At 35.7% G+C, this 57,671-nt stretch carries 48 protein-coding genes, 1 tRNA gene and 1 pseudogene (2 of these 50 cut by a window edge); 41 read left to right on the forward strand and 9 right to left on the reverse strand.

Annotated features, from left to right (window positions below; all coding sequences use genetic code 11):
* The 4 genes in view from dnaG to RR062_00315 are tightly spaced (each overlapping or abutting the next) and all read left to right on the forward strand, a layout consistent with a single transcriptional unit that may run on beyond the window.
* Positions 1 to 568 carry the end of a DNA primase gene (dnaG, locus tag RR062_00300; GenBank protein ID MEG2026168.1) on the forward strand. The gene continues 1,223 nt to the left of window position 1, outside the view, so only the last 568 of its 1,791 coding nucleotides appear in the window; the start codon falls outside the window, past its left edge; the stop codon is at positions 566 to 568.
* Positions 569 to 1,618 (forward strand): RNA polymerase sigma factor RpoD, encoded by a 1,050-nt coding sequence (gene rpoD, locus RR062_00305; GenBank protein ID MEG2026169.1) that lies wholly within the window; start codon positions 569 to 571, stop codon positions 1,616 to 1,618. It begins immediately after the preceding gene.
* Complete coding sequence (locus tag RR062_00310) at positions 1,619 to 2,248, forward strand: tRNA (adenine(22)-N(1))-methyltransferase TrmK (GenBank protein MEG2026170.1); 630 nt, start codon at positions 1,619 to 1,621, stop codon at positions 2,246 to 2,248.
* Entirely contained in the window at positions 2,245 to 2,940 is a 696-nt protein-coding gene (locus tag RR062_00315) for a hypothetical protein (GenBank protein MEG2026171.1), read from the forward strand. Before RR062_00310 ends, RR062_00315 begins: the two co-directional genes overlap by 4 nt.
* A 161-nt stretch (positions 2,941 to 3,101) precedes the next feature.
* Here the strand turns inward: RR062_00315 and RR062_00320 are convergent, their stop codons facing one another.
* Genes RR062_00320 through RR062_00330 form a run of 3 tightly spaced genes read right to left on the reverse strand, consistent with a single transcriptional unit; the run spans position 3,102 to position 5,555 of the window.
* A complete protein-coding gene (locus RR062_00320; protein ID MEG2026172.1) occupies positions 3,102 to 3,737 on the reverse strand; it encodes a dihydrodipicolinate reductase C-terminal domain-containing protein in 636 nt (211 codons plus the stop codon).
* A complete protein-coding gene (gene dapA / locus RR062_00325; protein MEG2026173.1) occupies positions 3,734 to 4,588 on the reverse strand; it encodes a 4-hydroxy-tetrahydrodipicolinate synthase in 855 nt (284 codons plus the stop codon). Before dapA ends, RR062_00320 begins: the two co-directional genes overlap by 4 nt.
* A gap of 4 nt (positions 4,589 to 4,592) precedes the next feature.
* On the reverse strand, positions 4,593 to 5,555 hold the full coding sequence (locus RR062_00330) for an aspartate-semialdehyde dehydrogenase (protein MEG2026174.1): 963 nt from the start codon (positions 5,553 to 5,555) through the stop codon (positions 4,593 to 4,595).
* A gap of 161 nt (positions 5,556 to 5,716) precedes the next feature.
* Between RR062_00330 and RR062_00335 the strand changes: the two genes are divergently transcribed.
* The 3 genes from RR062_00335 to RR062_00345 are packed head-to-tail and all read left to right on the forward strand — an operon-like array spanning position 5,717 to position 9,313.
* Positions 5,717 to 6,607 (forward strand): hypothetical protein, encoded by an 891-nt coding sequence (locus RR062_00335; GenBank protein ID MEG2026175.1) that lies wholly within the window; start codon positions 5,717 to 5,719, stop codon positions 6,605 to 6,607.
* A 59-nt stretch (positions 6,608 to 6,666) separates the two neighbouring features.
* Positions 6,667 to 8,208: a hypothetical protein gene (locus RR062_00340; GenBank protein ID MEG2026176.1), complete on the forward strand. Its 1,542-nt coding sequence runs from the start codon at positions 6,667 to 6,669 to the stop codon at positions 8,206 to 8,208.
* 58 nt (positions 8,209 to 8,266) lie between these two features.
* Positions 8,267 to 9,313 (forward strand): hypothetical protein, encoded by a 1,047-nt coding sequence (locus RR062_00345; protein ID MEG2026177.1) that lies wholly within the window; start codon positions 8,267 to 8,269, stop codon positions 9,311 to 9,313.
* A 52-nt stretch (positions 9,314 to 9,365) separates the two neighbouring features.
* On the opposite strand, the gene RR062_00350 is transcribed toward RR062_00345, so the two are convergent.
* The 3 genes from RR062_00350 to RR062_00360 form a co-directional block, all read right to left on the reverse strand.
* Positions 9,366 to 10,166 (reverse strand): ABC transporter permease, encoded by an 801-nt coding sequence (locus RR062_00350; GenBank protein MEG2026178.1) that lies wholly within the window; start codon positions 10,164 to 10,166, stop codon positions 9,366 to 9,368.
* A complete protein-coding gene (locus RR062_00355; GenBank protein ID MEG2026179.1) occupies positions 10,163 to 10,915 on the reverse strand; it encodes an ABC transporter ATP-binding protein in 753 nt (250 codons plus the stop codon). The genes RR062_00350 and RR062_00355 overlap by 4 nt, the downstream gene beginning before the upstream one ends.
* Positions 10,916 to 11,035: 120 nt before the next feature.
* A complete protein-coding gene (locus RR062_00360; GenBank protein ID MEG2026180.1) occupies positions 11,036 to 12,031 on the reverse strand; it encodes an ABC transporter substrate-binding protein in 996 nt (331 codons plus the stop codon).
* A 491-nt stretch (positions 12,032 to 12,522) separates the two neighbouring features.
* Between RR062_00360 and RR062_00365 the strand changes: the two genes are divergently transcribed.
* The gene (locus RR062_00365; protein ID MEG2026181.1) at positions 12,523 to 15,132 is read left to right on the forward strand and encodes a valine--tRNA ligase; all 2,610 of its coding nucleotides are present in this window, start codon (positions 12,523 to 12,525) and stop codon (positions 15,130 to 15,132) included.
* 130 nt (positions 15,133 to 15,262) lie between these two features.
* Here RR062_00365 and RR062_00370 read toward each other — a convergent pair whose 3' ends face one another.
* Complete coding sequence (locus RR062_00370; protein ID MEG2026182.1) at positions 15,263 to 16,498, reverse strand: DNA polymerase IV; 1,236 nt, start codon at positions 16,496 to 16,498, stop codon at positions 15,263 to 15,265.
* Between the two features lie 300 nt (positions 16,499 to 16,798).
* Between RR062_00370 and RR062_00375 the strand changes: the two genes are divergently transcribed.
* Positions 16,799 to 16,884 (forward strand) — tRNA-Leu (locus RR062_00375).
* Here RR062_00375 and RR062_00380 read toward each other — a convergent pair.
* On the reverse strand, positions 16,863 to 17,072 hold the full coding sequence (locus tag RR062_00380) for a hypothetical protein (protein ID MEG2026183.1): 210 nt from the start codon (positions 17,070 to 17,072) through the stop codon (positions 16,863 to 16,865). The genes RR062_00375 and RR062_00380 overlap by 22 nt on opposite strands.
* Before the next feature lie 760 nt (positions 17,073 to 17,832).
* Here RR062_00380 and RR062_00385 point away from each other — a divergent pair.
* The 19 genes and pseudogenes from RR062_00385 (at position 17,833) to coaE (ending at position 42,719) form a co-directional block, all read left to right on the forward strand.
* Positions 17,833 to 18,096: pseudogene (locus tag RR062_00385) on the forward strand (hypothetical protein).
* A gap of 57 nt (positions 18,097 to 18,153) precedes the next feature.
* Positions 18,154 to 18,327: a zinc-ribbon domain-containing protein gene (locus RR062_00390; protein ID MEG2026184.1), complete on the forward strand. Its 174-nt coding sequence runs from the start codon at positions 18,154 to 18,156 to the stop codon at positions 18,325 to 18,327.
* A 246-nt stretch (positions 18,328 to 18,573) separates the two neighbouring features.
* Positions 18,574 to 21,048 carry a heavy metal translocating P-type ATPase gene (locus RR062_00395; GenBank protein MEG2026185.1) on the forward strand — a complete coding sequence of 825 codons (2,475 nt, stop codon included), beginning with the start codon at positions 18,574 to 18,576 and terminating at the stop codon, positions 21,046 to 21,048.
* Positions 21,049 to 21,305: 257 nt separating this feature from the next.
* On the forward strand, positions 21,306 to 23,000 hold the full coding sequence (locus tag RR062_00400; protein MEG2026186.1) for a diguanylate cyclase: 1,695 nt from the start codon (positions 21,306 to 21,308) through the stop codon (positions 22,998 to 23,000).
* 126 nt (positions 23,001 to 23,126) lie between these two features.
* A complete protein-coding gene (locus tag RR062_00405) occupies positions 23,127 to 24,053 on the forward strand; it encodes a hypothetical protein (GenBank protein MEG2026187.1) in 927 nt (308 codons plus the stop codon).
* A gap of 50 nt (positions 24,054 to 24,103) precedes the next feature.
* Positions 24,104 to 25,189 (forward strand): mechanosensitive ion channel family protein, encoded by a 1,086-nt coding sequence (locus tag RR062_00410; protein MEG2026188.1) that lies wholly within the window; start codon positions 24,104 to 24,106, stop codon positions 25,187 to 25,189.
* Between the two features lie 45 nt (positions 25,190 to 25,234).
* Entirely contained in the window at positions 25,235 to 25,936 is a 702-nt protein-coding gene (locus tag RR062_00415; GenBank protein ID MEG2026189.1) for an MIP family channel protein, read from the forward strand.
* Positions 25,937 to 26,189: 253 nt separating this feature from the next.
* On the forward strand, positions 26,190 to 26,825 hold the full coding sequence (locus RR062_00420; GenBank protein ID MEG2026190.1) for a redox-sensing transcriptional repressor Rex: 636 nt from the start codon (positions 26,190 to 26,192) through the stop codon (positions 26,823 to 26,825).
* Positions 26,826 to 26,846: 21 nt separating this feature from the next.
* Positions 26,847 to 29,444 carry a bifunctional acetaldehyde-CoA/alcohol dehydrogenase gene (adhE, locus tag RR062_00425; GenBank protein ID MEG2026191.1) on the forward strand — a complete coding sequence of 866 codons (2,598 nt, stop codon included), beginning with the start codon at positions 26,847 to 26,849 and terminating at the stop codon, positions 29,442 to 29,444.
* Positions 29,445 to 29,453: 9 nt separating this feature from the next.
* On the forward strand, positions 29,454 to 30,200 hold the full coding sequence (locus RR062_00430; GenBank protein ID MEG2026192.1) for an aminoglycoside phosphotransferase family protein: 747 nt from the start codon (positions 29,454 to 29,456) through the stop codon (positions 30,198 to 30,200).
* A 16-nt stretch (positions 30,201 to 30,216) separates the two neighbouring features.
* Positions 30,217 to 30,462 (forward strand): (2Fe-2S) ferredoxin domain-containing protein, encoded by a 246-nt coding sequence (locus RR062_00435; protein ID MEG2026193.1) that lies wholly within the window; start codon positions 30,217 to 30,219, stop codon positions 30,460 to 30,462.
* On the forward strand, positions 30,462 to 30,728 hold the full coding sequence (locus tag RR062_00440; GenBank protein ID MEG2026194.1) for a (2Fe-2S) ferredoxin domain-containing protein: 267 nt from the start codon (positions 30,462 to 30,464) through the stop codon (positions 30,726 to 30,728). Before RR062_00435 ends, RR062_00440 begins: the two co-directional genes overlap by 1 nt.
* Complete coding sequence (locus RR062_00445) at positions 30,725 to 32,434, forward strand: [Fe-Fe] hydrogenase large subunit C-terminal domain-containing protein (protein ID MEG2026195.1); 1,710 nt, start codon at positions 30,725 to 30,727, stop codon at positions 32,432 to 32,434. Before RR062_00440 ends, RR062_00445 begins: the two co-directional genes overlap by 4 nt.
* Position 32,435: 1 nt before the next feature.
* Entirely contained in the window at positions 32,436 to 33,596 is a 1,161-nt protein-coding gene (locus RR062_00450; GenBank protein ID MEG2026196.1) for a SpoIIE family protein phosphatase, read from the forward strand.
* 39 nt (positions 33,597 to 33,635) lie between these two features.
* Complete coding sequence (locus RR062_00455) at positions 33,636 to 35,066, forward strand: 4Fe-4S dicluster domain-containing protein (protein MEG2026197.1); 1,431 nt, start codon at positions 33,636 to 33,638, stop codon at positions 35,064 to 35,066.
* 217 nt (positions 35,067 to 35,283) lie between these two features.
* Positions 35,284 to 38,229, forward strand: a complete 2,946-nt coding sequence (locus RR062_00460) for an EAL domain-containing protein (GenBank protein MEG2026198.1) — start codon at positions 35,284 to 35,286, stop codon at positions 38,227 to 38,229.
* A 148-nt stretch (positions 38,230 to 38,377) separates the two neighbouring features.
* Positions 38,378 to 39,628: a Gfo/Idh/MocA family oxidoreductase gene (locus tag RR062_00465; protein MEG2026199.1), complete on the forward strand. Its 1,251-nt coding sequence runs from the start codon at positions 38,378 to 38,380 to the stop codon at positions 39,626 to 39,628.
* A complete protein-coding gene (locus tag RR062_00470) occupies positions 39,629 to 42,160 on the forward strand; it encodes a DNA polymerase I (GenBank protein MEG2026200.1) in 2,532 nt (843 codons plus the stop codon).
* Complete coding sequence (coaE, locus tag RR062_00475; protein MEG2026201.1) at positions 42,147 to 42,719, forward strand: dephospho-CoA kinase; 573 nt, start codon at positions 42,147 to 42,149, stop codon at positions 42,717 to 42,719. Before RR062_00470 ends, coaE begins: the two co-directional genes overlap by 14 nt.
* A gap of 204 nt (positions 42,720 to 42,923) precedes the next feature.
* Here the strand turns inward: coaE and RR062_00480 are convergent, their stop codons facing one another.
* Positions 42,924 to 44,627: an NFACT RNA binding domain-containing protein gene (locus RR062_00480; protein MEG2026202.1), complete on the reverse strand. Its 1,704-nt coding sequence runs from the start codon at positions 44,625 to 44,627 to the stop codon at positions 42,924 to 42,926.
* A 125-nt stretch (positions 44,628 to 44,752) separates the two neighbouring features.
* On the opposite strand from RR062_00480, the gene tig reads away from it, so the two are divergent.
* The 13 genes from tig to RR062_00545 form a co-directional block, all read left to right on the forward strand.
* Positions 44,753 to 46,033 (forward strand): trigger factor, encoded by a 1,281-nt coding sequence (gene tig / locus RR062_00485; protein MEG2026203.1) that lies wholly within the window; start codon positions 44,753 to 44,755, stop codon positions 46,031 to 46,033.
* A gap of 76 nt (positions 46,034 to 46,109) precedes the next feature.
* Positions 46,110 to 46,700 (forward strand): ATP-dependent Clp endopeptidase proteolytic subunit ClpP, encoded by a 591-nt coding sequence (clpP, locus tag RR062_00490; protein ID MEG2026204.1) that lies wholly within the window; start codon positions 46,110 to 46,112, stop codon positions 46,698 to 46,700.
* On the forward strand, positions 46,700 to 47,923 hold the full coding sequence (gene clpX / locus RR062_00495; protein MEG2026205.1) for an ATP-dependent Clp protease ATP-binding subunit ClpX: 1,224 nt from the start codon (positions 46,700 to 46,702) through the stop codon (positions 47,921 to 47,923). The genes clpP and clpX overlap by 1 nt, the downstream gene beginning before the upstream one ends.
* A 141-nt stretch (positions 47,924 to 48,064) precedes the next feature.
* Entirely contained in the window at positions 48,065 to 50,356 is a 2,292-nt protein-coding gene (gene lon, locus RR062_00500) for an endopeptidase La (GenBank protein MEG2026206.1), read from the forward strand.
* Entirely contained in the window at positions 50,356 to 50,946 is a 591-nt protein-coding gene (yihA, locus tag RR062_00505; protein MEG2026207.1) for a ribosome biogenesis GTP-binding protein YihA/YsxC, read from the forward strand. Before lon ends, yihA begins: the two co-directional genes overlap by 1 nt.
* Before the next feature lie 173 nt (positions 50,947 to 51,119).
* The gene (locus RR062_00510; GenBank protein MEG2026208.1) at positions 51,120 to 51,740 is read left to right on the forward strand and encodes a hypothetical protein; all 621 of its coding nucleotides are present in this window, start codon (positions 51,120 to 51,122) and stop codon (positions 51,738 to 51,740) included.
* Between the two features lie 262 nt (positions 51,741 to 52,002).
* Positions 52,003 to 52,218, forward strand: a complete 216-nt coding sequence (locus RR062_00515) for a hypothetical protein (GenBank protein MEG2026209.1) — start codon at positions 52,003 to 52,005, stop codon at positions 52,216 to 52,218.
* 47 nt (positions 52,219 to 52,265) lie between these two features.
* Positions 52,266 to 52,958 carry a metallophosphoesterase gene (locus tag RR062_00520; GenBank protein ID MEG2026210.1) on the forward strand — a complete coding sequence of 231 codons (693 nt, stop codon included), beginning with the start codon at positions 52,266 to 52,268 and terminating at the stop codon, positions 52,956 to 52,958.
* 145 nt (positions 52,959 to 53,103) lie between these two features.
* Positions 53,104 to 53,544, forward strand: a complete 441-nt coding sequence (locus tag RR062_00525; GenBank protein ID MEG2026211.1) for a division/cell wall cluster transcriptional repressor MraZ — start codon at positions 53,104 to 53,106, stop codon at positions 53,542 to 53,544.
* Position 53,545: 1 nt separating this feature from the next.
* Positions 53,546 to 54,478, forward strand: coding sequence for a 16S rRNA (cytosine(1402)-N(4))-methyltransferase RsmH (gene rsmH / locus RR062_00530; protein MEG2026212.1), 933 nt, complete (start codon positions 53,546 to 53,548; stop codon positions 54,476 to 54,478).
* A gap of 11 nt (positions 54,479 to 54,489) precedes the next feature.
* A complete protein-coding gene (locus RR062_00535) occupies positions 54,490 to 55,185 on the forward strand; it encodes a hypothetical protein (GenBank protein MEG2026213.1) in 696 nt (231 codons plus the stop codon).
* Between the two features lie 123 nt (positions 55,186 to 55,308).
* Complete coding sequence (locus RR062_00540) at positions 55,309 to 56,922, forward strand: penicillin-binding transpeptidase domain-containing protein (GenBank protein ID MEG2026214.1); 1,614 nt, start codon at positions 55,309 to 55,311, stop codon at positions 56,920 to 56,922.
* Between the two features lie 64 nt (positions 56,923 to 56,986).
* Positions 56,987 to 57,671, forward strand: partial view of a UDP-N-acetylmuramoyl-L-alanyl-D-glutamate--2,6-diaminopimelate ligase gene (locus RR062_00545; GenBank protein MEG2026215.1) — the start only. 743 nt of this gene lie beyond the right edge of the window; only the first 685 of its 1,428 coding nucleotides appear in the window; it begins with the start codon at positions 56,987 to 56,989; its stop codon lies off the right edge, out of view.

Genomic DNA, 57,671 nt, shown 5'->3' on the forward strand with positions numbered 1-57,671 from the left:
GGGACTTGACGCAGTCGACAAAGAATCTTACTGTAAATTGCTTGCCGAAAAAACGCAAATTAATCTCGACTTTATCAAAAAAGAAGTGTATTCTCTCCAAGCTGTCGCTCAAACAACTAGCGACGAAACAACAAAAATTTCAAAAGAGAGTAGCGCTCTTTGCTTTATTGCAAAGTCACTGCTTGCAAATAAACCTTACGCAACGCTTGTGGAAAAATTATCTCTACCGCTTTTGCCCGAACTTGACACAATATTTAGTTATATTTATCAATGTAGACAATGTGGCAAACAAACTAAGATAGGCAACATCTTTGACTTAGGTATCAAAGACCGTCAAATTATTGATAATATCGTTAGCGAAGACGAATTGACCCAAGAAGAACAAGTTAAATACTATAATGATTGTTTAATCGAAGTTGAAGTGTATCAACTAGTCAACAAGCTTGAAAGCATTATGGTAATTTATCAAAATACCAATGACATAACTAAAAAACAAGATATAATGCGACAAATTCAGCAACTAACCAAACAAATTAGAATTGCTAAACAGAAGAAGGGAGAAATTTAAATGATTGACGAACTTATCAAAAACATAGTAGAAGACATTAAACGAATGAGTGAAATCAAAGGATACGTTACTTATTCCGAAATCGAAGAAAAACTTGAAAAAGTTGAGTTCTCGCCCGACCAAAATGCCGAAGTTTATAAATTGCTAGAAGATAGCAACATTACAATAGTCGACATTTTAGAAGTAAAAGACGACGACTTACTTAAAAACGTAGCAGACGTGCCGATTGACGACCCTGTTAAGATGTATCTTAAAGATATAGGCAAAGTACCTTTGCTTAGTGGCGACGAAGAAGTCGAGCTAGCGATACGTATGCAAAATGGCGACCAAGAAGCTAAACAACAACTTAGCGAAGCTAACCTAAGACTTGTTGTTTCTATTGCAAAACGGTACGTAGGCAGGGGAATGTTGCTACTTGACCTTATTCAAGAGGGCAACTTAGGTTTAATTAAAGCCGTTGAAAAGTTTGACTATACTAAGGGCTTTAAATTTTCGACTTATGCGACTTGGTGGATAAGACAAGCTATCACTAGGGCGATTGCCGACCAAGCTCGCACTATTCGTATTCCTGTGCATATGGTCGAAACAATCAACCGTCTAACTAGAATTTCACGCGCATTACTTCAAGAATATGGCAGAGAACCAACTCCGCAAGAGATTGCCAAAGCTATGGACATAACCGAAGATAAGGTTATCGAAATACAAAAAATTTCACAAGACCCCGTAAGTCTTGAAACTCCAATAGGCGAGGAAGAAGACAGTCACCTAGTTGACTTTATTGAAGACAACAAGACCATTCAACCAAGCGAAGTTGCCGCTAATACTATGCTTAAAGAACAACTTATTGCAGTATTGCATAAACTTACCCCACGTGAAGAAATGGTGCTTCGCCTAAGATACGGCATTGACGACAGCCGTCCCCGTACTCTTGAAGAAGTCGGCAAAGAATTTAACGTAACAAGAGAAAGAATTAGACAAATAGAGGCAAAAGCTCTGCGTAAATTGCGTAATCCTTCACGCAATAAAAGACTTAAAGATTACCTTGATTAGATGACTAAACGACAACTTGCAATAATTGAGTTATTGCCTACTTGTAATGTTTTGTGCGACGTTGGGTGCGACCACGGAATAATCGGCGCTCAGGCTCTTGCCACAAATAAGGCAAAAAAAGTTATTTTTACCGATATTTCTGCGCCTTCGCTAAATAAAGCTAGATTACTTTGTCAAAATGTCAATCTAACTAATTGCGAGTTTATTTGTCAAGACGGCTTAGGCAATATCGCTTGCGATTGCGCTGTAATCGGCGGAATGGGCGGACTTGAAATATTAGATATTCTAAGGCAGGCTACAACTTTACCCGAAATGCTGTTACTTCAACCTATGCGTTCGTTAGAAACATTAAGGCAAGAAATTATTAAAAACTATAAAATTCTTGTCGACAAAATTGTGTTTGATAAAAAATATTACAATTTATTGTTGCTTGTTAAAGGGAGCGATTCTTTAACGCATAGCGAACTTATATTTGGAAGAAGCAACATAAACACAAATAACCCGGACTTTAAAATATACTTAGAACACGAACTAAAAAAATGCGATACAATTTTACAAAAAACCTCACTAAATAATGTAATAAGCAGACGAGAACAAATTTTGTTACTGCTTAATAAGGAGCAAATATGAATAAAATCTTTGAATATCAAGCGCTAGACGGTCAACTTAAAAAAATAAGAAAAGAGCTTAACAACTCTGACGAAAACAAAGCTTTTAATAGTTGGGCAAGTTTCCTACAAAAGGCGCAAGACGAATTGATTAAACTTGAAAATAGGACAAGAGAGTTAAACTACTTGTTAGATAAGCAAACCGAAAATTTTGAAGAAAAGCAGAAAGTTATTGATGATTATAATTTGTCGATTGACAAATGTATCGATACGCAAGAGCTAGAATATCTCACCAAAAAGCTTAACGATTTATCTCGTATTTTAATCACCATTGATAAAGATATTAGAATTCTTACCGCAGAAGTCGACGAAATATCGGCAAAATACGACGCATATAAAGTAAAAGTACCTAATGCGCAAGAAAAAAAGAAATTTGCAAAGTCAAAGCTTGACGAACTTGTAAATTCTAGGCGTGCCGAGATGGATTCTATCAAAGCTCAACTTGCCGAGATGGAAAAAGAAATTGAGCCTTCTATGATTGAAGAATATAATAGTTTAAAAAAGCAAGCTATTTTTCCGCCTTTTGTTACCCTTAGAAGCACTAATCAATGCGGTGGTTGCAGTATGGAATTGCCCAATCAGCAAGTTTCTATGCTAAATAGCGAGGGTAGAGTTCGTTGCGAGCATTGTAGACGCACAATACTTAAAGAATAAATAGCAAAAACTAAAATGTAAATTTAGGAAGTAATAACATATTTTAATTGATTTAAAAAGAACGCTTTATTAAGCGTTCTTTTTATAATTTTAGTGTCTAGAATGTAATTTATAAATATCAAATTGCATTTTCTAATAATTTAGACCTAACTATTGTAATTTTAAATTAGTTCGCAAACATCATAAAGTTTTGGTTGCCTGTCTATAATATTTTTTGCTATTTTTATCGCTCCTTCGGCGTAAGCGTCTATATTATATGTTGTGTGCGTAATTTCTATGCTTTGATATTTGTCGCTAAAATAAATTTTATGTTCTCCCGAGTGGTTTGCAAGCCTGAGAAAAGTTATTTGAGGGTTAATTAAATAATTTGCAAGCATTTTTGCAGTACCGCTTGGAGCGTCCTTTTTATTTATTTGATGTATTTCACTAATTGCTGTGTCAAATTCATTAAGAAGTTTTGTCATTTCGGGTAATATTTTTCTAATACAAATTATTCCATAGGTAAAATTAGAGCAAATACAAATTGGAATAGTTTGACTAGCCAAATAAATCATTTGCATCTGTTCTGCGTTTTGCCCTGTCGTACCTATTACGAGCGGAGTTAAAGTTGTGGTGGCGTAGCTAAGTAATTTTTTAGTAGCATTAGCGTTAGAAAAGTCGATAATGCAGTCCGCTTTACTTAATTTTGTAGTATTTGTGTTTATACAAACTGTCGAATATTTAATTTTTTCTTGTATTAGAGATTTTTTTAAAGACTTAGCAATTCTTCCGTTACCCCAAACAATACAGTTTTTCATAAATATTTGTCGTACTTAGGTAATATTAAGTCAATGGCAATTTTTAAGTTGTCGTCAATTTCTACTAATGGCGACCTTAAAAAATACGTATCTAGCAGACCTAACTTATAGAGAACATATTTTATTGCCGTAGGGTTAGGGCTAGAAAACAATAAAGACGCTAGTTCGACTAAATTGTGGAAGTCATTTAGATTTGGACGATAACATAATTGTTTGAGTAGCCTAACATAAGCGTTAGATACTACCGAGATTATTCCTTGCGAGCCTATACTATAAAATGGCAATAAAAGGGCGTCGTCGCCACAATAGAGAGCAAAATTATCTAAATAAGGGATAAGTCTACTTGTCGAAGCTATATTTCCGTTTGCTTGTTTAAGACCGACTATGTTTGGGTGTTTACTAAGTTCTATTACCGTATCTATATCTAGGTCATAACCTGTGCGAGAAGGAACGTTATACAAGATTATAGGGGTATCAACTTTATCGGCGATTGAAAAGTAATGCTTTAAAATGCCTTTTGAATTTGTTTTATTATAGTAAGGCGTAACTACAAGCAAATAATCAACTTTGTAGCTTTGAGCTAGCAAACAATCTTTAATCACTTCTTGCGTTTCTGTTCCGCCACAACTAGCCATAATCTTACATCTTGTATTTACTACTTCTGTAACGACTTCAAGCTGGCGAGTTCTTTCGGCTTGACTAAGAATAGTCGGTTCGCCGGTTGAACCATTTACAAGTAGACAATCAACGTTGCCGTTAATTTGATATTCTATTAAGCTAGCAAGTTGGTCGGTAAGTAGTCCGTTTTGGTCATAGGGACTTACTAGGGCTGTGCAAACTCCCTTAAACATATTTTTAACCTCCAAAGAAATATTCGCCGATTTGATAAGCGTTATAAGCAGCGCCTTTGAGTAAATTGTCTGCTACTATCCACATATTTATGGTATTGTCAAGGCTATAATCTAAACGTAATCTTCCTACGTAGGTTTGAGTCTTGCCAATAGTTTCTAACGGAGTAGGGTAAGCAAATTCTTCAAAGAGAACTATTCCGCTTTGATTTGACAAACACTTTTTAATTTGTGGCAAAGTAAAGCTATGTTCTAATTGAACATTTAAACTTATGCTGTGGCAGTTTGCAACCGGTACTCTTACGGCGGTGCAAGTTATCGGTAAGTTTTTAAGATTTAATATTTTTCTACTTTCGTCGATAACCTTCATTTCTTCTTTTGTATAGCCGTTTGAAGTAAAGTCGCCTATTTGAGGTATACAGTTATCGTAAATTTGACAAGGCAAACAAGTTGGGTTTGTTTGGTGTTCTTTAAGGGCTAAGAGTCCTTCTTTTCCGGCTCCGCTTACGGCTTGATAAGTGCTTGCAACCACTCTTTTTAAGCCAAATTCTTTGTCAAGGGCTGATAAGGTTGGCATAATTTGTATGGTTGAACAGTTTGGATTTGCAATTATATAATTATGCTTATAGATTAACTCGCCGTTAACCTCAGGCACGATTAGCAAAACTGCGCTAGCTAGCCTATAATAAGAAGAATTATCAATGCAAACAGTATGTTTATTTGTAAGCAATGGGGCGTAGACGCTAGCTGTTTTTTCGTCGGCGCAAAAAAAGGCTAAGTCGAATTCTTCTTGTAGCAAGCTATCTTTGGTTAGCTCAAATACGGTTTGCTCTTTTCCTAAGACATTGATTTTATTTTCTTTTGTCGAAGAAGCGAATAACTTTATATTATGGCGTATCGCTTTACTATTAAATACGTCAATTAAACTTGCGCCAACTATTCCGCTTGCGCCTATCAATGCAATTTTCATATACCCTCACAGTAATATATCTTATGTTTTTTAGCTTATTTAAGAACTATTTGACTATTCTTACTTTTATGATAAAAAGAATTTTAAAAGTATTAGTATTTAATTGAAAAAAAATCAAAAATAGGGTAGAATACAAGCATATACCAAAAGGGGACATAAACGTGAGTAAAATAGATTATAAACAAATAAAACTTGAAAACGAACGCAGTACGCATTTAACCAAACGCCTTAACAGATTGTCTATATGGGGTTTCTTTAAAGTACTTTATCGTAACGAAATGATTAAACTTATGCTTAGCAACTTATTCTTTTTGTTATTTGCCATTCCTTGCGTATTTGCATTTGTCAATTACACTAACAACGTTTCACTTTTAACGCAAACTTTGCCTTCTTCTAATGCGTTTGGCATTGGTAGCGCTGTTTGGCTTGGAGTCGGGCAGGAAACTACGTCAAGTATGCTAGTTATCGGCAGTAAATTCCATTTGTGGTTAACGTTAGCGCTTTGCGCCTTTGCCTTTGTCTTTTCGGGCGGTTTTGCAGTTGTTAGAGACGCTTTCTGGACGGGTAAGATTACATTTTTTAAGAGTTTTTGGCTAGGCATTAAATCAAATCTTCCCTACACAATTATTTGCACGGCTTTGCTTTCGTGCATGTATTTTGGCATATATGTTCTACAAAACTATATTTTAACAACTCTTCCTCTTTGGGCGATGATTTGTATACTTGTAGTAGCTTACATTTTACTTGTGTTATTAATTATGTATTGCTTAATATTATTTTCGGTTACAAACACTTATAAACAAAGCGTAGGCGCAAATCTTAAAGATGCTTGGTTGCTTCTTTGGATGAATATTTTACCTAACTTTGTGCAATTAATAATTATGGCGCTTCCGGCAGGTTTACTTGCGGGCTTTGCAACTTCGTTTATTGGTTCGCTTGCGATTATGTTCTTCTTTATGATTGGAGCGTTCTATATGGTATTTGTTTGGTCGACTCACATGATGCGCACATTCGCTTTGTTTCACCCCATAGACCCCAAAGCCAAAGCATAATTTTAGTAAATCAAAAAGGTCTTAACAAGACCTTTTTTTGTAATAACAAAAGGTAAATAATGACAAAAATTGTATTTGAAAAGAATAGTCAAATTTTAATAGATACGGCTCTAAACCTACAAGAAAAAGATTTTGTAGGCGCAATTAAACTGTTTGTAAAAGCGAATACGGCTTATTCTAAGTTATGTAGGGCTAAATTATTGTCAAACAATAATTTGTTCGAGGAAGCCAACACTCTTTTGTACGAATTATTATACTCAAAACAATACACTCAAAATTGTTATGCTCAGTTAGCGCATAATTTCGAGCGTATTGGCGATTCGCAAACGAGCGAGTACTATATGCAATTAATTGATTATGAATTAAATAAATTTGATGTTAATTGGCAAAATGTCGAAAAGCAAAGCGACCAAAGCGACGAAGAAGACGAGCAATACGACGAAGACGACGAACAATCTTCTTATGAAGACGACGACATTGACCAAACAAAAGTCGACGCTAAACGCAGAGTTTCCTTTATGAGCGACATAAAGAAGTTTGACAAATTATTGGCAAAAGAGAATTTTGTCGGCGCACAAAAGCAACTTAGGCTGTGCGAATTTAGATATCATAATTCGTTTGAAATATCTCTTATGTATGTAAGGTTATTTCACGCCTCTAAACAATACGCAAAATTAGCCGAATTGCTTGCCGAATTAAATAAAAAAATGTCTAGCGAAAGTTACTTTGAAATTACCGAATTAGGCGTGTTACTGGGTAGACTTAAATTATATCAAGCTTCTTATGATGTTTTAATTAGATTTAATGATATGCCTAACTTTATTAAATATTCTAGGCTAGGGTTTTTACTATTTATCGCAACTTATAATCTAGGTAGAATAGAACAAGCGAAAAAGATATTAGACGATTTTTTAGCTGTTTGGCAAACTCCTTTTTACAATCAATATTCTTCGAAATTTAATAAATTAATGGTTTTTGAGCCGATAAATGACTATGAAATGTTAATTAGCAATGATATATTTGCCCAAAAAGTTAATTTTTTATTGTCTTTTGCCGATTATTTTGGAATTTGGAAAAATAAAGAATTGCTAAACGCTGTGAGATGGACTATGCAACTTGACTCAAATTATATAGAGCTTCAACTTGTCGTAGTTGCAAAATTATTAGAATCAAACGAAGCAAAAACCACTGAATATTTACAAAGTTTGTTAGTTTACGAACACCTTGACAGCGTTGTAAAGCAAAAAATTATCGAGGGTTTGCTAATTAAAGAAAAAACCTGTTTTGATATAGTTGCGTTTGGAATATATTACACTTTTAGTTTTACCGCATCGCTACCAATAATTTTACGTGAACAAACTATCAAGGCGTTGTCGGTTATTGCCTCAAATTTCTTTATCACGACACAAATTGCAAATAATATAGTAGACAAAGCGCAACAAATACAATCTTACGTTGCCAAAAGCAATTTTTTAGGCGGAGAGCATAACGATTTAATCGCTTGCGTTATAGCTTGTGGCGGAGTAAGCGGTAGCATTTATTCTTTATTTAATGTTACGTATACCGACGTAGCTAAGTTTACCGAGCAATTATTTGATTAATCATTGTTTATAGGTTTTATTTTGTTCTAGTTATAACTAACGTTAAGTACATTATTGTATGAAAAGCGTATTTAATTGTTTGACCGCCGTATGCGTAATTGTAGGTTGCGTAATCGGCGCAGGGTTTGCTAGCGGTAAAGAAGTTTTAATTTTTTTCTATCAAGGCAACCCATTATTGGTTTTTATATCTTGCTTTATTTTATTTTTTGTAGGCACTGTGTTATTTTTAATAGCTTCAAATAGATATAAAATTTATGATACTCATATTCTTTTTTACAAGATATTTGGCAGACTAAATATAATTTTTGAATTGCTAATAAATTTAGCTTACTTTATTGTGCTTGCGACTATGCTCGCAGGCTCTAATTTGTGTCTTTCAAAGATTTTTAATACAAGTTCGATTTTTCCTTTCTTTTCGCTTGCAACGGCAATTCTTTGCGGTTACGCTTTAAATCACGATATTTCGGGGTTAAAATTTGTAAATGTCTTAGCCGTACCGCTAATTATTGTTTTTATTATATATATTTGCCTGCAAAGGGGAGATGCGTCTGTCGTTTGCGAAGGGCAAAGGCTTAGCTCGTCTTTAAGTTACTCAGCCTTCAACTGTATTATGATGTGCGGTGTTTTGTTGCCCTTAGGAAAGGGTTTGAATAAAAAAGAATGTGTTATTACATCTTTAATTTCTTCTTTATTTCTTTCGGCGTTAGTTGCATTAATTTTGCAAAGAATTAATCAAGGCGTATTTTTAGACACGCCTATGCCTCTAATATCACTTGCAAAAGAACGCGGAATTATACCCTTTTATTTAGCAAGCGGAGCGTTATATTTATCTATCGTAACAACGCTTGTAAGCAACGCTTTTCCGCTTGTAAGAAGTTTAGGCAACGTAGTAAAAGATAAGACAGTTTCAACTGCTATTGTAATGTTTTGCGCTTTAATCTTTTCGCTTGTAGGCTTTGATAATATAATCGAAAAGGCTTATCCGGCAATAGCTATATTTGGTTTAATTGTAATTATATTTTTACTTGTAGGACTAATATTTGACTATATTTTAGAGAAAAAACGAAGTAAAGAAAGACAAAATCACGATGCGGTTACAAATTAATGTAACCGCACCTATATAAGCGCTCGCTCGTTTTATTAAGCAAGCGGGTTTTTTATTCTTTCCATTTAACAATAGCTTTTTCAAGCAAAGCTACTAGAAAATACATAATGCCTGCAAGCAAACATAAGATTATCGTACAAGCCATAACAAGGTCTAGTTTAAATACTTGACCGCCATAAACTATTAGATAGCCTAGTCCAGCCTTAGACACAAGGTATTCTCCCATAATTGTGCCTACCCACGCCATACCAACGTTAATTTTTAAAGTAGCTACTAAGGTTGGGATATTAGTTGGAAATACTAATTTGGTAAAAATTTGTAGTTTGCTTGCGTTCATAGTTTTAAGTAGCAATATTTTGTTTGCGTTAGTTTGGTAGAAACCGTTAAGCATAGTAATTATTGTAATTACGACCGAAACAAGTATTGCCATTACAATAATGCTAGCCGTTCCCGTTCCAACCCAAATAATTATTATAGGCCCAAGCGCAATTTTAGGTAAACTGTTGAGAACAACTACGTAGGGTTCAAAAACATCGTTTAAAAACTTGCTCCACCACATAATAATAGCGATAATTGCGCCTAAAACTGTTCCGCACATAAAGCCAACGATAGTTTCGTAGGTTGAAATAAGTATATGTTTGCCAAGTTGACCGGTTCTAAAAGTTTCAATTATTGTCGCCATAATCTTGCTCGGGCTACTCGTTATAAAAGAGTCGATTATGCCATAAGTCGCAAGAACTTCCCAAAGTAGTAAAGCTAGTAAAAGAAAACCTATTTGAGATATAAGCACATAAAAGGAGTAAGTCTTAATCTTTAACAAATATTTTTTGTGTTCGGGCGAAAAGTTTTTCATACGTTTAGCTCCTGCCATATTGTTTCGAATTGTTTGCTAAAATCTTTGTGTTCTCTACGAAGTAGGGGCGTAGACACATCTTGCATTAGCGTTAGATGCTCTTGTTTAATTGTAGCGGGTCTTGCCGTAAGTACGATGATTCTATCAGCCATAGAGATTGCCTCGCTAATATCGTGAGTGACAAGCAAGGTTGTTTTACCTTCTTTTTTAATAATCGAATATACATCGTCGCAAACTTTAAGCCGAGTTTGAAAGTCAAGCGCCGAAAAAGGTTCGTCAAGGAGAAGAATTTGAGGATTTGTGGCAAGGGTGCGAATTAAAGCCACTCTTTGACGCATACCGCCTGAAAGTTGGTTGGGATAGTGATTTGAAAATTCGGTAAGACCATACTTGTCTAGCAGGCTTACTGCGTGAGCGGTATTTTCTTTTTGTAATTTTTTTTGTATTTCTAGCCCGAGAATAACATTTTTATAAATATTTCTCCACTCAAACAAATGGTCGTGTTGTAGCATGTAGCCAACTTTTGAAGATATGTGAGCAGGTTCGCCGTTTATGAGAATTTCGCCCTCGCTCTGTGGCAAAATTCCGCAAATTAAAGATAAAATTGTAGTCTTTCCACAGCCCGATGGGCCCAGCAAGGCTACAAACTCGCCTTCTTTTATGGTAAAACTTAAATCTTTAATAGCTTGCGTTTGACTTGTTTTAGTATAAAAAGTTTTACTTACATTTTTAAATTCTAATACATTCATTTTTTCACCTACCAGTATATTTTATTATATCTATCTAGTAGTTTTAATGTGAAAGCCCTCCTTAATTTTGGAGGGCTTAAAATGAGTTTTTTTAATTAATTTTTAAGAGATTTAGCTATTTTATTGACTTACCTTATTTGCGATTGAATTGTCGACAAGGGTAGAAAAGTCAACTCTTCTGTCAAGCTCGCCGGCATTTTCCAAAATATTTAGCAGTCTTTCCCAACTAGCCGGTTGCATAACAGGCGAAGACATCCAAGTGTCGTACGCTTTATAGTTAGCAAGCGCCGACACAATTAGCGATTTTTCCGTTCCCGCAAAATAGGGCAATAACAAATCGGCGAGTTTATTGTTATCGGTTGCGGTAAGATATTTAGTAGCTTTATAAATACAGCTTAAAAACTTTTCTAATTTTTCGGGATTTTTTTCAATGTACGAAGACGTAGCGACGTAGCAAGTATAGGGAATTTCTCCGCTTGCAAGTCCTATTCCCGTTACTATGTGACCCTTGCCTTGTGACTCCATATTACTAGCCACCGGCTCGAATAACGGCACGTAGTCGCCCGTACCGCCTGTAAATGCAGCTCCCAATAAACCAAATTGAATTTCGTAATTCATAGTGATATTTTTGCCATCATAGTAGCCCTTTGTGTTAAGAATATATTGAAGTATCATTGCCGGCATACCGCCACGTCTACCCATAAGAATTTGTTTGCCAGCAAGGTTTGTCCAGTCAAAGTTTGGCTCATTATTGCGACTTACTAAAAAACTTCCGTCACGCTTAGTCAACTGTCCAAATACCTTTGGATGATTTTTTCTACCCTCTAAGTAAACGTAAATTGAAGACTCCGGCCCCATTAGTCCAATATCGGCTTCGTTAGTAAGTAGCGCCGTCATAGTGTTGTCAGCGCCTGCGCCGTTAGTTAGCTCGACAGTTAGTCCGGCTTCATTGAAATATCCTAACGCAATAGCTAGATATTGTGGCGCATAAAAAATTGAGTGTGTAACCTCGTTTAATCTAATTAGACCGTCATCTTGATTGTCGCAAGCGACAAGCCCAAGCGGAACGCTAACTATAAAAACAAGTGCGATAATAAAAGTTAGTATTTTTTTCACTTTTAACCTCCAAATTTAAGTAATATATATTATTCTTGTAAATAAATATGTGTTAAATATATATTTTTTGTTTTCTTTTAGTTGTCAAAATATTGTTTTAGGGCTATAATTTAAACATAAGACGTTATTAGACAAGAGGGGTAAACTAATCTACTTAACAGAGAATAAGACAGTTGGTGTAAGTCTTAAAGCAAGGTTTTTTATTTGTAGCTTGTTGATGTCGCTTAGCGAACTAATAGTAACTAAGACGGGTTGAAGCCGTTATCCTTCTAATAAGGCAAATATATTTATTTGTAAATTAAGGTGGTACCACGGTGTTGCTCTTACAATGTCGTCCTTATTATAGGCGGTTTTGTAGGGGTTTTTTTAGTTGGCTTGTAAAAATATTAAATTGTAAAGTAAAATAAGCTAAAATATAAATGTTTTATACATTAAAAATTCATACATAAAAATCATAAAAATAAGAATTGACAATTTTTAAGGAGAAATATATGGAAAAATCTTATCAACCCGAATTATTTGAAAAAGAGCTTTATAACTCGTGGCAAGTTCAAGGTTTGTTTACCCCTAAGGTAGACACGACCAAAAAACCTTTTACAATAGTCATACCGCCACCAAATATAACCGACCAACTGCACATAGGTCACGCATATAATAATTCTTTGCAAGATTGTATTATTCGTTATAAACGCTTAAAGGGTTACAATACTTTGTGGCTTCCCGGAACGGACCACGCAAGCATAGCTACCGAAGTAAAAATAATCAACCAGCTAAGTAGCGAAGGGCTTGACAAAGATAAGATAGGCAGAGAAGAATTCTTGCGTAGAGCGTATTTGTGGAATGACAAGTACGGCAGTCGCATTATCGAACAGCTTAAAGAATTAGGTTGCAGTTGCGATTGGTCAAGAACGGCTTTTACTATGGACGAAAAGTGTTCTAAGGCGGTAAAAGAAGTATTTGTCAAATTATACAACAAAAAACTAATTTATCAAGGCAGTAAAATAATTAATTGGTGTCCGCATTGCAAAACTGCTCTTTCGGACGCCGAAGTTGAATATGAAGAGAAAGATTCTTTTTTGTGGCATTTTAAATATTTTAGCGTAGACGGCAAAGAGAGCTTGGAATTTGTAACTACTCGTCCTGAAACTATGCTTGGCGATACCGCCCTTGCGGTAAATCCAACGGATAAAAGATACTCTAAATTTATCGGTAAGAAATTTATTGTACCCTTTGTAAATAGAGAAATTCCCGTAGTGGCAGATAACTATGTAGAAAAAGATTTTGGCACAGGCGTAGTTAAAATTACGCCTGCGCACGACCCTAACGACTTCGAAGTAGGTCTAAGACACGACTTGCCACTTATTAAAATATTAAACGATGACGGAACTATGAACCAAAACGCTCAACAGTTTGCTAATCTAGACCGTTATGTTTGCCGTAAACAAATTGTCGACGAAATGACTAAACTAGGTCAGTGCGTAAAAATTGAGCCTTATAAACACAATGTCGGTAGTTGTTACCGTTGTAATACTGTAATCGAGCCTATAATTAGCAAACAGTGGTTTGTGTCAATGGGGACGCTAGCAAAACCTGCAATTAAAGTTGTAAAGGAAGGCAAAGTTAAATTTATTCCAAAGAGATTTGATAAAATTTATTTTGATTGGATGGAAAATATCAAAGATTGGTGTATTTCTAGACAATTATGGTGGGGGCACAGAATACCCGTTTGGTATTGTCAAGATTGCAAGCAAGTTATTTGCCAAACTGAAACTCCTACAAAATGTTGTAAATGCGGAGGAACTAATTTGCAACAAGATAACGACGTGCTTGATACGTGGTTTTCATCTGCGTTGTGGCCTTTTTCAACGCTAGGCTACCCCGAAAAAACAGCCGACTTAAATTATTTCTTCCCAACCGACGTATTAGTTACTATGTATGACTTAATATTTTTCTGGGTGGCAAGAATGATATTTTCGTCTATTGAGAATATGGGAGATATTCCTTTTAACACTGTGCTTATACACGGTATGGTAAAAGACGAGTTAGGACGCAAAATGAGCAAATCTTTGGGCAATGGTGTCGACCCTGTGCCTTTTATTCAAAAGTTTGGAGCAGACACGTTGAGATTTTCTCTAATCAATGGCGTTTCTATCGGTAACGATATGAAGTTTAACGCTAGTAAAGTCGAGAATACACGCAACTTTATGAACAAAATTTGGAACGCTAGTAGATTTGTGCTTATGAACTGCCTAGATAAAACTATTTTACCGCTAGAAAAATGCAAACTTAACCTTGCGGATAAATGGATACTATCAAAATTAAACAATCTTATCAAAGACGTAACTAAAAATATGGATAACTATGAACTCGGCATAGCTTCGACAATGCTATATGACTTTATGTGGAGCGAATTTTGCGATTGGTATATTGAGTTTAGCAAGCCCATACTGTATGGAACAGACGATATTGCTAGACAAAGCAATCTATCTGTACTTGTATATGTGCTTGATAAATTACTTAAAATGTTGCACCCCTTTATACCGTTTATTACCGAGAAAATTTATCAAGACTTGCCAAACGCTTCGGGTACGATTATGAACCAAACTTATCCTATCGCAAAGCGTAATTATTACAAAAAACAAGAGAATTTAATAGAAATCGTAAAAGACGCCGTAAGTAAAATTCGTTTTGTTCGAGCCGAAAATAAAGTTGCGCCGAGCAAGCGCATAAGGCTATTTATTAGTTTGAGCCTTGACTTAAACCCGCAAGATATCACTGCGTATATTGAAAAACTTACAAATTCGACGGTAAGTTATGTCAATGACTGTCAAGAAAACGGCGCTTCTTTGGTCACCACGCTAGGCGAGATATTTATTCCGTTAGGCGATATGGTCGATGTTGAAAAAGAAATAGCAAGAATAGAACAAGAAATAGAGAAGGCAAACGCCGAACTTACATTAGCGCAAGGAAAGCTATCTAATCAACGGTTTATCGATAAAGCCCCCGTAACTCTTGTTGAAGCCGAAAAACAAAAAGTTCAACATTACACCGAGATTATTGTAAAATTAACTGAAAAAAAGAACAATTTAGTTAATAACTAATAAAATTTCTTTAAAGAATTTTTACAAAAACAATAGGGTAGATAAATTTTATCTACCCTTATTTTTAAACCCTTTTACTGTTAAATAGTTTAAGATTGTTTTATTGATTAGAAGGAAAATGTTGATATAATTATCTTTTAAAAGGCAATAAATCTTCTTCGCTACAATATTTGTCGGTCATAGCTGTTTCTTCTAGTAAAATTGCTCTTGTAAGCGTGTTATAACCATATTTGGTTCTTATTTTGTCAACTGTTTCTTCAATTTTTTCGTATTTTGAAGGTAATTCGTCGTAAATACTTAATTGCTGTTTTATTTCGTTTACGCAAATAAGCTTGCTAGTAGATATTGTTATCGTGCGCATTGCCAAATCGACGTTTGGGTTATAAATATATTTTAGTAATTTGTAAGCGGTTTCGGCAATTAACCCTGCGGTGTAAGTAGGGGAAGACAAGGTTGTTTGGTGAACTCGGTGCGATAAATCATTAAAACGAATATTTATTTGTACAACGTTAGCTTTTAGTTTGTATCTTCTTAGCCGTGTCGCTACAAGTTCGCTTAAAGCGTATATTGTTTGTTTTGCCATAGTGAGGTTAGACATATCTATCTTTGTAGTCGTGCCGTGACCTACGCTTTTGATAGCGCTTTCTAGTCCGTTGATACTAACCGGGTCGTCGTCTAGTCCGCAGGCATATTTTTTTATTTTTGCGCCGTTGCTATCAAGATATTCGGCAAGCAAATTGTCGTTTGACAAGGCAAGTTCGCCTACTGTAAAAATATTAAGTTTATGTAGGGTTTGAGTTGTTTTTGGCCCTACCATAAGTAGAGATTCTACCGGCAGGGGATAGACAATTTGTTTGAAATTTTCTTTGCTAATTACCGTTGTTGCGTCGGGCTTTTTGAGGTCGCTACCTAGCTTTGCAAAGACTTTGTTGAATGACACTCCAACCGAAATTGTCAACCCAAGTTGTTGCTTAATATCGGCTCTAATGGCGTTTGCAGTCGCTTCGCCATTTTTGTTTGAACAAATATTTGTCAAGTCTAACCAACATTCGTCCATACCAAACCCTTCAACTTGATTAGTATAGTTGTTGTAGATGTTACGTGCCATTTGCGAATAACCAATATATTGTTCAAAGTTTGGTGGCACTACGACTAAATCTGGGCATTTTAATTGCGATTCCCATATTGCTTCGCCGGTAACTACGCCCATATTTTTTGCTAGTGTGTTTTTTGCTAGCACAATGCCGTGTCTATCCTCAGCGTTACCGCACACAGCTACGCATTTGCCGACTAAACTAGGGTTGAGCAAACATTCAACCGAAGCGTAGAAATTATTTAAATCACAATGAAGTATAACTCTATCCATATATAATATAGTAGAACTTTTGTTCTATTTTGTCAATGTAAAATTAACATATAATTTAATATCTATAATTTAATAATATTATTTTATGTGATTGACTCAATTTTAAAATTAAAAAAGCATTTGCTTAAAGAATTAAATAATTTAAAGTAAAATATAGATAGTAAAAACAGTAATCGAATATTAAATGATAAAAGCAATTTTGTAAAGAATAGCTATTCTTATGCTAAGCCGTTTTAAGTATTTTTTGTAAAATAGTTGTCAAGATAGCTCAAATGTGATATTATATCCTAGCTATTATATGCCGAAGTGGTGAAATGGCAGACGCGACGGACTCAAAATCCGTTCTTGGCAACAAGGTGCGGGTTCAAGTCCCGCCTTCGGCACCATCAATAGTGTTACAACTGTCCATTTTTTGGGTTAAATCTTGTTCGCAAAAGATACTTGCGATACGAGATTTAATTTCAATTTGGGTATCATTACCAACATTTGTCAAAATAACCTTGTCGATATACTTTCGGCAAAGGTTTTTTTGTTTTTCAGGGGAATAATCAAAAATATTTTTTAATTCCGGCATTTCAACTCGAATACAACTACTTTCGGTCTTTTGCGAAAGTTTTTTAATTTCTTTAATAAACAAAATATTTTTTATTTTAATATTGACATTAAGTATTTAATATGATAAATTGTATTTAATAATTACTTTATGATTATATATTGTAATTGTTTAAATTTTAATTATCAAGAAGGCGCTATACGAAAAAATTAAAAATTTATTAACTATATAGGTCACAGCATTTGTAATAATTGTTCTTAGACAAATAGTTATGCCCATATCATATAGCGATAGTATTATATTAAAAATCACTTTTAAGTGCAAATATTAATAATAACGCTACTAAAACAGTTTAGAATTAGTAGCTATAAATAAATTAAATTTGGAGGGAAAAACTATGGCGGAATCAAAAAATGCTAATGGCTCTCAAAGCGAAGCTGTTTCTAAATCTAGGTTCTCGGGTGGGGCGTTAGGATTACTTGGGGTAAATATCTTAACGTTTATTTGTAGCGCAATTACGCTAGGAATAGCTTACCCTTGGCTTGTGTGTTATAAACAGCGTTGGATAACAAAACACACCATAATAAATAACAAACAACTTACATTTGACGGTACTGGGGCTCAACTTATTGGGTCGTGGATTAAATGGATATTTTTCATAATAATAACCCTTGGAATATATTTCTTTTGGTTATCGATTAAGTTAGAACAATGGATCGCTAAACATACTTACTGCAAGCAAAGCCAAAAAAATCCTAATACTTCAAAATTTGACGGCGGAGTGTTAGGTTTGTTGGGCATTAACCTAGGTACTTTTTTTGGTATGGCTTTTACGTTTGGATTAGCTTTTCCTTGGTTAATTTGTTGGCGTCAAAATTGGAAAACATCGCATACCTATGTCGAGGGTAGCAAGCTTACGTTTGATGGCAAGGGGTTGCAATTATTTGGAAATTATATAAAATGGTTTTTGTTGACATTAATCACGCTAGGCATATATGGTTTTTGGCTAGCTGTCAATGTAATTAAGTGGAATACAAAACATACTTCGGCAAATTTTGGTAATGGCAATTTCACTCAAACTAACAGTGTTGACGAAGAACCGATGCCAGAAAGAGCAAAAAATACCCAAGAAGAAGTTACGGATATTCCAAAAAAACAAGAAACGGTTGACTTTACCAAATATTCTACAAAAAATGAGGTGAGCGTTTGCAAAAAGTGCGGTTTTCAAGCTCCTTCAACCGCTAAATTTTGTCCTAAGTGTGGCAACTCACTTTAAAAACACAAGAAATAATTTACGCTAGGTAAATTGCATCATTATTATGTTTTAAAATAGAACGGTATACGCCGTTCTATTTTTATATTCTTTATAAATAATTGATTACACAATATAAATATATTTAGCGTAAATTAGGTAAAAGCAGCCATATTTATTCGCTTGGCAAAATTGTAAAGAATATCTGGGTATAATTATAAAAATGTGGTATAATTTAACTATTAAATGTCTAACGAGGAGTAGTTTTAATTGCAAAGTAAATTTTTAATACAGGGAATGAGTTGTTCTGCGTGCAGTAGCCATATAGAAAAAGCATTGAGAAATAATCAATTTATAAATAGTTGCGTTGTAAGCCTTATGACAAACTCTATGTTAGTCGAATACGACAGCCAAAAGATAACAGTAGAAGATATTGCAGCTATTGTGGAAGAAAGCGGTTATAAGGCAATACTTGCCGACACAAATAAAGTTTCTTCTCAAACCGCCATTATTAAAAATAAAGAGAACACCTTGCAAAGAGTAGTAGTGTCTTTTATTTTTATGATACTTATTATGTATGTTGCAATGGGCTCTATGATAAATTTGCCTTTGCCAAGTTTTTTAGTCGGGGTAAACAATGCCGTTAGCTTTGCATTTGTTCAATTTTTGTTGGCTTTACCAGTTGTCTATATCAATAGAATTTATTTTATTTCTGGATTTAAGAAACTCTTTAAGTTGTCGCCAAATATGGATAGTTTAATTGCCGTCGGTTCGTCGGCGTCTTTAATTTATGGCATTGTAGCTATATTTATTATTAGTTTTAATTTAGGACAAGGTAATTTGCAAGTAGTAAGCCAATACGCTTCTAATTTGTATTTCGAATCGGCGGTTATGATATTGACTCTTGTCACCTTAGGCAAGTATTTTGAGGCAAAGTCAAAGAAAAAGACAACTCAATCTATAACAAAATTAATCAATCTTGTTCCAAAACAAGCTACCGTTATTAGAAACGGAGAAGAAAAGCGAATTTCAATCGATAATTTAGTAGTCGAAGATGTTTGCATTGTTTTTTCGGGCGAGAATATCCCTTGCGACGGAGAGATAATAGAGGGTTCAAGCTATGTCGACCAATCTATGATTACCGGCGAAAGTTTGCCGGTGCAAAAAAATATAGGCGACCAAGTCGTAGGCGGTACGGTAAATAAAAACGGATATATTAAGGTTATAGTCACAAAAGTAGGCAAAGACACTACCTTATCTAAAATTATCGAGTTGGTGGAAAATGCTAACGCAACCAAAGCGCCAATAGCAAAACTTGCCGATAAAATAGCCGGAATATTTGTTCCCACCGTAATTGCAATAGCCTTAGTCAGTCTAGTTGTGTGGTTAATAATAGGTCAAACATTTGAATTTGCTTTAAATATGGCAATTTCTGTGCTAGTTATATCCTGTCCTTGCGCATTAGGGCTTGCAACGCCTGTCGCTATTATGGTAGGAACGGGCAAAGGGGCAGAGAATGGCATACTTATCAAGTCGTCACAGGCATTAGAACTTGCTTGTAAAACCGATGTTGTCGTGCTTGATAAAACCGGCACAATTACATTAGGCAAACCCCAGGTTACCGATGTTTATAGTTTAAACTGCAATCAAGAGTATTTACAAATTGCTTTTTCAATCGAAAAATTAAGTCAGCACCCAATAGCTTTTGCCATTACCGAATATGGCAAAAATTTAGGTTTAACCGCATTGCCAGTTACCGATTTTAAACTTCACGAAGGTCTAGGCGTATCGGGAACAATTAATCATAAGACATATTACATCGGCAATTACGAGTTTGCTAAACAAACCTTTGCCGAAATTAATATTAAAGACACCGTTGACGAATATTCTTTTCAAGCTAAAACTCCGCTGATAGTTGTTACAAAGGACGCTTTTTTGGGGCTGATATGCGTTGCCGACCCTATACGAAATACAAGCAAGGTGGCAATTTCACAGTTAAAAAAACTTAAACTAGATGTTGTTATGCTTTCGGGCGATAATCAACGAGTAGCGCAAGCAATCGCAAAGCAAGTTGGCATAACAAATGTAGTTGCCGACGTATTGCCAAACGGCAAAGACGACGTTATAATAGACTTGCAGAATAAGGGCAAACGAGTTATGTTTGTCGGCGATGGTATGAATGATGCGCCCTCTCTTGCAAGGGCTGACGTAGGGGTTGCGATAGGGGCGGGTACTGATATTGCCATAGATAGCGCCGATGTCGTGTTAATTAAGAACGACCTTCAAGATATTGTAACTTTGATTAAACTTAGCAAAAAAACTATTCTTAATGTAAAAGAGAATTTGTTTTGGGCATTTTTCTATAATTGTTTAGGTATTCCTCTTGCCTCAGGTATGTTTTACTGGCTGTTTATGCTAAAACTTAACCCAATGATAGCGTCGCTAGCGATGAGTCTTTCTAGCATTTGCGTTGTGGCTAACGCTTTAAGATTAAAATTTTTTAAACCCGATAATAATCAAGGAGAAGATATGAATCAAATTATAGTAAGTATTAATGGAATGAGTTGTTCGCATTGTTCGGCAAAGGTCGAAGAATCTTTAAATAAAGTCGATGGCGTTACGGCTTGTGTCAATTTAAAAAAGAAAATAGCCGTTGTCACTTATGTTAAAGAAGTAGAAGATAGCGTAATTATTGACGTTATACAAAATGCCGGCTACGAAGTGACTAAAATCGAGAGAAAGTAAATAATTATTCGATTAACGTGTGAAAATATAATATAAAGACTTGTTTAAGCTATATTTTTTTGTTACAATAGATATGTTCCTAAGGCGCATAAGCTTTAAAATATAGTTAAAATATATTTAACAAAATTTTATTGGCTCAACAAACTGACAAAATACAAGTTGAGTTTTACCGTCGTTAATCATATTAAAACTAATTTTAGCGTTTTAAACTAAATAGTAGCTTTTTGTTGACAAAATTGAGCTGGGGGTGCTTAGTGATGAATTCTAAAATAGTAAGGTTTAAAAATAAATGTCGAGATAAATTAGGAAAAAATAAGCATTGGATATTGTTGCTCCTTACCTTATTGTTAACTCTACTAATAGTACTTGTTTCCATTAATGTAAGCGAAATTAGAATAAACAACGAAAGAAATGCAATTTTTGAAACTAAATGGCGACATCTTGATAGCGGAGAAACGACGCTCATTTCTTTGCCTGCCGAAATAAATGTTTCAAAAAATAGTCCTATTATTTTAACTAATACTTTGCCAAACGAAATAATCGACGGCGTGACTATTCTAGTTACTACCGTTCAGCAAGACGTTAGATTATATGTCAACGACAAGTTAATCTACACCACCTTTATACAAGGCGAATCTAATCCAACTAGCGCTGTCCATTTAGTTAGATTGCCCATTGATTCTGCCGGCGCAGAAATAAAGGTTATATTAAGTTCGCCATATAGCCATTATTCTGGCGCAATTAGTCAAATATACATAGGTAGCAAAGCGGCGAATATGTTTTTTTTGGTCAAACATAATAGCTTTCAATTTATTATTGGATTTTTACTAAATTTTGTTGGAATATTGTTAACCGCATTGCTTGTTTTTTCTAAAACAAATATTCGTAAAGCTCCGGTTATCTACTTAGGCGCATTTTTTGTTGTTGCGGGTTTTTGGCTAATGACGCAGAGCAAGTTGCTTCAATTTATTTTTCCTTTTCCAACGGCGATTACGCTTGCAAGTATTTTTTCGTTAACGCTTTGGCCGGTATTTTTAGGATTTTATTTGCATTATAAAATGTATGGTAGAAAGCTAAAACTAATACAAAAATATATTAGTATCTTTTCGGGCGTATTGAGTATTATTTACGCTGTTATTATATGTTTTAGTCCATCGATTTCTATTAAAGTTTTTCCTACTTATGTAATTATCCTATCGCTTATTGCAATTACCGAAGCTTTTCTTGTAATTATAGAATGTGTTAAAACAAAAACTTTTTTTGCTGTTTTTGTCTTTGGCATCGTAGGGCTAGCCACTTGTGTTTTAATTCAATTTGTTTTATTTTTAACTAACTTAATTAAATATGATAGTTCGCTTTTGCTTACGATAGGATTGTTTGTCTTTTGCTTAGCTATGCTATTTGATTCGATACACCGCTTTTCAAGAGTATATCAAAACTCTAATAGAGCCGACACTCTTTCCTTGCTTGCTTATACCGACGGTTTAACGGGCGTAAAAAACCGTACGGCATTTTTAGAAAGAGTAAATGGCTTTAACATCAATACGGTTAACGCAGTATCGGTTATTATGTTTGATATTAATAATTTGAAGGTAATAAATGATTCCTTAGGTCATTTTGCCGGCGATACTTTACTACTTCACTGCGTAGACGTGATAAAAAAGTGCTTGCAACCTAGCGACACGCTATATCGTGTTGGAGGCGACGAGTTTGTGGCAATTATACTTCATTCGCAAGACCTTGACCTAGAAGATTATGAGTTGCATTTTGAGGAAAAATTCGAACAAGAAATAAAGAAGTCGCCCGAATATCAATTAAATATTGCCTATGGTTTTGCAACTTATTCCTCGCTTGATAGGGGACTTTGCGATACGGTGACTAGGGCTGACGAAAAAATGTATTTATGCAAGAAAAAGCAAAAAGAAATAGCCGAAAATAGTGATTTATCTTAGTTGAATATTAAAAATAATCTACATAATTATTAATTAAATATATATTTTTATTTTGCGTTATGTTATAATGGTAGAAGAAATCAAACTAACGTTAAATTTATTAAATAGTCTACTAACAAGGAAAATATGCAAAACAACGAGTTAAACACTTCAAATGAGTTTGGACAAACTGGCGGAGAACAATTTAACAATTCTAATAGTCCTACGCTTCCAAAAGAAATAAACGAGCAATGTTTGAGTGAAAATCCTGTTACAAGGGAAGAAAATGCTTATCGCCCAAACACAAAAAAACCTAAGCGTAAACCTAAAAGTTTTATGCGTATGCTTGGGCTAGTGTCTGCGTTGGTCGTTTCCGTAGCCGTAGTAGAGGTGCTACCTAAGGTCGAACCCAAAATTTCAATTATAGAAACGGCGGTCGGCGGAGATTATTTTGCTTACAATCTTTCCGTAGATAACCCCGACAAGGTCGATCTTACTTTACTTATCTATAACGATTATTTTAAACAAGAAAATTCCATAGTAGAAGGAGAAATTAAAGGCGTAGTCGAAGGTCTTAAAGCCGATACAAAATATAAATTTGAAGTTAAAGGTTCGGTTGGCTTTGGCGGTAAAACATTTTATAGTTCGACCTTTAAAACTCAGCCTGACGACACTAAATTTAGCCCTACGATATCAGTTACACATTTAAGTAAGCCCAATCAAGAAGGATTGTTCTTTACAATAGCTATTGACGATTTTTTAAATTACTATACAAATTACAAAGTCTTTTTTGAGATATATGGTTATAAAGAAGAATTTAAGATTAAAGGTAATATTACCGACGAACAACATTTTATACCTAGACCGATGTATGCTAGTATTTTTAATAATTGCATCTTCCTAAGCACTGAAAAACCTGTTTTTGCTTATGGCGATATGCCTCAAATGAAATATATTATGACGATTACGGTAGATTCTACTAATCCAAATGACTTAGAGTCCGGGCAGACTTTTAAAAATATTACAGTTTATCAAGCAGAAGTATCTATTGAGGGCAGTATTATGCCCCAATAAATATTAAATATTAAATTATAAATTATAGCTTAGGCTTATAGGAGAAAATTATGGAAGAAAAAAGCGTAAACGCTAAAAAAAGCGACGGTAAATTTAAAACTTACTGGAATAAAAAAACCGGAAAACAAAAAGCGTTGTTTATATTACAATGTATACTATGCGTTGGTTTACTTGCGTTTTTCGTTTTAGGCGTATTCAGCAAACAAATATTTGGCGAAGACGCCTTATTTACTAAGACAGTAGGTACCATTCTTAATTTATTTGACGGCGTAGAAATTAAATTACCTACAATAATCAATACTGCAACTTACATAGTAGTTATTCTTGCCATATCCTATGTCATTAGATTAATTCTTAAAGGCATTATGTCAAAGATAAACAAAGGTAAGTCGGTAGTAAACTTAATCGATAGCGCTGTGAAGTACATTTCGGCAATTATTTTAATCATCGCAGTACTTAACTTGTGGGGCGTAGATACGGCAACGTTACTTGCTAGCGTAGGTATACTAGGCTTAGTCATTGGTCTTGGTTGCCAAAGTTTAATCGAAGATATTGTCGCCGGATTATTTATAATTTTTGAGAAAACTTTTGAAGTTGGCGATATTGTTACAATTGATGGTTTTAGAGGAACTATTACCGAAATTGGCATTAGAAATACAAAAATTCTCGACGCAGGCGGAGATACTAAGGTAATAAGCAACTCTGACATTCGTACTGTTGTAAATATGACAAACGATTTATCAATAGCTCTATGCGACGTAGCTATTGAGTATGGCGAGTCAATCGAACGAGTGGAGAATATTATCAACGCTAATCTTACTCAAATTAAAGACCGCATACCGGCAATTTGCGACGGACCTTACTATAAGGGCGTCAATTCGCTTGCGGATAGCGGAGTAATCATAAGATTGGTTGCAAAGTGCAAAGAAGAAGACAAATTTCAAACTATTCGTGATTTAAATAGAGAGATAAAGATTATATTTGACAAGAACGGCGTCAATATTCCTTTTCCGCAAGTTGTTATCAATCAACCCACAGATTTTAAAGCAGTTACCAAAAAACAGCGTGCAATAGCTAACGCCTTTGTCGACAAACAAAAAGAACTGTCAAAAGACATAAACGAAGAAGAACGTTAAAATTAATATTGTAAATTTATCAATATATCTTATAAGGAGAATGTTATGAGTTTAACAAAAAAAGCCATTGCCGAGTGCTTAGGTACTTTTGTGCTAGTGTTTTTCGCTTGTGGCGTAGCTGTTGTAACTAAGGCTGATGTAGTCGCAACTGCGCTATCTTTCGGGCTGGTAATTGTAGCTATGGCGTATTCAATAGGCGGTATTTCGGGCTGTCACATCAATCCTGCGGTTTCGCTAGGTATGCTTATCGCTAAAAGAATGTCGCTAAAAGAATTTTTTGTATACATAGTTTCGCAGTTTTTGGGAGCAATTTTGGGAGCTTGCGCATTATATGGTCTTTTAACGCTAGCTAACTTCAATATTGCTATTTGGGCAACTAACGGATATATTAACGGAGTTTCGTCAGCCGGTAGCATTTTTGCAAGTTTAGGCGTGGAGATTATTCTTACATTTGTATTCGTCTATACAATACTTTGCGTTACTGCTAAAAAAGAACATAGCGCAATCGCAGGGGTGGTAATAGGATTGACTCTAACCTTAGTTCACTTAATCGGTATTAATTTAACCGGAACGTCAGTCAACCCCGCTCGTAGCTTTGGACCGGCGTTAATGGCTTTACTTTTCGGTGGCGGAACAGTCGCAATATCGCAAGTTTGGTTGTTTATTGTAGCGCCGTTAATAGGAGGAGCATTGTCGGCTATTGTATTTAAATTTTTAAACAAAGAAGAAATATCAGTCGCTAGCTAATCAATATCTTAATAATAATTTTTCAAGTTAAAGCCTAAGTAATTTACTTAGGCTTTTTGTTTTTCAATTCTAAAAATAATATGAAATAACAACTTAAAATAAGCTATTAAAATTAGCTAAGATTTAACTTATAGGCAGTACGCAAATTTGTAAATATTTGTAAAAATATGCCTAAAATTAGTTGACAATAATTTATCTAATTGATATTATATTATCGATAACAAAATATCTATTAAATATAGGAGGGACTGCGATGGAAGGCATCTCACAAGAAGGGTTACAAAGATTACCATCATATTTAAGGCTACTTAGAGAATTTAAACAGCAGGGGATAGAAAGTGTTTCTTCAACTACAATTGCCGATAAATTAGGGCTTAACTCAATCTCGGTACGCAAAGACTTAGCTAGCGTAAGCGTAGATGGCGGTAAACCTAAGACCGGGTTTTGCGTAGTTGATTTAATTGAAGAAATATCTAATTTTTTAGGATACAACAATATAAGCGAAGCGATTCTTGTTGGAGTAGGCAAATTAGGTAGAGCTTTGCTAAGTTATAAGGGCTTTGCTAATTATGGATTAAATATTGTAGCTTCATTTGACAGTAATGCGGATATGCTTAGCGTAGACCCAAAGGGTAAGCCAATATTTATGGTTAAACGCTTGCCCGACCTAGTTAAGCGACTTAATATAAAAATCGGCATCATAACCGTTCCTGCCGAAGGGGCGCAAGAAGTATGCGACTTAATGATAAAATCAGGTATAAAGGCAATTTGGAATTTTGCCCCAATTCACCTTGTAACGCCAAGCAATATTGCAATAAAAAACGAAGATATGGCGGCTTCTCTTGCTGTATTATCGCAAAGGTTAGCAGAAATACTTAAAAACGACTAAAAATATAAAGTTGAGGTATATATGAAAGATTACATAGTAAACGACCAAGAAACGCTTTCTCGTCGCTTAGACGAATGTAGACAGGCGCAAAAGGAATACGCTAAATTTACCCAAGAGCAAGTCGACGCTATCTTTTTTGCTAGCGCTATGGCTGCAAATAAGGCTCGAATTCCGCTTGCAAAAATGGCGGTAGAAGAAACCGGTATGGGTATTGTAGAAGATAAAGTTATAAAAAATCACTATGCCGCCGAATATATCTATAACGCCTATAAGGATACAAAAACTTGTGGCGTAATTGAAAGAGATTCGGCTTACGGCATAACCAAAATTGCCGAGCCATTAGGCATTATCGCAGCCGTAATTCCTACGACTAATCCAACCTCAACGGCTATATTTAAGGCTTTACTTGCCTTAAAAACTCGCAATGGTCTTATTTTTAGTCCTCACCCTCGTGCTAAAAAATCTACGATTGCGGCGGCTAAAATTATTCTTGACGCTGCGATAAAAGCCGGCGCTCCGCAAAATATTATTTGTTGGATAGACGAACCTACGGTAGAACTTTCGGGACAAATTATGAAAGAAGCTGACATTATTCTTGCAACCGGAGGCCCGGGTATGGTAAGAGCGGCTTATAGCTCCGGTAAACCTGCAATCGGCGTAGGCGCAGGCAATACTCCGGCAATTATCGACGATTCAGCCGATATTTTACTTTCGGTAAACTCCATAATACACTCAAAAACATTAGATAATGGTATGATATGCGCTTCCGAACAGTCAGTAATTGTGCTTGACAAAGTATATAAGCAGGTTAAGGCAGAGTTTAGCGCAAGAGGCTGTTACTTCCTAAATCCCGAAGAAACGCAAAAGGTACGCAAAACTATTATAATTAACGGTTCGTTAAACTCAAAGATAGTAGGTCAATCTGCTTATAAAATTGCCGAACTTGCCGGAGTTAGCGTAGACCCCCAAACAAAGATATTAATTGGCGAAGTCGAGAGCGTAGAACTTAGCGAAGAATTTGCTCACGAAAAACTTAGCCCTGTTCTTGCAATGTATAAAGCTAAAGACTTTGAAGACGCCGTTTATAAAGCGGAACGTTTAATTGCCGATGGCGGATACGGACATACTTCCTCGATTTACATTGACGAAATAAATAATTGTGGTAAAATAGAAGTATGGCAGGCAAGAATGAAGACTTGCCGTTGTCTAATCAATACTCCTTCCTCGCACGGCGGTTTAGGCGACCTATACAACTTTAAACTTACACCCTCGCTAACATTAGGTTGTGGCAGTTGGGGCGGTAACAGCGTAAGCGAAAACGTAGGCGTAAAGCACCTACTTAACATTAAAACAGTAGCGGAGAGGAGAGAAAATATGTTATGGTTTAGAACGCCTCAAAAGGTGTATTTCAAAAAAGGTTGTTTGCCAGTTGCCCTTGACGAGCTTAAAAGCGTACTAGGCAAAAAGAAAGTTTTTATTGTAACCGATAGTTTTCTTTACAATAATGGATATACCAAGCCAATTACCGATAAATTAGACCAACTGGGAATAACTCACACGACGTTTTATAATGTTGCTCCCGACCCTACGCTTGCTTGCGCAGAAGAAGGCGCTAAGGCTATGGAACAATTTAAACCTGATTGTATTATTTCTTTGGGTGGCGGTTCGGCTATGGACGCAGGGAAAATTATGTGGGTAATGTACGAACACCCCGAAATAAACTTTATGGATTTAGCTATGAGGTTTATGGATATTCGCAAAAGAGTTTACACTTTCCCCAAAATGGGCGAAAAAGCCTATTTTATAGCAATTCCCACCTCGGCTGGCACAGGTAGCGAGGTAACCCCGTTTGCGGTAATTACCGACCAAACAACCAACGTTAAATACCCTCTTGCCGACTATGAATTAATGCCAAATATGGCAATAGTCGACGCAGATATGATGATGTCAGCTCCAAAGGGCTTAACGTCTGCCTCCGGTATAGACGCCGTAACTCACGCTCTTGAAGCATACGCAAGTTTACTTGCAACTGATTACACAGACGGACTAGCCTTGCAAAGCCTTAAAATGATATTTAAATATCTTCCTCGTGCATACGACAACGGTCAAAACGACAAACTTGCGAGAGAAAAGATGGGCAACGCCGCTACAATGGCTGGTATGGCGTTTGCAAATTCCTTTTTGGGTGTTTGTCACAGTATGGCGCATAAATTAGGCGCTTTCCATCACCTTCCGCACGGCATAGCTAACGCATTAATGATTGACCAAGTTTTGCTATTTAACGCAAGCCAAGTTCCAACAAAAATGGGCACGTTTTCGCAATACGACCATCCGCATACGTTAGAAAGATATGCTGAAATAGCCGATTTCTTAGGACTTTCAGGTAAAAATGACAATGAAAAACTTGATAATTTAATTCTGGCTATTGACGAACTAAAAACAAAAGTTGGCATTAAAATGACAATTAAAGATTACGGCGTAGACGAAGCCGACTTCCTCGCTCGCTTAGACGAAATGACTGAACAAGCATTCGACGACCAATGCACGGGAGCAAATCCAAGGTATCCGCTAATGAAAGAAATTAAGCAAATGTATCTAAACGCTTACTACGGTAAATAGGAGGAAAATATGAATTTAGAAAGAATTATAGCCGTTAGAACAAGTAAAACAATCTATAAAGACGGCGGAACTGTAATTAAACTATTTGATAAAGATTATTCTAAGGCAGACGTGCTTAACGAAGCCTTAAATCAATCAAGAGTAGAACAAACCGGACTTAATATACCGAAGGTAAGAAGCGTTAATATGCTAGACGGCAAATGGTCAATAACAATGGATTATATAGCCGGTCAACCGCTAGATAAATTAATGTTAAAATATCCCGAAAAAACAAACGAATATCTCAACTTATTTGTTGATTTGCAAATGACTATGCACGGGTGCGTATGTCCGCTACTCAACAAATTAAAAGATAAGATGGATAGAAAAATTGACGAAACTACACTCGACGCAACTATCCGTTACGAATTGCATACAAGACTAAACGGTATGCCAAAGCACGCTAGGTTGTGTCACGGCGATTATAATCCAAGCAATATTATCGTAGGTGACGACGGAAAACTTTATATTCTTGACTGGTCGCACGCAACGCAAGGCGACGGTAACGCAGACGTAGCTCGAACATATCTATTGTTTAGGCTACAAGGCGGAGATTTAGCCGACAAATACCTCAAAATGTTTTGTAAAAAAAGCGACACCCCCAAACAAGCTATACAACAATGGTTGCCAATAGTTGCCGCAAGCCAATCGGTTAAGGGCAAACCCGAAGAAAGAGAATTTCTCTTGAAATGGGTAGACGTAGTAGATTTTGAATAAGGAGATTAAAAATATGATTAAATTAGCTATTTGTATGGGTACAACTTGCCACCTTAGAGGTAGCAGAGAAATAATAGAGCAATTACAACAATTAATCAGCGACAATAATCTTAAAGATAAAGTAGATATGTCGGGCAAATTTTGTCTAGGAAGATGTTCTACAAAAGGCGTAAGCGTTAATTTAGACGGCAAAGACTTTGATTTGACGCCAGAAGAAACTAAACAGTTTTTTGACACGGAAATATTAGGGAGGCTTAAATAATGATGAAATTATTAGTATGCGTAGGTAGCAGTTGTCACTTAAAAGGTTCGTACGACGTTATACAGCAGATGATGAAGATAATTAAGAAATACGGCGTAGAAGACCAAGTCGATTTACAAGCAAGCTTTTGCTTAGGAAATTGCGCTAATGGCGTAATGCTTAAAGCAGATGAGATGTTGCTTCACAATGTCAATATTGACAATGCCGAAGATATCTTCTTAAAAGATGTTTATCCAATTCTTAATAAAGAAAAAGGCTCGTTATGACAAACTGCTTAGACTTTAAAGACGCAAGCTGTAAAAATTGTTATAAATGCTTGCGTAATTGTCCTGTTAAGGCAATCACTATTATTAACCATCAGGCAAAAATTATCGAAGACCGTTGTATTTTATGTGGCAAATGCACTTGTATTTGCCCGCAAAACGCAAAAATCGTGCATAGCGAAATTAAAGACGTTATGGCTTTGCTAGCCGGTAAATCAAAGGTAATTGTGACTGTTGCGCCTTCGTATGTGTCTAGCTTTGGCGTCGACAATTTTTCGGTTATGAAGATAGCCTTAGGTAAACTCGGCTTTTATGACGCCGAAGAAACAGCGGTAGGGGCAAATTTTGTTGTCAATAGGTACAAAGAATTACTTGAAACTGGCAAATATAAAAATTTTATTACCTCTGCTTGCCCTGCGGTAAACAGATTAATTCAACTGTATTACCCCAAAGCTTTGCCTTATCTTGCCGAAGTCGATTCTCCTATGATTGCTCACGCAAAGATATTGCGTAAACAATATGGTAAAAATGTTAAGATAGTTTTTGTTGGACCTTGCATAGCCAAAAAACGTGAAGCGCAAGAGAGCGAATTGATTGATTCCGTACTTACGTTTGAGGAACTTCAACAATTATTTGACGAAAAGAATATTGTATTTAGCGAGATAGCGCATTTAAATATTTCTAGTCAGGAACAACCTGCAAATATGGCTAAATTTTTCCCGATTAATAGGGGAATAATTAAGTCGTTGTCTAATTGGCCTAGCGGATACGAATACGTGGCAGTAGACGGCGTCGATAAATGTATGGATATTCTTGAAAATATAGATAAATTGTCGGGAATGTTTCTCGAACTTAACGCTTGCGAATATGCTTGCGTAAATGGTCCGTGCAGTTTGACAAAAAAAGGTCAGGCAATCAAGGCAAATGAAGAAATAAGACGTTATGTCACCAAAGATATTTCTAAGGCATTGCCTCCTGCAAAGATAATGCCCGAAGACATTAGAATAGATACAATTTATCCTAGACTTAAAAACAGTAGTAAGCCCATTACCGACCACGAAATTACTGAAATTTTAGCTAAAATTGGTAAAACTAAGCCCGAAGACGAATTGAATTGTAGCGCCTGCGGATATTCTACGTGTAGACAAAAGGCTTGGGCGGTAGCTAACGGTTACGCCGAGCTGGATATGTGTTTACCGTTTATGAGAGAGCGAGCCGAAACTATGTCTTACGAAATTATTCAAAACAGCCCTAACGGCATTGTTGTATTGGATAGCGACTTAAAAGTGTTAGATATGAATGCTAAGGCTATTGAATTGTTAGGCGTAAACACCCAAAATGTTAAAGGGCGTGATTTTGTCGAATTTGCAAATCCCACCGACTTCTTACTAGCACAAACTCAACATAGAAATTTATATAGAAAGAGAGTTACTCTCGACAAAACTAAAAAATATGCCGAACTTACCATAGTAACGTTAGCTAATCAAAACGCAATGTTTGCCACAATTAAAGATATTACCGACGAAGTCAGTTATGACGAAAAACTTGCAAAAGTGCGCCTAGATACAATAGCTACAACCGACGACGTAATTAAAAATCAAATGAGAGTTGCTCAGGAAATAGCGTCTTTACTAGGTGAAACTACGGCTGAAACTAAGGTTGCATTGCTTAAACTCAAAAAAGTTCTTACCGAGGGTAAGAATGAATAATATGGAACTTTTTTTAGAAAACGGCTTTGTGTCGGTAAATAAAAATGGCGAAGAACTTTGTGGAGATAGCGTTGAAAGTCGTATTTGCGGTGATTATACTACTCTTGTGCTTGCCGATGGGCTAGGTAGCGGAGTTAAAGCCAATATTTTATCAATTCTTACCTCAAAAATTCTTTGCACAATGGTATCTAATAATATACCAATAGAGGAATGTATAGAAACAGCCATACAAACTTTGCCTGTTTGCAAGGTTAGAGGCATAGCTTACTCTACTTTTTCGGTTATTTATGTCAACAAACAAGGACAAGGGTTTTTGTATGAGTTTGACAATCCGCAAGCAATATATTACCACGAAGGAAGATGTATTGACTTTGACCGTGAAGAACTTATTATTTCCGGCAAAAAAGTATATCGCACAAAATTGAGTCTAGTAGAAGACGACGTTGTTCTTGTTATGTCGGACGGCACAATTCACGCAGGTATAGGTATGATACTTAATTTTGGTTGGCAACGCAAAGAAATTATCGAGTATTTAGACCGTACAATTAAGAAAGGTATGTCGGCTAGATGTATAGCTTGTTTGCTAACAAGCGCCTGCAATGACTTATATCTAGATAAGCCCGGCGACGATACAACGGTAGCTGCCGTTCGCATAAGGAAAAAACTCGTAGTCGATATTATGGTCGGCCCGCCGGTAGATAAAACCAAAGACGACTTCTACATTGATAGGTTTTTAAGCGGGAATGGTAAAAAAGTCGTTTGCGGAGGCACAAGTTCAATTATTGTAGCTAGACACTTAGGCAAAGAAGTGCGTACAAAATTTGATTTTCCCGATAAAGATATTCCGCCGATAGCCACTATTGAGGGCATTGACCTTGCAACCGAAGGCGTGCTTACAATAAGGAAATTGCTCTCGCTTGCCGAAAAATATCTTTCTCCCAACGACCTTACGCCTAAATTTTTTACAAAACAAGACGGAGCTTCGTTGCTTGCCGATATTTTATTTGAAAAAGCGACTCACATTAATTTTTATGTTGGGCAAAGTATAAATTCTGCCCACCAAGATTTGCCAATAGATATTACAATGAAGTTAAAATTAGTAGAAGCAATCGCAAAGAGCTTGCAAAAAGCAGGCAAACAAGTCACCGTACTTTACGATTAAACTTTACAACAATCATAAAATATATTACAGAGGTAAAAAATGAGAATTTTTGATACAAACGTTCAATTACTTAAATATAACACTTTAAAAGAAGTCATTAGACACATTGATAGAGAAGATATGGCGGATATTTATATTGATATTCCTAAAACAATAGCTCCCGGTCCTAAGGCTATGAATAGGTGTTGTATTTACAAAGAAAGGGCAGTTTTGCAAGAAAGAATTAAACTTGCCTTAGGTGGCGACACAAGCAACCCCAATGTAATTGAAGTAATAGATATCGCTTGCGACGAGTGTCCAATAGACGGTATTATGGTCACCGATGCGTGTAGAGGCTGTATTCAACACCCTTGCAAAGAGAACTGTCCTAAAAATGCAATTACCATTATTAATAAGCACGCTGTAATCGACAAAGATAAATGTATTGAGTGTGGCAAATGCGTAAAGGTATGTCCGTATAGCGCAATAATTCAACAGCGTAGACCGTGTATTGCAAGCTGTAAAGTTAACGCAATCTCTATGAGCGAAGATAAAAAAGCTCGAATTGACAACGACAAGTGTATCTCTTGCGGAGCGTGCGTTTATCAGTGTCCTTTCGGCGCAATGAGCGACAAGTCATTAATTACTCAAACGATAGAAATACTTAAACAATCTGCAAATAATCAAAATTACAAAGTTTACGCAGTAATTGCGCCAAGTATTGTAAGCCAATTTAAATACGCTCGCATCGAACAAGTCGTAACCGGCATTAAGATGTTAGGATTCCACCAAGTTGTAGAGGCTGCCTTAGGCGCAGACATTGACCTGCACTTAGAAACCGAAGAACTTGTTGAAAAAGGATTGTTACTTACTTCTTGTTGTCCGTCGTTTGTAATGTATGTTGAGAAATTTTTCCCCGAACTTGCTAAATACATTTCAAACAACGCTTCGCCAATGATACAAACTGCAAGGTTAATTAAGGCAACCGACCCAACGGCAAAAATTGTCTTTATAGGTCCGTGCAGTAGCAAAAAAATAGAATACAAATTGCCAAAGACGGGGGGAGCGATTGATTGTGTAATTTCATTTGAAGAACTGCAAGCATTTTTAGACGCTCGTGATATTGACGTAGCGCATCTAAGCGATACTGTGCTAAATAACGGTTCTTTCTATGGTAGAATTTTTGCAAAGAGCGGAGGAATTGTCGAAGGCATTACTTATCAGGCTAAAAAATTAGGTATTGACGTTTCTTCGGTTTCTATGAATGGTATTAGCGAATGTAAGACCGAACTGTTTAAGCTTAAATTAGGCAGAGCGACTGCGAAATTCTTTGAAGGTATGGCTTGCGAAGGCGGTTGTATTAATGGCGCATTGTGCCTAACTCACGGAGCTAAAAATTCGGTTGATGTTGATAAATACGGCAATGAGGCAAAAGAAAAAGATATTACTAATTCGGTTGAAATATTTAATTTAAATAAAAATCAAGATTAATAATCATAAACTATCAACCCAGTTAAAGTCATAAATTTAATAGCAAAATATATATAAAACTGTCTATTTAGGCAGTTTTATATTTTTTGTATATTAAGAAATATTTTACAAATGGATATTGACTTTAATGAAATTTGTGTTAAAATGTTATACGTAGGATACTTTCTTATTGACGTAAAGTTGTCGACATCTAGGCGCTTACAAAGGACATATACAAATGAAATTAAACAAACTTTTTAGGGTTTTATCGCTTGTATTAATCGCTATTTTAGTAGCGACCTCTTTTCCTTTACAGTTCTTTTCAGTTTATGCGTTGCCAAGCGGAAAGTTTAAAGAAAGAAAACCGCTTAGAGTAGGGTTTTTTGAATTTGACGGTTATCATAATGTATCAACAGACGATAAAGGCAATATAAGTCGCAGTGGCTATGGTTACGAATATTTGCAAGAATTAGCCAAGATTACAGGCTGGAATTATGATTATATAGATACTAACTCCAAAAAAGAACCTTTGTCCTGGAAGGACGCCCAACAAATGTTGATAGATGGCGAAATTGATATTTTAACTTCGGCTCAGTATAATGCAGAAAGGGATAAAATATTTGATTATCCCGACCAAGATATGGGGCAGAGCTACATAATTCTTACCGTTAAGAAGGGTGAAACGCATTATACTTATAATGGATTTGAAGAATTTAACGGAATGAATATCGGTTTTCTTAACAACAATAGCCGTAACGCTCAATTTGAAAAATTTGCAGAAGAAAAAGGCTTTACCTACAATGAAAAGTTTTTTGACGAACAAAGCAAGCTTTCACAAGCATTAGAAGATGGAGAAGTCGACGCAATTCTTACTAGCAATTTGCGTAGGCTTGCCGATTATGAAAAAGTTATAGCTAAGTTTAATCATTCTCCTTTTTACGCAGTAGTTAAACAAGGTAATAACGACTTGCTTGACGACCTTAATAGAGGGCTAGAAGAATTAGCGACAAGGTCGCCTTTTCTTAACGCTACGTTATATCAAAAGTATTATGGTAATAATTCGGGCGCAGGGATTGCCTTAACTTTTGAAGAAGAAGAATATCTTCAACAAAATCCTATTATTAAAGCCGTAGCCATAGGCAAGCAAAAGCCCCTTTCTTATTTTGAAAACGGCGAATACAAAGGCATACTTGCCGATATTTTAAAGCAAATTGCCAAAGAACTGGATATTGAATTTGCTTTTACCGAAGTTGCGACAGCAGAAGATTGCTATGCAATGCTTAATGCCGGCGAAGCTGAATTTATTAGCAATTTTGCCTCAGATTTTTCGTGGGCAGAGCAAAATAACATAAGAATAACTTCTCCTTTGCTTGACTTAAAGTATAGCGCAGTAACAAGCAATAAAAATCATAATGAAAAAAGAACAGTTGCAACGCCAAGGGACCAATATTTAACCTTAGTATTTTTAGATAAAATTTATCCTATCGAGAATATTTTGCTTTATGACAATGTTCAAGATTGTATAGACGCCGTTAAACAAGGCGATGCGGATATAGTTTACCTAGATACTTTTTCGGCAAACGAGGTTTCTAAACATGCTAGCAATGGTATGACGGCATTTTTTACCAACTCAATTAACCACGGCGTATCGCTAGGCATTCGTAAAGACAATCCAATGTTGCAAATTATATTAGATAAAGAAATTCTTTCTCTAAGCGAAATGTATATCAATCAAATTGTAACGCAACACACAATGTTTAAGATTGATAGATATGATTTTGCTGAGTTAATTTATCAAAATCCCTTTGAATTTGCAATGTTTCTTATTGTTTTATTTCTTATAGTTGTTGGAATTTTAATTTACATTATAATTATGCGTAAAAAATTGCATAAACATATATACAACCTTGCCTATATAGACGAGCTTACTGGCCTATGGAATAGTCATAAATTTGAGGAAGAAATACCCAAATTATTGCAATATGCCAAAGACGACTTAAATTACGCTATTGTTTCTATGGATATCAAGCGTTTTGCCTTGATAAACGAAAATTATGGAAGATATATCGGCGATAAAATTATTAAATATGTTGCAAAAGCAGTAAGCGAGCTTGAAATTAACGGTTCAAAGGTATCAAGAAATAAAGCAGACCACTTTTTTATTCTACTTAAATATAATACCATTGACGATATTAGATTTGTGCTTGCTAATTTAAATCAATCTTTGGCAAATTATACCGACTACAATACCGACATTAGACTTAAATTTAACTATGGCGTATATATCTACGATGATTTAGAAATGCCAATATCTTCGGCGATTGACTTTGCCGAATTAGCAAGGCGTGAAGTTAAGAATAGTAAAGAGCCGATAGTTTTCTTTGATAAAAATTTTGAAGAGCAACTAAAAAAAGAAAAACGCATAGAACAAGCTATGGAAAATTCGTTAGAAACTAACGAATTTGTGGTTTTCTATCAACCAAAATTTAATATGACTACAAATAAAATAATGGGGGCGGAAGCGCTTGTTAGGTGGAATAACAAAATTTACGGATTTATGTCGCCAGCCGATTTTATTCCAACTTTTGAGAAAAACGGCTTTATTATCGAAGTAGACTTTTTCGTACTTGAAGAAGTTTGCAAAATGCTACGTAAAAGGTTAGACGAAGGCAAAGTATGCGTGCCTATATCCGTAAATCAATCACGTATACATTTTCAATCAGCAAATTATATCGAGCATATACAATCAGTTGTCGATAAGTATAGTATTCCGTCTAATTTAATTGAGCTAGAAATTACCGAAACAGTATTAGTTACAGCCGAAAGTACCTATAATGTTTCAAAAATTTTGAAAGGGCTAGGTTTTAGGTTGTCGGTTGACGACTTTGGTTCGGGGTATTCTTCTTTGACTATGCTCAACGCAGTCAAACTAGACGTGTTAAAAATCGATAGAGCTTTTTTAAGCGAATCACAAACTTCTGTGCGGGCAAGAATAATTATACAAAAAGTAATTGAAATGGCTGATAAACTTGATATGGAAGTTATTTGCGAAGGCGTAGAAACAATACAGCAAGTTGAGTTTTTAATTAGCGTAGGTTGCAATTATGGACAAGGTTTCTTGTTTGCCCGTCCAATGCCTCTTGAAGAATTTACCGTTCTTTTTGACCATTCCATTAAATCATAATATTAATTTCAATAGACTTTTTGGGACTAATTTACCAAACTTGCAATTTGGTTATTAAGTCCCATTTTTTATAATTATTGTAAATTATTTCATTATGACTTGTTTTTTACTTAATAATAAGCTAAAATAGAGAGGTAGAGGAATAAATATGATAAAAGTAGCTATTATAGGCATAGGCAATCGTGGTAGAACTTATGGCAAATTTTTAAATAAAAACAAAGACGTTCAAATAGTTGCGCTATGTGAAAAAAATCAAGATATTTTATTGAGCTATGCAAAAAAATGGAAAGTAAATAATATTTTTACTAGCGACGCCGAATTTTTTGCTTGCGGAAAATTTGCCGATGCGTTAGTTATCTCCACAATGGATAAAGACCATTTTGCTCACGCAATGTCGGCGCTTAACGTAGGGTATAATTTACTTTTGGAAAAGCCTGTTTCGCCGAGTATTGAGGAATGTCAGCAAATTGCCAACCTTGCAAAAGAAAAGAACCTTAAAGTTGTAGTTTGTCACGTCCTTAGATATGCGCCGTACTACCGCAAAATTAAAGAGATTATCGAAAGTGGCGCAATTGGCAAAATTACTCATATTAATCATACCGAAAATGTAGGTTATTGGCATTTTTCACATTCCTACGTAAGGGGTAACTGGCGAAGAAGCGACCAAACTACGCCCTCAATACTTGCAAAATGTTGCCACGACGCCGATATTATTTATTGGTTTACGGGTAAACGATGTTTAAACTTGACTAGTCAAGGCAAATTAGAATATTTTACTAAGGCAAATAAGCCTAGTCAAGCTCCGCATTACTGCCTAGATGGCTGTAAATATGCAAAATCTTGCCCTTATGAAGCTAGAAAAATTTACTACGGCATAACAAAACATACTTTTCCGTATATGATTGTAAATGCAAAATTAGTAACTGGCAGTTCTAAACCAACGCTAAAACTATTAAAAAATTGTTTAAAAACTTCGCCCTATGGCAGGTGCGTTTTTGATTGTGACAACAATGTTATGGAACAACAAGTTGTCAATATGCAATTAGAAGACGATATCACTTCAACGCTTGCTATGACGGCTTTTTCCAAAAAATGTTACCGCAAAATTCATATATATGGTACAAAAGGCGAAATATTTGGCAATGATATAAGCGGAAAGTTAACGCTTAATGTTTTTGCCGGCAAAACTAAGATAATTAGACCCAGCGTTTCAACGTTGTCTATTCACGACTCTTGCGACAAAAATATAATCAATCAATTTGTTAATTTGCTTTGCGGACGTTCTTATGATAAAGGGCTGACCTTTATAGATACATCGTTAGAGAGTCACAAAGTAACCATTCTAGCTGACGAAGCTAGAATAAGCGGTTTAAAAGTAACCGTAAATAAGGATATTTAAATGAAACTTGTATTAGTCGACGGCAATTCAATAATCAACCGAGCATATTTTGCTCTACCTGTCCTAAATGATAATTTAGGGCGTAATGTCAACGCAGTATATGGCTTTATGAGCATTATTATTAAAATGCTTGCCGATTATAAGCCTACAAATTTAGTCGTAGCTTTTGACGAGCGAGGAAAAACCGCAAGACATTTAGTTTACGAGCAGTACAAGGCTAATCGTAAAGGTATGCCCGACGACCTAGCTATGCAAATGCCCATTCTTAAAGAGTTGCTTAAACTTATGGGTATTAAAACATTATCTATGCTTGGCGTAGAGGCTGACGATATTATAGGCACGCTTGCAAAACGCTTTAAAGTAGAAACTCTATTACTTTCGGGCGACCGTGATTTATTTCAATTAATCGACGACAATATCACTTGCCTACTTACTAAAAAAGGTATTAGCGAAGTTGAGCAAGTCAATCAAACTTTTCTGCTTGAAAATTATAAATTAACGCCCAAACAGGTTATTGAATTTAAAGCTTTAAGAGGCGACAGCGCAGACAATATACCCGGAGTTGCCGGCGTCGGCGATAAAACAGCGATGAGTCTACTAGAAAAATATTCTAGCGTAGACAATGTTTACAACGATATCGACAACATAACTGGTTCGCTTAAAACTAGACTTATTGATGGTAAAGAACTTTGTTATATCAGTAGGGGGCTTGCCACAATCGACACAAATGTCAATATAGATTGCAAGTTAGAAGATAGTCAATTTAGTTATACTTTTAGCGAAGAAGCAAAAAAAATGTTTGAGGCGTTGCAGTTTAATTCGCTTATCAAAAGAATTGACTTTGACAAAGAAACCGCTATAAGCCAAAAGCAAATTGTCGAAGTTAAAAATATTAACACGCTTGACGAACTTAAAAATGTAATCAAATATATTAACGGTCAAAAAGAGCTTTCAATTTACTTCGGGCAAAATATTTCGCTTGCGACAAATCAACAAACCGAGTATGTAATTAACATAGCCGATACGCTTCTTTGCGAAGGAATCAATTATAATTCGGCGTTAGAGGCTCTTAAAGGGCTAATAGAGGGGACAATTCCTAAGACTGTGTTTGGAGGCAAGGCGATAAACACTACGCTTGCCGAGTACGATACAAAGCTAAATAACGTAGTCTATGACCTTGACTTAATGCAATATCTAACAGAATATCGTTCTTACAAAATTCAAGCGTTTTTTGAACATTACTCGATTACTAACTTTGCAAGCGGTCAGTTATTTATCAAAGATTTACTCTTGTCTCAACTTGCCAAAGATAATTTATTAGATTTATATAATAATGTAGAACTGCCCCTTAGCAATGTTTTATTTGATATGGAGCAACAAGGCGTAGCAATCAATCTTCAAGCGCTTGACGAGCTAGGCAAGCAATATAATCAAGAGATAGCTTCTCTAACTAAACAAGTCTACGAACTAACGGGACAAGAATTTAACATCGCTAGTCCTAAGCAACTAGGCGAGGTTCTATTTGTCAAACTTGGACTGCCTAGCGGTAAAAAAACCAAAACAAAGTCAGGCTTTTCGACCGAAAACGAAGTTCTTGAAGGGCTTCTTGACGTTCACCCCGCAATCGAGCTAATTATCAAGATAAGACAACTCAGTAAGCTTAACGGCACATATATCGAAGGGTTAAAGGCTCATATAAATAGGGGCATTATTCGCACAACGTATAATCAAACTTTAACAACCACCGGTAGGCTTAGCAGTAGCGAACCAAACTTACAAAATTTGCCTATAAGAAATGAACAAGGCATAGAAATACGTAAATTGTTTGTGCCAAAATACGATTGTTTAATCTCTGCTGACTATTCGCAAATTGAACTTAGGTTGCTTGCAAGTTTTTCGGGCGACCAAATAATGATTTCGGCATTTAACGATGGCGAAGACATACACAGAAAAGTTGCAAGCGAAATATTTAAAGTTGACAAAGCTCTTGTTACCGATAAAATGCGTCGTATGGCAAAAGCGGTAAACTTTGGCATTATTTATGGTATAAGCGACTATGGTCTTGCAGAAAATACTGGCATACCATTTTATCGAGCCAAAGAATATATTAAGACATATTTTGAAACATACCCAAAAATTAAGGAATATCTAGATTCTAGCGTAGAAAAAGCCCAAAAAGAAGGCTACGTAACAACAATTCTGGGCAGGCGTCGTCAAATACCCGAGATTAATAGCGCAAATTTCCAACTCAAAAACTTTGGCAAACGCGCGGCTATGAATATGCCCTTACAAGGAAGTTCTGCCGATATAATTAAACTTGCAATGATAAAAGTTCATAGCGAGCTTACGGCTAGACGACTAAAAAGTAAATTAATATTACAAATACACGACGAATTAATTATTGACTGCTATAACGACGAAAAAGAAATAGTTAAAGAAATTCTTGTACGGCAAATGGAAAATGCGGTAAGTTTACCCGTAAAATTAGTAACCGACGTTGCCGAAGGGAGCAATTTATATGAAGCAAAGTAGATTAATTGCAATTACAGGCGGTATAGGTAGCGGAAAAAGTTCAGCTTGCGTAATTGTCAAAAATTTAGGTTTTCCCGTACTCGATTGCGACAAAATTGCCAAAGAAATATCTTATTCGCCTAGCATAACCGAGCTAATTTCACTTACTTTTGGCGAAAAGTTTATTTTTAACGGAGCATTAAATCGTAAAGAACTTAGAAGCGAAGTTTTTGCCGATAAACAAAAGTATCAACAATTAAATGACATTTTTTTTGAAAAAACTATTGAAGAATTACTTAAACAGGTTGAAAAAATTCCAGAGTCTACTATTTTTGTAGAAGTTTCAGCCTATAAACCCAGTCTAGACTCAATTTTTACTCAGGTTTGGTTAGTTGACGCTCCTCTACAAGTTAGGTTAAATCGAGTTAGAATACGTGACGAAGTTGAGATGGAAAACATCTTAAACATTATGAACAATCAAATAATGCCGATTAAACCTACAAAAATTATTAATAATGATGGAACAATAGAACAATTAGCTCAACAAGTAGAATATTTAGTTTTTCAATTAGATAATTAATATTAAGTTTAACTATTAATTTAATAAATTTAACATAAAAATTTATACATATCGGGATTTTATCATTTTAACACAAAATAATAACGACCTAGCAAATAGTTTTTACTAGGTCGTTATTATTTGGCAATTTTTATTATTAATTATAACATAAATAATTTATAGATTATTTTAGCAATAGAAAATACCGATAAATCTACTCAAAAGTTATTTTATAAGCAGTTCTGCGTGAGCGCAAGGACACACAACCAAAGAATTGTAGATTGAATAAATGACATAACCCGTTCTTGCGTGAGGGGGTTTTTTTAAGTTTTTGCATAGGGTGTAATCTATTACGGTTTTACCGCTATTGCGAGCGGGAGAGTAATAAGTTACTATTTCGCCGACCGTAGTCAAAACTTCTTGCGGTACTTCTCTGCCCTGCGTGGAAATTACTGCGTGCGAAGAGTGTATCTGTTGAGTATGCAACCATAAATCTAAATTTTTAGAGGTTTTAACTAATTGTTCGTTTTGATAGTTGTTTTTACCTACACGCACTATAAAATCACCGACTTGATATTTAAGGGGTTGAGAGGTAGCCGATAAATTTTTAGTTATGGTCACGTTGCCTTTTATTAGTTTTGCGTCTACAAGTTCTTGATAAATTTCGTTTAATTCTTGTGAGGTAGAACAATTATTGAGCATTAAAACAACGCCGTTACAGTAACTGAGAAGTTCCTTATTTTGCTCAATCAATTCGATTGAGTGCGTAATTGTGTTTTTTAATTTACGATATTTCTTGTAATACTCTTGGGCGTTTTGTTGAGGTGTTTTTGAAACGTCAAGCGGAATAGTTACTGTTTGGCAGTTCGGCTCATAATAATTTACCGTTGTAATAGAGCTGTCGTTTTTACCAATTAGATGTAGATTAGAAAGTATTAAATCGCCAAAAATTTTACTCTCTTGATTTTTTTGAGCTTCTTGCATTTCTTGCGAATAAATGCCTATTTTCTTCTCAGTGCGGTTAATTGTATTTTTAAGCGTGGTACTAATCGCCTTAGAATGTTGTCGAAACCGCATAACGCTATCTTTTAACTCATAATATTGTTCGTGAGCAATGTTAAGCGTGTCGTAGTAGACCTTTTCGCCTCTAACACTTAGATAATCAAACGGATAAACTTCGCTTGGCGCTCCGCCTACAAATAAAATGTTAGGCGTAGGGTTGTCAATATTATATAATAACTTGTCAATTTTTTCTAAAATTAATTTGATGTTTTGCAGAGTGTGTAAATTTACGTCTACGCCAAAAAGCAGTTCGTCGACAGTTTGAGTTGACAAACCGAGCAAATTTTCTTTAAATAACTGGTCGATAGGTAGGGGCGAAGATTGTATTAAATTTGCAATTTTATCTTTTTGGTCAAGCGAATATAAGCAACGTTTTTCAAAATAGGTATATTTAGCTCCGCTAAGTAATATTCTAGCGCTGTCGGGACTTAATGGAAGGCGTTTAAGAGTATCAAGAATAATATCGTCTTCTTGAACAAGAATGATGTTGCCTGTTTTGCCTGTTAGTTCGACAATTAAGCGTTTAGTATCCTCATAACCTAATTCGTTGTGAGTTCTTATAGTAAACTCAATTAAACGTTCGTATGGCATTTGCGTAACCGAACTAATCGAAGCATTTGTAAGATATTTACGCAGTAACATACAAAAAGTCGGGGCAATTTTTGGGTTTTCCTTGTTTGTATCGACTAAATGAATGTGGTTTATCGAGGGGTTGACGCTAATGAGCAATTTGTAATTTGCCTTGTTGAAGATATTTAAAATAATCTCATCTTTTTCGGGCTGAAAAATTTTGGTAATTTTACCGCCTTGTAAAATATTATTAAGTTCTTTGGTTAGAATTGACACAGATAAAGAGTCGTAAGCCATAAATATCACCTCAATACTATTCTACATTATAATGGACAATTATTCAACTAAGATAACTCAAAAGAATTGATTAATTTTATGTTCTATGTTAGAATTGATAGGCTAAAAAAGTTTTTGGAGGAAGTATGAAATACAAAGTTAAATTAGAAAAAGGCAAAGCTACAATAAACTTTACCATCTCGGCTGAGGAATGGGAAACCGAAATTGAGTCCGCATACAATAAGACCAAGTCTAAGTATGCCAAAGAGGGATTTAGAAAAGGTCACGTTCCACGCAAAATTTTAGAGAATACCTACGGCGCAGACGTCTTTTTTGAGGACGCTTTCAATGAGAGTTTTCCTAAATATTTTTCAAAAGTTCTTGAAGAACACACCGAAATTTATCCGGTAGAAATGCCAAAAGTTGATTTTGATTCGTTAAATGGCGATGGCTTAAAGTTTACTGCCGTAGTTACGCTTAAACCCGAAATTACACTCGGCAAATATAAGGGACTAAAACTTAAAAAAGTTGACGTTATAGTCAACGCCAAAGATATCGACGAACAACTCGCAAGCGTTCAAACCAAAAATGCTCGTTTAATCGACGTAGATAGAGCCGTAGAAGACGGCGACGAAGTTACAATCGATTACAGCGGTTCGGTTGACGGAACTAAATTTGACGGCGGTACGGCTGAGAAACAAACCCTAGTTATCGGTAGCAAATCATTTATACCCGGCTTTGAAGAGCAAGTTATAGGTATGAAAAAGGGCGAAGAAAAAGATATAACAGTAACGTTCCCCGAAGAATATCACGCTGAAAATCTCAAAGGTAAAGTTGCTATATTCGCAATTAAACTACACGATATCAAAATTAAACAAACTCAACAAATCGACGACGAATTTGCCAAAGATTACAGCGAATTTAACACGCTAGAAGAATATAAAAACGATATTAGGAAAAACTTAACAGAAGAAAGACAAAAACAAGCCACAAACGAAGAAGACAACAACTTATTTGAAACAATCATTAAAGATATAGTTATGGATATTCCTCAGGCTATGATTGAGTCGCAAATTGACTCCTATGTTAAAGAATTTGAGTATAATTTAATGTATCAAGGGTTAAAAATCGCAGATTATTACAAATATACCAACTCAAACGAGCAACAACTTAGAGAAAATTATACCGAACGGTCAAAAAAAGCTATTGAGTCAAGACTAGTGCTAGAAGCCGTAATCAAGGCAGAAGGACTAAAAGTTGATGCAAAAGAACTCGACGCTAAGATTAAGGAACTTGCAAAGCAAGCTAACAAAACTATAAAAGACTATAAAGCCGACATGAGCAAAGAACATATCAGCTACTTAAAAGAACAAATTTTAGCCGAAAAAGTTCTTAATTTCTTGCGTGAACAAAACACTTTTGAATAAATAGAACAAATTTTAGCCGAAAAAGTTTTTAATTCCTTGCGTGAACAAAATATTTTGAGTAAATGGAGGATAAATAATGTCATATTTAGTGCCGGTTGTAGTAGAGCAAACCGATAGAGGCGAACGCTCTTACGACCTATATTCTAGACTGTTAGAAGACCGAATAATCTTTCTTTCGGGTGAAATCAACGACGACGTAGCTAATACTATAATCGCTCAACTTATTTTTCTCGAAGGCAAAAATCCAGACAAAGATATCAGCATTTATATCAATAGTCCGGGCGGTAGCGTAACGGCAGGGCTTGCAATTTACGACACTATGAACTATGTAAAGTGCGACGTTTCGACCATTTGCGTGGGCATTGCGGCGAGTATGGGGGCGTTTTTACTAAGTTCTGGCGCAAAAGGCAAAAGATATGCTTTACCTAACAGCGAAGTTTTGATACATCAACCCTTAGGCGGTGCGCAGGGGCAAGCAAGCGACGTTGAATTAATGGCAAATCACCTTAAACTTACTAAGCAAAAGCTTAATAATATTTTGGCTAAAAATACTAATCAGCCTATTGAAAAGATTATTAAAGACACCGACAGAGATTATTATATGTCTGCCGAAGAAGCCAAAGAATATAATATAATAGACAAGATATTTTATACAAGGAGCAATTAATGGTAAAAGACAAGTGTTCTTTTTGTTTGAGAACCGAAGACCAAGTCAAGACGCTTATAGCAGGTCCTAACGACATATTTATTTGTGACGAATGTATTGAGGTTTGTCAAACTCTGCTTACCAAACAGACAAAAAACGAAAAGGCAAAACCTTTTAAATTGCCTACTCCGTTACAAATTAAAGAGCAACTTGACGAATATGTTATCGGTCAAGACAACGCTAAAAAAATATTATCAGTTGCGGTTTACAATCATTATAAAAGAGTCAACGACGCCCTATTAGGCAGTTCTGCCGACGGCGTTGAGCTAGAAAAAAGCAATATTTTAATGCTAGGGCCAACAGGCTCGGGCAAGACTCTACTTGCTAAGACGCTCGCTAGAATATTAGACGTTCCTTTTGCGGTAGCTGACGCAACTACCTTAACCGAGGCTGGTTATGTTGGCGAAGATGTTGAAAATATTCTTTTAAAACTTATACAAAACGCTAATTTCGACATAGAAAAAGCTCAAAGAGGCATAATTTATATTGACGAAGTTGACAAAATATCGAAAAAGAACGAAAATGTTTCTATCACACGAGATGTTTCGGGCGAAGGCGTTCAACAGGCGTTACTAAAAATAATTGAAAGTACCGTAGCAAGCGTACCACCGCAAGGCGGAAGAAAACACCCTCAGCAAGAATTAATCACCATAGATACTAGCAATATCTTGTTTATTTGTGGCGGAGCGTTTATAGGACTATCCAAAATAGTCGAAAAAAGACTTGCTAATAAGTCGCTAGGTTTCGGTAGCGCTTCTAAGTCAAACGACAATCTTAGCGGAGTCGAACTTGTAAGGCAGAGCCAACCGCAAGACTTTATTAAGTACGGATTAATTCCCGAATTTGTAGGAAGATTGCCTATAATTGTTGGACTTACCGACCTTGACGAACAAGCTCTTGTACAAATCTTAACCCAACCCAAAAATGCTTTAATTAAGCAATATATTAAATTATTCAATCTTGACAACATTGACCTAGTATTTGATAACGAGGCAATCGAAGCCGTAGCTAAACGTAGTATAGAACTGAAAACCGGCGCAAGAGGGCTAAGGTCGGTACTTGAAAATGCGTTGCTAGAATTTATGTACGAAGCTCCAAATGACAAGTCAATTAAGCAAATAAACATTACAAAAGATTGTATAGTAGGTCAGGGCAAACCAATAATAGTTCGCAAAAGCGCTTAAAATACAAATTATCTTCGGGTTGTTAATACAACCCGTTTTTTTTAAACAAAAATATGTTTTTTAAGTCTAACATATTTTTGTTGCAATAATAATCAAATTAATTTATAATACTAATATAGACTATTGATAAGAGGTGATAACTTGAATTATACATTGCCAATGATAGCGCTACGAGGTATGGTAGTGCTTCCAAATACTGTAATATCCTTAGATTTAGGCAGGAGCAAGTCAATTCTTGCCCTTAATAAGTGCATCGACGATTCTTCTAAAATATTTCTTGTAGCTCAAAAAAGTATAGCAGTTGAAAATCCAACAAAAGACGACATTTATCAAGTAGGCATAATAGCTACTATAATACAAGTTATAGCCAAATCTAACGATAATGTAAGAATAATAATTAAAGGCGAGCAAACGGCAAAAATTGACGAATATCTAGATACAGAGAAGATTTTTTTAGTCAACGCATCTACATTTGAGTATATCGATAGCGTCAACGCCGAAGTTGAGGCTTTGCTACGTCGTACTCGTGAACAACTAGCGTTGCTTGCGGTAAATTCTAGTAAAATAAGCAAAGAAACTTTGCTAAAAATTTCTAATATAGAAGACGCTAATGAATTTACTAATATTGTCGCTAGCGATGTTTTTTATAAAGATAGCGACAAACAAGAGATTCTTGAAATAGTTAACACAAAACAACGACTAGAATTTTTATACAATATTCTTGTCAACGAAACCGAACTTGCTAGAATTGACAAAAAAATAGCGACAAGGGTAAAACGTCAAATTGACGAGGGACAAAAAGAATATTATCTTAAAGAACAAATTAGAGCTATAAGTAAAGAACTCGGCGAAGACGAAGACGAAATAACCGAGCTTGATAACAAAATTAAAAAAGCAAAAATGCCTAGCGACATAGCCGATAAAGCCTATAAAGAGGTAAGAAGATTGTCTAAGATGTCGCCAAGTTCACCTGACGCAGGAGTTATTCGCACTTATGTTGAGTGGCTTACTGACTTAGAGTGGAAAGAGCAAACCAAAGACAATAAGGACCTTGATAAAGCCAGAGAAATTCTTGACGCCGACCACTATGGTCTAGAAAAAATAAAAGAAAGAATAATCGAATATCTTGCCGTTATGCAACTCACAAATGGGCTTAACGGACCTATTCTTTGCTTTGTTGGACCTCCCGGCGTTGGTAAAACTAGCGTTGTTAAGTCAATCGCAAGAGCGCTAAATCGCAAATATGTGCGTATGAGTTTAGGCGGAGTTCGTGACGAAGCCGAAATTAGAGGTCATAGACGCACTTATATAGGCGCAATACCCGGCAAAGTAATATATATGATGAAACAAGCAAAATGCACAAACCCCGTTCTTCTTTTTGACGAAATTGACAAAATGTCAAGCGATTTTAGGGGCGACCCTGCAAGCGCAATGCTTGAAGTTCTCGACCCGGAGCAAAATTTTAGTTTTGTCGACCATTATTTAGAAGTTCCGTACGATTTATCTAAGGTTTTGTTTGTTTGCACGGCTAACACCGTTGATAGTATTCCGCCGGCGCTACTTGACAGAATGGAAATAATTGAGTTGTCCGGATATTCCGCAGAAGAAAAACTAGAAATTGCCAGTAAATTTCTAATTCCCAAGCAAGAAAAAATGCACGGTCTAAAAGAAAATAGTCTTACTTTTACCGAAGAAGGGCTTAGACAAGTAATCGCAGGCTATACAAGAGAATCAGGCGTAAGGGCATTAGAACGAGAAATCGCAACCGTTTGCCGTAAAGTTGCGTTAAAAATTGTAAAAGGGCAAGCCCAAGAAACCATAGTCAAAAAAGAGAATATTGAAGATTATCTCGGGCTTACAAAATTTAAAAATGACTTTTTAGATATTGAAAATGAAATTGGTTCGGCAACCGGGCTAGCTTGGACGGTCGTAGGCGGTACAACTCTAACCATCGACGTCACTCTTTTTGAAGGCAAAGGAGAAATTCTTTTAACTGGTATGCTCGGCGACGTTATGAAAGAGTCGGCAAGAACGGCTATAAGTTTAGTTCGTTCTCGTGCAAAAGAATATAATATTCCTACCGAAGCGTTTGCAAAGACTGATATTCATATTCATATCCCCGAGGGCGCTATTCATAAAGACGGGCCAAGCGCAGGCATAACCTTAGCTACGGCTATTATGTCCGCATTTTCTTCTCGTCCGGTCAATAAAAAAATAGCTATGACAGGCGAGGTCACATTAAGAGGCAAAGTTTTGCCAATAGGGGGACTTAAAGAAAAAAGTTTAGCGGGTTATAGGGCGGGCATACGAAAAATTATTGTTCCAAAGGACAACGAGAACGACCTAAAAGAAATACCAAAAGAAGTTCTTGACGATATTGAAATAGTCCTTGTTAGCGATATTTCCCAAGTATTTGATACGGTGTTACTATAATGATTATTAAAACAGCCAAATTTTTAGTTTCTTGCTCAAACTGTGAGCAATGTCCCGTATACGAATTGCCCCAAATTGCTTTTGTTGGCAAGTCCAACGTAGGTAAAAGCAGTCTAATTAACTTTATAACTAATAATGGCAAGCTTGCACGTACTTCGCAAGAACCCGGACGAACAAAATTGATTAATTACTTTTTAATTAATGATAATTTTATTCTTGTTGACTTGCCGGGTTATGGATACTCTAAGGCAAGCAAGAGCGAAAAAGAAAGTTGGGCTGAACTAATCGACGGATATTTGAGTAATGAGAAACGCCTTTCGCATATATTTCTATTGATAGATTTAAGACGAGTTCCTAGCGAAAACGACCTTATAATGTTTGACTATATCTTTAAGTGTAATCTTCCTTTTACGGTGATTGCAACAAAAGCCGACAAATTGTCAAAGAGCCAAGTAAGCGCAAATGTTAGAGCGATTGCTACCGAATTGAAAATAGGAGAGGGCAACATTATAGTCACTTCGGCAACGACTAAAAGCGGACGCAACGAAATTTATAATAGAATTGACCAAATACTAAATAATCAAGAATAATATGTCTGTAATAGTACAACAGATATACATAAAAATTTACTAAATGAGATAAATTATATCGAGAATTTAGTTAAATTGCATCAAATTTAAAAAGTCCACGAAAGCGGACTTTTTTTGTTGCACTTTTTAGCAAAATACCTCATACAATATATTGAGTTAGGAGGTTTAAAATTATGTCCTTTTTAGACAACAATAAAGCGAGTTGCACAGAAAAAATTTGTATTGAAGTTAAAAGAGTCTTTGACGCTTGCGTAAAACAGCTTACATATTTAGATGTAGTGGTGGATATTATAACGTCGGGTACGCCGACCGAACCGCTGACTTTTGTAAGCGGTAAAAGTAGTTCGGTCAACGCCGAGATTACCGATTTAAAAGTAACTATAATTTCGCCTTCGCCTAGATGCGGTAGGGTTCAATGCAACGTAGTTTTTCCGGTTACGCTCAACTATACCGACGCAAACAATGTCGAAGGAAGCGGTCAAGGGTTAATCGAAGTGCCAATAGATATAGTTATGAATGTTCCGGAAGCATCGATTATGCCTTATCAAATTAAAGCCATAGCCTCAGGAGTACTTACCGAAGGGGTATATGTAGGTTCTTCTACGACAATTCCTAAGACCTACACATTTAACGCAAAATTATGCGCAACTTTGATAATGAAAGTAATCACAATAGTAGACATAATTATACCTACTTATGGCTACGCTGTGCTTCCGCCTTGCACAGACTACGCCGAAGAAGTTTGCAATGGTTTCTTTGAACTTCCGTTGTTTCCAAGTTCGCAAAATCAGTAAACAAGGGTAATCGCTAAACGGTTAAAATGTCTAAGCGAGTTAACAAGATAGCCTAAATACTTATAAAAACAAACCTTTAAAGACTTCTATCAAATTATTGATAGAAGTCAACTCGACGTAGTTTAACAAAAAAAGATGTTTAGCATTTAAAATAATTATTTTTTATGTTCTAAATTAATTTTAATTTAAATATAATATTGTTTCTTTCACACAATTAACTACTTATTTCATACCATACAACAAAACATTTTTGGGGTAAGGTATGGAATACGACAAATGCCGTAGATGCGAAATAAATTATAAGCCCAAGCAAGACGAATATTGTTCGGTATGCTTAGCCGAATTAAAAGGGGAGTTTTACGAAGAAGATAGCGATTTGCTATGTCCCTTTTGCTATAAAAATAAACTTGACTTTGATGAAATAATGTGTAAAAGATGTTGGTTAAAAAGGCATAAAGAACAAGATTACGATAAATAACTGTACAAAAGCCTTGCAATATGGTAATATTTAAGCAAGGAGAAATTATGAAAGTTTATGCAATTTCCGATCTTCATTTGTCAACAACGGTAAATAAACCAATGGATATATTTGGACCAAGCTGGCAAGGTCATTTTGATATTATTAAGCAAAGTTGGCTACAAACCGTAACCCAAGATGACGTAGTTGTGTTATGCGGAGATTTAAGCTGGGCTATGCGTGCAAATGAAGTTATTACAGATTTGGCTTTGTTTAAAGATTTGCCCGGCAAAAAAATAATTCTTAGAGGTAATCACGACTACTGGTGGAACACAATTTCCCAAGTTCGTTCGCTATTGCCTTTAAATTTCTACGCTATTCAAAATGATTGCCTGCGTATAGGCAACGTTTGCTTTTTTGGAACAAGGGGTTGGGTAATGCCAGAAAATTCAAACGAACAAGATAAAAAGATTTATTCTCGTGAAATAGAGCGACTTAAATTATCTCTGCTTGCCTTAAAAAAAGTTCGTCAAGAAGGGGATAAAGTTGTTTGTCTTACTCATTTTCCACCCTTTAACGTCAATTATGAGCTAAGCGAATTTATCAAACTGCTAATTGCCGACGATGTTCACACCGTCGTTTATGGTCATTTACACCGTTCTTCTTGTCGAGCCGAGCTAAGAGTTAACAAGTTTGGCATTGATTTCTATTTAACATCTTGTGACTTTGCTAACAATAAGCTCATTGAAATAAATATCTAATTTTAGAACATTTGTTCACTATTTTGTCAAATTTTGTTCGTTTTTGCCTAAATCTTCAAAAATAACTTAAAAAGTGGTTAAAAAGGGTTGAAAGTGGTTAAAAATTATGCTATACTTTTTTCATAAATTAGAAAGGAGTAGTCTAATGAATTGCTTTTACGGTAATTATGGATATCAGCTAGATGCTAAGAATAGAATGCGTATGCCTTCTAAGTTTCGTGCTGATATGGGAAAAGAATATTTAATTACCTTAGGCGCAGGCGGTTGCTTAATCGTGCTTCACCAACAACTATTAGAAACTCTTAACCAAAAAATGTCGCAACTTCCGCTGACCGACGTTGAGGGCTCAAAAGCAATAAGGGCTTTTACGGCTTTTGGCGAAAATGTAGAGTGCGATGAACAAGGTAGATTTATTCTTCCTCAGGAACTTAAAAAGTACGCTAAAATTGATAAAGACGTCCGCATAGTTGGCGCAGGAAATAAAGTCGAAATTTGGAGTCAAGAAGTATGGACGGCAAATAATAAAGAATTTACAATCGAGTCATACGAAAATGCTCTTGACGGACTTTCTAAATATGGAATTTAATATGGAGTTTGAACACGTAAGCGTACTGCTTGAACAGAGTATAGAGTTATTAGACATTAAACCGAACGGTATTTATGTAGATTGCACCTTAGGTTCGGGCGGACACAGTAGGGAAATATTAAATAAACTTACAAATGGCAAATTAATAGGCTTTGACAAAGATATAGACGCAATAAAACATTGTCAAACAGTATTTAAAGATAATTCTAACGTAATAATCAATCATACCGATTTTAAAAATGTTTGCAAGACATTAGACCAACTGGGAATTGACAAAGTCGACGGGGTATTGATGGACTTAGGAATGTCAAGTTGGCAAATCGATAATTTTGAACGTGGTTTTTCTTATATGACAAATGGTCCGTTAGATATGAGAATGGATAGCCATCAAACTTTAACGGCGTTTGAAGTAGTAAACGAATATAGCGAAGAAAAATTAGCAAAGATTATCGAAGACTATGGCGAAGAACCTTTCGCAAGGCAAATTGCAAGAAATATAGCTATTCAACGTGAAATAGGGGCTATTAATAATACATTAGACCTTGTAGATATAATTGACCACTCTTTGCCTTATAGCTATAAACGCAAAATAGGACATAGCTCTAAAAAAACTTTCCAAGCAATAAGAATTGAAGTTAACCAAGAGTTAGAACATCTTAAAGAAACAATAGCAAAGCTAATAAAACGTCTTAATAAACAAGGACGAATAGCAATAATTTCTTTTCACTCGCTTGAAGACCGAATTGTAAAAGAAACGTTTAGAGAATATGCAACAGGGTGCGTTTGTCCAAAGAGTTTTCCAATATGTATATGCGGGCATAAAGCAGACCTAAAACTTATTACAAGAAAACCAATTATACCAAGCGAACAAGAAATGCAAATAAATTCCCGAGCAAATAGCGCAAAATTAAGGGTAGCGGAAAAAATCATATAGGAGGGGCAAAAATGTTAACGACAAGTAGAAACGCAGTTACGCTAGACGATTACAATGTAGCAATTTCACCTAGAAGAACTCAAACTCAAACCGAAGTTGAATTGCCCGCAGGCACAAACAGTTATTACCAAAATCAGCCAATTAGCGACAATAGCGAATATAACCTTGAAGAGATTACTCGTAAAATTTTAGGGGATAGTCCGGTTTTGCCACCCGAATATGACGAAGTAGCTAAGCAACAGCCCGGAGCTGCTCCAACCGTTAAGACATTAGGTAGCGTAGACGAAAGTTTAATTGATAAGTCAATGTTCTATACGCAAAATAGTCAAGTAGCTATTAAAACACGCTCTCTTACAAATGTTCAATTAAAAATTGCCATATCTTCTTTTGCGGTTATTGTTCTTGCTCTTGCTATCGTAATAGCTTTAATTGCAGTTGGCGTAGGCAATAGTTTCGGCAGGGTAGTAACGCTTTCTGGTCAAACGACAAATACAAATACCACTGTTTCGACTTTACTTGAAGAATTATCAGTCGTAAACGAAGCCGAAATACTTCAAAGAGCGGCATTACTAGGTTATACCGAACCCAATTCGAACAATACCAAAGATTTTAGCATACCAAAACTAAGACCATCAATACAATATAATGTGCAGAGCAACTGGTTTGATGTGTTGTGCGATAATTTATCAAGATTTTTTGGAGGCTAATCATTGCAAACTGAATATTTAACGGTTAAGAAAAGATTGTTAGTATTATTATTACTGACAATCTTTATTTTTTTAGTCATATTTTCCAGATTATTTTATATACAAATAATTTGGGGTAAAACTTTGCAGGCTAAGGCTCTTGACCAGTGGACAAGAGATTTGCCAATAACGGCTCGTAGGGGAGATATTGTCGATACCAACGGGGTAACCTTAGTTACAAGCCAAACTTGCTATGGCGTATATATAAGGGCAAAAAATATACTAGAACCTGAAAAAGTCGCATCGGTTTTAAGCCAAAAGCTAGACGTATCTTATGAAGGCGTGCTTAAAAAAGCTAAGAATAAAGGCGTGTCCGAAATTACAATAAAAAGACAAGTTGAGGCTCAAACAATAGCCGAGCTACGAGAATTTAACTTAGAGGGCGTTTATTTTGCCGAAGAAAGCAGTAGATACTATGTTTACGGCGATTTTCTTACCCAAGTGTTAGGTTTTGTATCGGTAGATAGCGTAGGTCAAACAGGCATCGAGGCGCAGTATGATAAATATTTGCGTGGCATTGACGGACAGTTGCTTACGCAAGCCGATTTAGTAGGCAAAGAACTTCCCGAAAGAGAGATGTATTATGTTCCGTCGGTAGACGGTCTTCAAGTTACTCTTACCATAGATTATTCAATACAATTTGCAGTTGAAAATACTCTTAATGCGATTATGTACAATCATTCGCCCAAAAGTGTTAAGTGCATTGTAATGGACGTGACTAACGGACAAATTTTAGCTTTATCAAGCAAACCCAGCTTTAATTTAAATGCAATTCCTCGTGATAATATAACTCAGCTTATGGAGTATTCTCGCAATGGCTTGATTACCGATATATTTGAACCCGGTTCGACATTTAAGGTATTGACGGCGTCGGCAACCCTAGAAGAATCTTCTAGGGGTAACGCCAGCGCTTTTAACGCCGATTACATATTTAAAAATAATTCTAACGTAAGACATATTGGAGGAGGAAAAATAAGTTGTTGGACAAAACACACCAATGGAAAACATTGTAACCAACATCTTTCCCAAGCCTTAAACAACAGTTGTAACCCGATATTTACCGATATCGCTCTAAGCTTAGGCAAAGAAACAATGTACAATTACTTGCAGGCATTTGGATACGGAAGCAAAACAGGCGTTGATTTTATAGGCGAGCAAAGCGGTATGCTTGTGCCTTATTCAAGTTGCACTGAGGGCGATTTGGCTCGTATAGGTTTTGGTCAATCGGTTGCGGTTACCGCTCTACAACTATGTAACGCTACCGCCGCAGCAATTAACGGCGGATATTTATTCAAACCTTATTTTGTCAAAAAAATAAGCGATAAAGATGGTAAAATTGTAAAAGAATTTTACCCTACGGTAATTAATAAAGTTATATCAAGCCAAACTAGTCAGCAACTTGCCGTAATGCTTGAAAATGTAGTTACGTTAGGTAGCGGTAAACAAGCCTATATTAAAGGGTATGAAGTGGGGGGAAAAACCGGTACTGCGCAAAAATATGAAAACGGAGTAATTGCAAGGGGCAAGAATATATCTTCTTTTGTAGGGTTTTTTCCCGCAAGCAGTCCAAAATATTTATGCTTTGTAATGGTAGACGAACCGATAGGCGTTAGTTATGGCTCGGTTGTAGCAGCTCCTTATGCAAGGCTAATCTTTGAACAAATAATCAGTCTTTACAATATTCCGCCAAAACCATAATATTTGCAATATTAAAATAATAAGATAAGCTATACAAAGTCTTGCGTAATTTATGGAGGGTAAAATGCACCTATCTCAATTATTAAGCGGTATAGCTTGCGAAGTTTATGGAAATAGCGATTTAGACATAAAACATCTTACTCATAGCACGCAAGATGTCTTACCTGGCAGTTTATTTATTTGCATTGAGGGTCAAAACGTAGACGGGCACAGTCTTATTAGCAAAGCTCAACTTGACGGAGCTATCGCAGTCGTGGTAACTCACAAGGTTGAAACTTTACTAACTCAAATTATTGTTCAAGACACTCGTGAATCTATGTCGTTACTCGCAAAAAACTTTTATAATTACGCCTGCGAAAAAATAAAAATTATTTGTGTCGTAGGCACTAATGGAAAAACTTCTACAACTTATTTAGCTAATTCTATTTTTCAAACGGCAGGATATAAAACTGCAATTATCGGCTCTAACGGAATATTTATTGACGGCGTTCATTATGACAACCCTTTAACAACTCCCGATTCTATAATGTTACATTTTTATCTCGATAAAATGGTCAAGGAAGATGTTAAATTTGTATTTATGGAAGCTACCGCTCACGCTATCGCTTTAAAAAAGCTTGCGGGTATTCGAGCCGAAGCTACTATTTTTACCAATTTTTCGCAGGATCACTTAGATTTTTTTGGTTCAATGAAAGAATACGGCGAGGCAAAGAAAAGTTTCTTTTGTCCATTATACACAAAAATTGCCA

The organism is Clostridia bacterium (genome assembly GCA_036654455.1).
Classification (GTDB): domain Bacteria; phylum Bacillota; class Clostridia; order Christensenellales; family CAG-314; genus JAVVRZ01.

Coding starts and splice junctions, on each gene's coding strand:
- RR062_00350 (MEG2026178.1), bottom strand. CDS start 10,166: ATGAAAAACTTTTCGCCCGAACACAAAAAATATTTGTTAAAGATTAAG.
- rsmH (MEG2026212.1), top strand. CDS start 53,546: ATGGAGTTTGAACACGTAAGCGTACTGCTTGAACAGAGTATAGAGTTA.
- RR062_00420 (MEG2026190.1), top strand. CDS start 26,190: ATGGAAGGCATCTCACAAGAAGGGTTACAAAGATTACCATCATATTTA.
- rpoD (MEG2026169.1), top strand. CDS start 569: ATGATTGACGAACTTATCAAAAACATAGTAGAAGACATTAAACGAATG.
- RR062_00450 (MEG2026196.1), top strand. CDS start 32,436: ATGGAACTTTTTTTAGAAAACGGCTTTGTGTCGGTAAATAAAAATGGC.
- RR062_00365 (MEG2026181.1), top strand. CDS start 12,523: ATGGAAAAATCTTATCAACCCGAATTATTTGAAAAAGAGCTTTATAAC.
- clpX (MEG2026205.1), top strand. CDS start 46,700: ATGGTAAAAGACAAGTGTTCTTTTTGTTTGAGAACCGAAGACCAAGTC.
- RR062_00415 (MEG2026189.1), top strand. CDS start 25,235: ATGAGTTTAACAAAAAAAGCCATTGCCGAGTGCTTAGGTACTTTTGTG.
- RR062_00460 (MEG2026198.1), top strand. CDS start 35,284: ATGAAATTAAACAAACTTTTTAGGGTTTTATCGCTTGTATTAATCGCT.
- adhE (MEG2026191.1), top strand. CDS start 26,847: ATGAAAGATTACATAGTAAACGACCAAGAAACGCTTTCTCGTCGCTTA.
- RR062_00315 (MEG2026171.1), top strand. CDS start 2,245: ATGAATAAAATCTTTGAATATCAAGCGCTAGACGGTCAACTTAAAAAA.
- RR062_00355 (MEG2026179.1), bottom strand. CDS start 10,915: ATGAATGTATTAGAATTTAAAAATGTAAGTAAAACTTTTTATACTAAA.
- RR062_00535 (MEG2026213.1), top strand. CDS start 54,490: ATGTTAACGACAAGTAGAAACGCAGTTACGCTAGACGATTACAATGTA.
- RR062_00470 (MEG2026200.1), top strand. CDS start 39,629: ATGAAACTTGTATTAGTCGACGGCAATTCAATAATCAACCGAGCATAT.
- dapA (MEG2026173.1), bottom strand. CDS start 4,588: ATGTTTAAGGGAGTTTGCACAGCCCTAGTAAGTCCCTATGACCAAAAC.
- yihA (MEG2026207.1), top strand. CDS start 50,356: ATGATTATTAAAACAGCCAAATTTTTAGTTTCTTGCTCAAACTGTGAG.
- RR062_00380 (MEG2026183.1), bottom strand. CDS start 17,072: ATGCCGGAATTAAAAAATATTTTTGATTATTCCCCTGAAAAACAAAAA.
- RR062_00400 (MEG2026186.1), top strand. CDS start 21,306: ATGAATTCTAAAATAGTAAGGTTTAAAAATAAATGTCGAGATAAATTA.
- RR062_00390 (MEG2026184.1), top strand. CDS start 18,154: ATGCCAGAAAGAGCAAAAAATACCCAAGAAGAAGTTACGGATATTCCA.
- RR062_00465 (MEG2026199.1), top strand. CDS start 38,378: ATGATAAAAGTAGCTATTATAGGCATAGGCAATCGTGGTAGAACTTAT.
- RR062_00525 (MEG2026211.1), top strand. CDS start 53,104: ATGAATTGCTTTTACGGTAATTATGGATATCAGCTAGATGCTAAGAAT.
- RR062_00320 (MEG2026172.1), bottom strand. CDS start 3,737: ATGAAAAACTGTATTGTTTGGGGTAACGGAAGAATTGCTAAGTCTTTA.
- RR062_00330 (MEG2026174.1), bottom strand. CDS start 5,555: ATGAAAATTGCATTGATAGGCGCAAGCGGAATAGTTGGCGCAAGTTTA.
- clpP (MEG2026204.1), top strand. CDS start 46,110: ATGTCATATTTAGTGCCGGTTGTAGTAGAGCAAACCGATAGAGGCGAA.
- RR062_00510 (MEG2026208.1), top strand. CDS start 51,120: ATGTCCTTTTTAGACAACAATAAAGCGAGTTGCACAGAAAAAATTTGT.
- RR062_00515 (MEG2026209.1), top strand. CDS start 52,003: ATGGAATACGACAAATGCCGTAGATGCGAAATAAATTATAAGCCCAAG.
- RR062_00345 (MEG2026177.1), top strand. CDS start 8,267: ATGAAAAGCGTATTTAATTGTTTGACCGCCGTATGCGTAATTGTAGGT.
- RR062_00410 (MEG2026188.1), top strand. CDS start 24,104: ATGGAAGAAAAAAGCGTAAACGCTAAAAAAAGCGACGGTAAATTTAAA.
- RR062_00370 (MEG2026182.1), bottom strand. CDS start 16,498: ATGGATAGAGTTATACTTCATTGTGATTTAAATAATTTCTACGCTTCG.
- RR062_00340 (MEG2026176.1), top strand. CDS start 6,667: ATGACAAAAATTGTATTTGAAAAGAATAGTCAAATTTTAATAGATACG.
- RR062_00405 (MEG2026187.1), top strand. CDS start 23,127: ATGCAAAACAACGAGTTAAACACTTCAAATGAGTTTGGACAAACTGGC.
- RR062_00430 (MEG2026192.1), top strand. CDS start 29,454: ATGAATTTAGAAAGAATTATAGCCGTTAGAACAAGTAAAACAATCTAT.
- RR062_00480 (MEG2026202.1), bottom strand. CDS start 44,627: ATGGCTTACGACTCTTTATCTGTGTCAATTCTAACCAAAGAACTTAAT.
- tig (MEG2026203.1), top strand. CDS start 44,753: ATGAAATACAAAGTTAAATTAGAAAAAGGCAAAGCTACAATAAACTTT.
- RR062_00455 (MEG2026197.1), top strand. CDS start 33,636: ATGAGAATTTTTGATACAAACGTTCAATTACTTAAATATAACACTTTA.
- RR062_00520 (MEG2026210.1), top strand. CDS start 52,266: ATGAAAGTTTATGCAATTTCCGATCTTCATTTGTCAACAACGGTAAAT.
- RR062_00445 (MEG2026195.1), top strand. CDS start 30,725: ATGACAAACTGCTTAGACTTTAAAGACGCAAGCTGTAAAAATTGTTAT.
- coaE (MEG2026201.1), top strand. CDS start 42,147: ATGAAGCAAAGTAGATTAATTGCAATTACAGGCGGTATAGGTAGCGGA.
- RR062_00440 (MEG2026194.1), top strand. CDS start 30,462: ATGATGAAATTATTAGTATGCGTAGGTAGCAGTTGTCACTTAAAAGGT.
- RR062_00310 (MEG2026170.1), top strand. CDS start 1,619: ATGACTAAACGACAACTTGCAATAATTGAGTTATTGCCTACTTGTAAT.